Genomic DNA, 57,671 nt, shown 5'->3' with positions numbered 1-57,671 from the left:
GTGTGCTTGTCCTCGTAGTAGAACCGGGCCGCCGAAGCCGCCGTGTTCGTCAGCCAGTACAGCGTCGCGTTGGTGAGCACGTGGTCGTCACTCGTGCTGGCCAGCAGCTGCGCGGTCCAGGCCAGCTGCCCGGTCGGCGAATCGGCGAGCGCGTGCGCGAGGTTCTGCGGCGCGCTCTCCTGCAGCTTCGCGTAGCCCGACATGTCGTCGTTGAAGCCCTGCAGGAACTGCATGTACTCCAGTTCCTGTTCCGTCATGCCCTCGAACTCGGCCGGGTCGCCGCTCGGGAACGAGAACAGCTGCGTGACGTGCACGCCGATCACATGCTCCGGGTCGAGGCGGCCGAGCTCGGGGGCGACGAAGGACCCGGCGTCGTTCCCGTGCGTGCCATAGCGCTCGTAGCCCAGTCGCCGCATCAGCTCGGCCCAGGCCTTCGCGGTGCGGTAGCGGTTCCAGCCCTTTTCGCGGGTGGGGCCGGAGAAGCCGAACCCGGGCAGTGACGGGATCACCAGGTGGAAGGCGTCCGCCGCGTCCCCGCCGTTGGCGCGAGGGTCGGTCAGCTGGTCGATCAGGCCGAGGTACTCGACGACCGAGTTCGGCCAGCCGTGGGTCAGGATCAGCGGCGTCGCGTCGGGTTCCGGCGAGCGGACGTGCAGGAAGTGGATGTTCTGGCCGTCGATCTCGGTCGTGAACTGCGGGTACTCGTTGAGCTTTGCCTCCCACACCCGCCAGTCGTAGCCGTCGCGCCAGTACGCGGTGAGGCGCTGCACGTAGTCCAAGGGCACGCCGTACTCCCAGCCCGGCGTGACCGGTCCACGCTGCACCCCGTCCGTCACCTGGTCGACGGGCAGTTCGTTCGCCCACCGGACGCGGGCGAGACGATCGGCCAGATCGTCCAGTTCGGACTGTGGGATGTCGATGCGGAAGGGTCTGATCTCGGTGTTCTCGTTCATGCGTTCAAGGTAAGCTCTCAATAGGAAGATGTCGTTCCTAAAAGGAGAGCAGTCTCGAAATATGTTGGAAACTTCGGCCAGACTGCTCCGTTTGCTCTCCCTCTTGCAGACTCCCCGTGACTGGACAGGCACTGAACTGGCAGAACGCCTCGAAGTGAGCTCCCGGACGATCCGCAACGACGTCGAGCGCCTGCGCTCGCTCGGCTACCCGGTGAACGCGACCCGCGGCTCGGCGGGCGGCTATCGCCTCGGTGCGGGTGCCGATCTGCCGCCGTTGCTGCTGGACGACGAGGAGGCCGTCGCCGTCGCGATCGGACTCCGCACCGCCGCCGGCGGCAGCATCGCGGGTGTCGAGGAGACGTCGTTGCGCGCGCTCGCGAAACTGGAACAGGTGCTGCCGTCGCGCCTGCGTCGCCGCGTGAACGCCTTGCAGGCGTACACGATCCCGGTCCCGAGGGACGAGCCCGGGCCGCGCGTCGACGCCGCGACGCTGACCACGCTCACCGCCGCCTGCCGGGACCACGAACAGCTCCGATTCGGCTACCGGGCGCACGACGGCTCCGAGAGCGTCCGGAAGGTCGAGCCGTATCGCCTGGTCAACTGGGGACGCCGCTGGTATCTCGTCGCCTGGGACCTCGATCGGGGTGACTGGCGTACCTACCGCGTCGACAGGCTGACCCCGCGTGTCCCGATCGGACCCCGGTTCACCCCGCGTGACCTGCCCGAGGACGTCACCGACCGGGTCCGGCGCGGGGTTTCCTCCGCCGCTTGGCGCCACCGGGCCGACGTCATCGTGCACGCGCCCGCGGCGGAGGTGACCGCGCGGATCAACCCGGCGGTGGGCACCGTGGAGGCGATCGACGCGACCACCTGCCTGCTGCGCACCGGTGCCGACAGCATCGAGACGATGGCCGTCTACTTGGGACTCCTCGGCTGCCCTTTCGAGGTGACCGAACCCCCGCAATTGGTCGACTACCTGCGCACGCTGGCCGACCGGTACCGCGACGCCACCGACCACCCCGGCCGCGGTTATTGAGGGGGTAAGGCGAACGTGTCTTGTCTCAGGCGAGGCGGTGCCCGGGGCGGCGCTCTCGCGTGCTCGAACCCGGATCTCGCGTGCCTGAACCCGGATCTCGCGTGCTTGGACGCCGTACATCCGAGTGCGGTGGCCAGGCACGCGAGTCACGTCTGCGAGCACGCGTGATCCGGGTTCAGGCACACGAGTCACGCCTTCGCGCCCACTGACCGCCCCGGGTGAACGGGGCGGCGCCGACCACCCCGGCCGCGTTTAGTCCTCTGGACGCGATCCGGGGTCAGCGCGCGAAAGTGGTCAGGAACCGGTCCCGGAAGGTGTCCATCTTCCAGACGGTCGCGTTCCGGTCCGGGTTCAGGCCGTCCTGCCAGTTCCAGCCGGCGATCTTGTCGAGTACGGCCTTGTCCTTCGTGACGACGCTGATCGGGACGTCGTGGTCGGCGCCCTCGCCGGCGACGATCGGGTTCGGCTGGTGGTCGCCGAGGAACACCAGCACCAGGTCGTCGTCTCCATACGTCTCCACGTACGAGATCAGCGAGTTCAGTGAGTACGCGATCGAATCGCCGTACGCGCCGCGCACCTTGGCGGGGTCGGTGAAGACCTCGTCGGGCGTCTTCCCCTGCGAAGGCATGGGGTTGTAGATCGAGCCGTCACCGACGGCGTTCCACTCGACCGCGCGGGGGAGCGGCGTCCACGGCCAGTGACTGGTGACGAGGTCGATTTCGGCCATCAGCGGCGGGTGGCCGGCCTTGGCGCGTTCGGCGCGCTGGAAAGCCGAAAGCGTGAACTGGTCGGGCATCGTGGCGTAGGAGAACGGCGGCCCGTGGTAGCCGATGCTGCGCGAGTCGTAGTAGCGGTCGTAGCCGTAGACCTTCCCCTCCGGCCAGTCCTCGGTATGCGCGGGCACGACGCCGACGGTCTCCCAGCCCGCGCGTTTGAACGCGCCGCCGAGGGTGAACCGGTCGGTCTTCACGAAGTCGTCGTAGCGACGCTGACTGTCGACCCACACGCCGGACTGGAACGTCGAGTGCGCGAGCCAGCTGCCCGCGCTCGTCGTCGGTGACGTCAGGAAGGCGCTGCGCGAGCCGTATCCGGCGTTCTTCAGCCGCGCCGTCCCGGCGTCCAGGACGGCGTCGACCTTGGGCGCGATGTCGGAATCCTGGACGGCCACCCGTCCGTAGCTCTCGATGAAGGTGAACAGGACGTCCTTGCCGCGCAGCGCGTTCAGCAGGCCGGCAGGCGGGGTGTCGCGGAAGGCGTCGACGGCGACTTCGTCGGCGAAGGCCTTCCGGTCGCGCAGGTCGGCTCGCACCTGACGGAGGTCTTCGTAGGCGAAGGCGACGGCACTGCGCGACGCGAGTGGCTGCCCGGGCGCGAGCTGGACGCCGAACACCGCGCAGACGATCCAGATGACACCGAGCACCGCGACCACCCGGGTCGAACCGGTCCGGTGCCCGGCCACCACCCGGCTCAGCCGCAGCACCGAAAGCGCCATCAGCACGACGACGACCACGGCCAGCAGCGCCAGCCCGACGACCGACGCGATCGCCGCGCCCTGTCCGATCGACGTCCCGAGCAGATCGACGCCGTTGCCGACCACACCCCAGTCGAACACCGGGTTGAACCGCCGGTTCAGCGCGATCCCGAAGCCGATGTCGATGGCCTTGACGACGGTCAGCACACCGAGGACCGCGCCCGCGCCCAGTGCCACGATCCGGCGGGCGCCGTCACGCAGCATGAGCACCACGGCCACGCCGAGCAACGCCTCCACCGGCAGCCGCACGAAGGCTTCGGGCGTGAGCCTGTCGAGACCATTGGGGGCGAGCATCGCGAACAGCACGAGCACGGCGGAGAGCGTGGTCACGGCACTGGTCGCGATCTCGCGGACGGCCGTCCGGTCTCCGGGCAGGCCGACCAGGGCGGGGCGCGTGAAATCGGACAACTCGGGTTCCCTCCGTGCGGCGGCCTCATCCGGTTACACGGATGCCGGGCTTCAGCGGTTCAACGGTCGGTAGGCTGCGCCGGTGAGTGACGAGATCTGGGCCGCCCTCGGCGCGACCTCCCTCGACGAGGTGCGACGACGCGCCGCGGTGATCGACGCGGTCACCGAGATCACGCCGGTCGTGGTGGACGGTGCGGAGCGATTCGCCTGGAACGACGGCGGCGGACAATCGGCCGTCTGGTACTTCACCCCGGACGAGCACGCGCTGTTGCTGACCTTCGACCACGAGTCGGACTTGAACCTGTTCGCCGAGGGAAGCTACGCGGAGCAGGAGGCGCTCTACGGCGGCGTCCCCGCACAGCTGGTCGGTCTGGTCCGTGACCGGCCCGAGAACTACGAGTCGCTGAACCTCGTCGACGCGGAGACGGGGGCGACGATCCTCTACGCCGGTGGCGTGTTCTGGTTCGACGGTGAGCGGTGGCATCAGGCCGAAGGCTTCCTCGACCACTGTCGCCGGGAAGGCCTTGACCCGCTGAGCGAGTCGGGATTCACCTACTGCCTCGGCGACTACCGGTTCGGCGAGGAGTTCACCCCCGAGGCGATCGTCGAAGACCGGGCTTCCGACGGAGCGTACGAAGACGACACCGAACGGCAGAACGCGCTGACCGAGATCCGGGAGATCTTCGCTCGGATCGGCTGACGCTCCGCTCAGCGCACGATCTTCGTCCGGCTGTGGCACCGTGACAGGAATGAGTCTGCGCCTGGGTCCGTTGCTGCGTCATGTCGACTCGACCTCGGCCACGGTGTGGGTCGAAACCGGTACGGCGAGTGAGGTCGAGGTCCTCGGAACGACGGCGAGGACGTTCGAGATCCGCGGCCACCACTACGCCCTGCTGGTGCTGACCGGCCTGGAGCCCGGGACCAGCACGCCGTACGAGGTGCGTGTGGACGGTGAGAAGGTGTGGCCAGAGGCGGATTCCGCGTTCCCGCCCAGCCGCATCCGGACCCTGCCCGAGGAAGAGTCCCGGTTCCGGCTGGTGTTCGGCTCCTGTCGCAAACCACACGAACACGACTCCTTCGGCCCGGACGCGCTGGCCGCCTACGCCCGCCGGATGGCGGAGGGCGACGACGCCGAATGGCCACAGGCGCTGCTGATGCTGGGCGACCAGGTGTACGCCGACGAGACCACGGACGAGACGAAGGAATGGCTCTCGCGGCGTCGCGACACTTCGAAGCCGCCCGGCACCGAGGTGACCGATTTCGAGGAGTACACCCACCTCTACCTCGAAGCCTGGGGCGAACCGTCCATCCGCTGGCTGCTCTCCACCGTGCCGACGTCGATGATCTTCGACGACCACGACGTCCGCGACGACTGGAACACCTCGCACACCTGGCGGCAGCAGATGCGCGAACAGCCGTGGTGGCAGGAGCGGCTGCGCGGCGCGATCATGTCGTACTGGGCGTATCAGCACCTGGGGAACCTCGGCCCGGCCGAACTCGCCGAGGACGAGACCTATCAGAAGGCGATCGCCTCCGGCGGTGACAACGCCGACCTGCTCGTCGCGTACGCCGACGAGGCCGACAACGAACGCGACGGCACCAAGGGCGCCCGGTGGAGTTACCGCCGCGACTTCGGCAAGGTGCGGCTGCTGGTGATCGACAGCCGCGCCGGCCGGATCCTCGCCGGTGGTACCCGGTCCATGGTCGACGACGACGAGTTCGAGTGGATCGAGGACAACGCCGCGAGCCCCTGCGATCACCTGCTCATCGGTTCGTCGCTGCCGTGGCTGCTGCCGCCGGTGATCTCCCATCTGCAGTCGCTCAACGAGCGTGCCTGCGAACGGCCCGGGTGGCGGGGCCGCCTCGCGGAGAAGATCCGGCAGGCGGCCGACCTCGAACACTGGGCGGCGTTCCGCGACTCGTTCGTCCGGCTCGCCGCGATGATCGCCCGCGAGGGGCGGCGCGAAGACCCGCCCGCCAGCATCGCCGTGCTCTCCGGCGACGTCCACCACGCCTACATCGCCGAGGCGCGTTACCCGGAGCCGGTGACGTCGGCGGTCTACCAGCTCACCTGCTCGCCGGTCCACAACGCGATGCCTCGGCCGCTTCGGCTCGCCTTCGCCGCGACCTGGTCGGCCCGGGTGGCCTCGCTCGCGCGCCGCTGGGCACGCCGGGGCGGCGTCGAACCGGCCCCGCTCGACTGGACCAAGACGTCGGGGCCGCATTTCGGCAACGTGATCGCCACCGTCGAGACCACCGGCCGGTCCGCCGTCACCACCATCGAACAGGCCATCGGCGACGGCCTCACCGAGGTGGCCCGGCAGAGGCTGGCCTGACCCGGATCCGCGCTCGGTAATATCGCCGCGTGAGCACCTCTGCCGAAACACTCGAGTTCCAGTCGGAGGCACGTCAGCTGCTTCAGCTGATGATCCACTCGATCTATTCGAACAAGGACACCTTCCTGCGGGAACTGGTGTCCAACGCCTCCGACGCACTGGACAAACTGCGCCTCGAAGCGTTCCGTGACAAGGATCTTCAGGCGGACACCGACGATCTCCACATCGAGATCGGGACAGACCCCGAAAACCGCACGCTCACCGTGCGGGACAACGGGATCGGGATGAGCCGGGACGACGTCGTCGCGCTGATCGGCACGATCGCGAAATCCGGTACCGCGGAATTCCTGAAGAAGCTCAAGGAGTCCAAGGACTCCGCGGCGTCGCAGGACCTGATCGGCCAATTCGGCATCGGGTTCTACGCCAGCTTCATGGTGGCGGACAAGGTCACGCTGCTGACCCGCCGCGCCGGTTCGGACGAGGGTGTCCGCTGGGAGTCCGAGGGCGAAGGCACGTACACCATCGAGACGGTCCCCGACCTGCCCCAGGGCACGTCGGTCACCCTGCACCTCAAGCCCGAGGACACCGAAGACCAGCTCTTCGACTACACCTCGGCCACCAAGATCAAGCAGATCGTCAAGAAGTACTCGGACTTCATCACCTGGCCGATCCGGATGACCGAAGGCGAAGAGGTCGCCACGGTCAACTCGATGAAGGCGCTGTGGGCCCGCTCCTCCAGCGACGTCACCGAAGACGAGTACAACGAGTTCTACAAGCACGTCGCGCACGACTGGAACGACCCGCTGGAGACGATCCGGCTCCAGGCCGAGGGCACCTTCGAGTACCAGGCGCTGCTGTTCCTGCCGGGACACGCGCCGCTCGACCTGTTCATGCGGGAGCGCAAACGCGGCGTCCAGCTGTACGTGAAGCGCGTCTTCATCATGGACGACTGCGAAGCGCTGATGCCGGAGTACCTGCGCTTCGTGAAGGGCGTCGTCGACGCGCAGGACCTCTCGCTCAACGTCTCGCGCGAGATCCTGCAGCAGGACCGCCAGATCCAGCTGATCCGCCGTCGTCTGGTCAAGAAGATCCTCTCGACGGTCAAGACGCTGATGTCGCAGAACGCCGACAAGTACGAGACGTTCTGGAAGGAGTTCGGCCGCGCGGTCAAGGAAGGCCTGCTGGACGACTTCGAGAACCGCACCGCGATCCTCGACATCTGCTCCTTCGCGTCGACCAACGACCCGGAGAAGCAGACGACGCTGCGCGAGTACGTCGAGCGGATGAAGGACGGCCAGGAGCACATCTACTACCTGACCGGTGAGTCGCGACAGAGCATCGAGAACTCCCCGCATCTGGAAGCCTTCCAGGCCAAGGGATACGAGGTTCTCGTGCTCACCGACCCGATCGACGAGATGTGGGTCGACGCCGTCTCCGGGTACGAGGAGAAGCAGTTCCAGTCGGTCGCCAAGGGCGAGGTCGAACTCGACTCCGACACCACCGACGAGCAGAAAGAGGAGTTCTCCGGACTCCTCACCTACCTGACGACGTCGCTCGCGGAGCAGGTCAAGGAGGTCCGGCTCTCGTCGAGGCTGACGACGTCGCCCGCCTGCATCGTCGGCGACACGAACGACGTCACCCCGACGCTGGAGAAGATGTACCGCGCGATGGGCCAGGAAATGCCGCAGATCAAGCGGATCCTGGAACTGAACCCGGGCCATCCGCTGGTGTCCGGTCTGCGGTCCTCGTTCGCCGAGAACGGCGAATCCGAAGGCCTCGCCGAGACCGCCGAACTGCTCTACGGCATGGCTCTCTTGGCCGAGGGCGGCGAACTGGGCGACCCCGCCCGCTTCACCAAACTCCTCGCGAGCCGACTCGAAAAGACGCTGTAAGCGGCGATCACGCGTGATGGGACGGACGGCAGCGCGCCGTCCGTCCCATCACGCTTGCCGTCCGCCTGATCACGCGCGCCGTCCGTCTGATCACGCTTGCCGTCCGTCTAGGGCCGGGTCCGCCAGAGCACCAGGACGAAGTACGGCGTCCCGACCATCGCGATGACCAGACCCGCCGGGATCTGGGCGGGCGCGATGACCGTCCGCCCGAGGGTGTCGGCGAGGCTCACCAGGAGCGCGCCGAGTGCCGCCGCCACCGGGATGACCCGGCCGTGCCGTCCACCGACCAGCGACCGCGCCAGATGCGGCGCGACCAGCCCGACGAAGACGACCACGCCGATCGCGGACACCGCGGTGGCCGCGAGGATCCCGGAAGCCGCCAGGACCACCAGCCGCGACCGTTCGATGCGCATCCCGAGCACTCGCGGCGTGTCCTCGTCGAGGGCGTGCAGGTCGAGTTCGCGGTGCTTCAGCCACAACAACGGCGTCAGCGCGATCAGCGAGAGCGCCACGGGCGCGACCTGCTCCAGCGTGCGGCCGTAGGTCGACCCCGAAAGCCACGTCAGCGCCTTCGCCGAGTTCCACGGGTCGGAGACGACGATCAGCAGCGTGATCAGCGCCATCCCGGCCGACCAGACCGCGATACCGATGATCACCAGGCGGTCCGAATCCAGTCCGGATCGCCACGCCAGCCCGTAGACCAGCAAGAACACCACGGTGGCGCCGAGACCGGCGGCGCCCGCGATGGACCAGGCGCCGACCGCGGGGACGATGGTGATCAGCGTGATCGCGCCGAGTCCGGCACCCGCGGTGATACCGAGCAGACCCGGTTCGGCGAGCGGGTTACGGCTGACCGACTGGATCCCGCAACCGGACACCGCGAGCGCGGCACCGGCGAGCAGTGCGGCGAGCACCCGCGGAAGCCGTTGGTCCAGTACGAAGGTGAGCGCGGTCCCGGTGTTGCCGGTGACCCAGTTCATCAGGTCGCCGAGCAGCACCATCCGGTCGCCGAGCATCATGCCCACCACGGGGATCACGGCGAGCAGCGCCACCAGCACGGCCGAGATCAGCACGAGCCGCCGGTTCGATCCGGCGAGCCCGACCCGTCCGGCCGGGGCCGGACGGCGCGAGCCACTGCCGCGTCCGCGCCGCGCCAGCCACACCATCACGACGGCGCCGATGATCGTGGTGACCACCCCGGTCGGCACCCGCACGGCGGCGGCCGAACCCATGATCGCCCGCAGGACGACGTCGGCGCCGAGCACGGTCACCACGCCGACCAGCCCGGACACCGGCAGCAGCACGCGGTGCTTGGCGATCGGCAGCAGCAGCTTCGTGATCACTGGCGCGCTCAGCCCGACGAAACCGACCGGGCCGGCGACGGTCACCGCCGCCGCGGTCAGCGCGACGGTCAGCAGGATCGCGCCGATCCGCGTCTCCCGGACCCGCAGGCCGAGCACCGTCGCGTTGTCGTCGCCGAGCGCGAGGACGTCGAGTTTGCGCCCCATCGCGACGAGCACCGCGACGGCGACCACCACGATCGGCGTCATCTGCCCGGTCGCGCGCAGGTCGGACACGGTCAGGGAACCGCTGCCCCAGGCGAACAGCCCCGACGTCTCCTCCTCGAACATGAGCAGCATCAGGACGGTCACCGACTGGAGTGCGAGCAGCACCGCGGAGCCGACGAGCACCAGCCGCGGACTCGCCGATCCGCCGCCCGCCAGGCCCAGCACGATCACGGCCGCGACGAGCCCGCCCACGAACGCCGCCCCGCCCACCGGCACGAGCGGCAGCGAGAGGCCGAACGCGGAGATCGCCACGACGGCGAAATGCGCGCCGGCGTTGACCGCGAGCGTGTCCGGCGAGGCGAGCGGATTCCGTGCCACGGACTGCATTCCCGCGCCCGCGACGCCGAGCGCGACGCCCAGCAGCAACGCGGCGAGCAGCCGGGGGACACGCGAACCCTCCAGCACCGCGAGGGTTTGCGCGTCCCCTTGGCCGAAGAGCGCCTTGACCACGTCCAGCGGACCGGACGTCGAGGTGCCCTGCGTCAGGTGGATACCGGCGAGGACGACGATCAGCACGACCAGCCCGACCGACACCACCGCCGAGCGGATGGCTTGTGGTGCACGAGGCGTATCGATGAGCCCTCGGCGGGAAGAAGTACCTCGGACCGGCTTGATCATCAGGCGGTGATGGCCTTCACGATCTGATCGGCGGTGGCGATGATCGACTTCGGCCCGCCGAAGGTCCACGTGCCGGACTCCAGCTTGTGGATCTTCTTCGACACCACGAACGGCAGCCGCTGGTACACCGCGTTCTGCGCGAGCCCGGTGGTGAAGACGTCCTCTTCGGACGCGCTGTAGAACAGCACGGTCTTCGGGTCGGTGATCGCGGTCAGGCCTTCGACGTCGGTCTGGCCGAGACCCCACTGCGGGTCGACCTGGCCGGTCCAGACGTTCTTCAGGCCGACGGCCTCGGCGGTGTCGGAGACCAGCGAACCCTTGCCGAACGGGCGAACGCTGACGGTGCTGCCTTCGAGGTAGGCGTCGGCCATCAGGAACGGCGTGCCCGCGACGCCCTTGGCCTCGACGGCCTTCTTGCCTTCGGCGAGCTTGGCGTCCATTTCGGACAGTTGCTTCTCCGCCTCGGCCTCCTTGCCGACGGTCTTCGCGATCAGCTTGAAGTCCTCGCGCAGGCGGTCGAAGTTACGGCTCGCGTCGCTGGTCTTGGTGACCACGACCGGGACGTACTTCTCGATCTGCGGCACCAGGGGCGAGTCGCGCTCCTCGGCGATGATGACGACGTCGGGGTTCAGTCCGACGATCGCGTCGACGCTGGGCTCGTTGCGCTTGCCGACGTCCTTGACCTCGGCGGTCAGCGGGGCGGCCTTGTCCCAGACGTTGTAGCCGGCGACGTCCGCGGCGCCGACCGGCATGACGCCGAGCGAAGCGACCATCTCGGCCTCGCCCCATTCGAGCGCGACGACACGCTTCGCGGGGGCCTTGAGGTTGACGGCCTTGCCGCGCGCGTCGGTCACGGTGACCGGTCCGCCGGCGGGGGCGGCCTCGCTCGGCGCGGCCGCGGGGGACTCGGTGGTGCCGCAGGCGGACAGCAGCAGCGCCGCCGTCGCGAGGAGGGCGACAGGGGTCAGCAAACGCATGGTTCTTCCTGGATTTCTCAGGCGGGCCGGGGCGAATGCCGCCCGAGTGGCCTGCAGTGGATCGCGCCCGTGACCGGGTCGTTCGCGACGTGGACGGTGACGCCGTAGGCCTGGGAGAGGTGCTCGGTGGTGAGGACCTGCCCGATGTCACCCGTGGCCACGATGGTTCCCTCGCTCAGCAGCACGACCTCGTCGGCGATGATCGCCGCGTGGTCGAGGTCGTGCAGCACCACGCCGACCGCGACGCCTTCGTTGGCGAGATCGCGGACGACGTCGAGGATCTCGACCTGGTAGCGCAGGTCGAGGTGGTTGGTGGGCTCGTCCAGCAGCAGTACCGAAGTCTGCTGCGCGAGGCAGGAAGCGAGCCAGACGCGCTGGAGTTCACCGCCGGACAGTTCGTCGACGCCGCGTTCGGCCATCGGCGTCACGCCGGTGAGTTCCATCGCGCGGCGGATCGCGGCGGCGCCGTCGGTGTCGACCCCGCGCCAGCCGGAGCGGTACGGGTAGCGGCCGTAGGAGACCACGTCACGGACGGAGACTCCGCTGGGTGTCGGCCGGTGCTGGGTCAGCAACGTGACCTTGCGGGCGAACTCCTTGCCCGACAACGCATTCCCGCCCCAGACGGTGCGGTCGCCGAGCGCGACGGTGCCCTCACGAGGCTTGTGCAGACGCGCCAGCGAACGCAGCAGCGTCGACTTCCCGGAGCCGTTCGGCCCGACGAGCGCGGTCACGGTACCCGCGCGCAGTGACAGGGACACGCCGTCCACCACGGCCCGCTCTTGGTGCGCGAGCACCAGGTCATGGCCGGTGAGCAGCGCGTCTTCCGTAGACATGAGGGGAGCCTAACCTAAGGAAGCGGTCAGGCCGATGTCGCGAGTGACACAAAGCGTGGGGTGATGGTCCGGTTACCGGTGCGAGCGCGGTGCTCGGCGCCGTCATCGCCAGGGTGCTCCCCGGCCGCTGGAGCCGATCTTCGCGACGACGGCCCACGGTTTCCCTGAATCCGCGGGCGGGCGAGTCCGGGATCCGGTATCAAGGTGCCGGTCGCGTGAGGACGCGACAGAAACTGGGGATGTAATAAATGAAGAGATTCCGTTACGCGCTGGTCGTTCCGGCCATCGCGGGCCTCATGCTGAGCGGGCTCACACCCGCTGTCGCGACAATCGATCCGGTCGACGAATCCCTGCCGATCAACTCGACGGGAATTCCCGCGAAGTACGCCGAACAGCCGATCAACTGGCATCCATGCGCGGACAACGAGCTGCCGTCCAAACCGCCCGCCGGTGCGGAGAACATCCAGTGCGCGACCTACCTGACGCCGCGCGACTGGAAGAACCTCGCCGACACCCGCGATCTCACCATCGCGATCAGCAGGCTGCCCGCCACCGGTACGGCGACACAAGCGCTGTTCATCAACCCGGGTGGCCCTGGTGCGGCCGGGCGGATCTGGCCGGTGAAACTGCGCAACCAGCCGCGGGTGCTGGCGAATCAGGAAGTGATCGGCTTCGATCCGCGCGGCACCGGGATGAGCACGACGATCACCTGCGGTGGCGCTCTGGACAACCCCGAGTACCTCGACCCGCGTGACCGGGATCCGGCGAACCTGGGCCGCATTCTCGATGTCACGAAGGAGGCTGTCGGGCTGTGCAAGGAGCGGTCCGGCGACCTGGGGCCGTTGATCACCACCGACCAGACGATCCACGACATCGACCTGCTGCGGGTCCTGCTGAATCGGCCGAAGATCAACTGGGTCGGCTACTCGGCGGGCACCTGGATGGGCGCGTACTACGCCCAGCGCTTTCCGGAGCGGGCCGGGCGGTTCCTGCTCGATTCGCCGGTCGAGTTCACCACCACCTGGCAGAAGGCGTTCGACTGGCAGCCGATGAGCTTCGAGCGGCGCTGGCGTCAGGATTTCCTGCCGTGGATGGCGAAGTACGACAAGCTGTATCACTTCGGCACCACCGCCGGCGCGGTCCGGGAGACATTCGAACAGGTCCGTGCGAAGCTGCGAGCGCGTCCGGTCGACTACGGCGGCATGAAGGTCGGGCCGAACATCCTCGACTCGTTCGCCGCCGAAGGCATCTACGGCAAGAGCCAGTTCCACGGAACGGCGACCATGCTGGTCGACATCCGCACCCTGACCGAGCAGACCGCGTCCGCCGCCGAACGAGCCGCGGCGGCGAACCGGATCAAGTCGGCACGCCAGAACCAGGACGTGCTGATCCCGAGGCTCGGCGCGGCCGCCGCCGACTCGTATCCCACCGCGTTCTGGACGGTCCGGTGCAACGAGGGCCCGTGGACCGGTGACCGCGACAGTGTCGTCGTGCAGTCACAGCAGTACCTCGACCGGCAGCAGACGTTGGTCGGTGGCAAGTGGATGGTCCAGCCGTGCATCTACTGGAACAAGCCGCGGCCGCCGCTGCCGGTCATCGACGGCAAGGGTGTGCCACCGGTGCTGATGCTGCACTCGGAACACGACCCGGCCACCGCGATCGAAGGAGGCAGGCGCGCGCACGCGGCCTTCGCGGGTTCCCGGATGGTCACCGTCACCGGTGAAGGCGACCATGGCCTGTACGCCGCCAGCGGTGCCAACAACAACAAGACGCTGGACAGTGTCGTCGAGGACTTCCTGGCCGACGGTGTGCTGCCGCCCGCGGACATGACCGTTCCGGGGATGCCGCTTCCGGTGCCTCCCGGCGCCTGATCGTTCTGTGGCACGTGAGGGCCACCCTCAGGACAGTGGTAAGTCCTGAGGGTGGCCCGCCCGCGCGGCCTCCCGGCGGCGTTTGGCCAGCCGCTTGCCGACGATCCCGTGCCGCGGCCCGAACAGGTAGACGACGGTGAACCCGGCGCCCTGCACCAGCACGATCATCCCGCCGGACGCGGTGTCGAGGTGGTAGCTCAGGTACAGCCCGGCGACGGCGGCGAGCACCGAGAACGCCGGCGCGATCACGAGCATGCGGCCGAACCGGTCGGTCAGCAGATACGCCGTCGCGCCCGGGATGATCAGCATCGCCACCACCAGGATCACGCCGACCACCTGCAGTGCCACCACCGCGGTCAACGCGAGCAGCCCGAGCAGCGCCGCGCCGAGCAGCCGCGGGTTCAGCCCGATGGCGTGCGCGTGCGTGGGATCGAAGGCGTACAAGGTGAAATCGCGGCGTTTGAGCACCAGCAGCGTGAGCGTGATCGCGCCGAGGACGCCGATCTGGATCAGATCCGAGGTGTCGACGCCGAGCAGGTTGCCGAAGATGATGTGGTTCAGGTCGGTCTGGCTCGGCGTCACCGAAATCAGCACGAGGCCCAGCGCGAACAGCGTGGTGAACACGATGCCGATCGCGGCGTCCTCCTTGACCCGGCTGGTGTCGCGGACGACGCCGATCAAGGCCACGGCGAGGAAACCGAAGACGACGGCACCGAGCGCGAACGGCGCGCCGAGGACGTACGCGAGCACGACGCCGGGCAGCACCGCGTGGGAGACCGCGTCGCCCATCAGCGACCAGCCGATCAGCACCAGCCAGCAGGAGAGCACCGCGCAGACCATCGACGCGACGACCGTGGACGCGAGCGCCCGCACCATGAAGTCGTACGAGAGTGGTTCGAGGAAGAGGTCGTAGAGGTTCACGCGGGTTCTTCTTCCCGTTGCAGGACATCGAGTCCGAAGGCCAGCGCGAGGTTCTCGGGCCGGAGCACCTCGCCGGGGGAACCGTGCGCGAGCACCTTGCGCATCAGCAGGATCGCCTCGTCCGCGAGCCCTGGCAGCGCGTGCAGATCGTGTGTGGAGATCAGCACGGCGGCGCCGTCGGCGGCGAGTTCCTTGAGCAGCCGGGTGATCGTGGCTTCGGAGCGCTTGTCGACGCCGGCGAACGGCTCGTCCAGCAGGAGTACGCGTGCGCCCTGGGCGATGCCGCGGGCGACGAACGCGCGTTTGCGCTGCCCGCCGGACAGCTGCCCGATCTGGCGTCCGGCGAGTTCGGTCAGTTCCACGCGTTCCAGCGCCTGCTCGACGGCATCGTGATCGGCGCGACGCGGCCGCCGGGTGAAGCCGAGATGCCCGTAGCGGCCGGTCATCACGACGTCGCGCACGGACAGCGGGAACGACCAGTCGACGTCCTCACTCTGTGGCACGTAACCGATCACGCCGGTCTTGCGGGCGCGGGCGGGAGTCCCGCCGTCGACCGACACCGTGCCGGTGTCCGGCCGGACCATGCCCATGATCGTCTTGAACAGCGTCGACTTGCCGGAGCCGTTCATCCCGACCAGGCCGCAGACGTGACCGTGTTCGAGGGTGACGTCGACACCGTCGAGGGCGAGGACCTCGCCGTAGTGGACGGTGACGCCTTCGACGCGGATCGCGGCGGTCACGGCTTCGCTCCGGTCAGCGCGGCCACGATCGTCTTCGAGTCGTGGCGGATGAGGTCGAGGTAGGTCGGTACCGGGCCTTCGGGGCCGGACAGGGAGTCGACGTAGAGGACGCCGCCGAACGCGGCGCCGGTCGCGGAGACGACCTGGCGCATCGGGGCGTCGGAGACGGTCGACTCGCAGAACACCGCGGGGACCTTGTTCTGCTTGACGAATTCGATGGCGCGGGTGATCTGCTGCGGCGTGGCCTGCTGTTCGGCGTTGACCGCCCAGATGTACTTCTCGGTCAGCCCGGTGTCGCGCGCCAGGTACGAGAAGGCGCCCTCGCAGGTGACGAGCGCGCGCTCGTTCTGCGGCAGGCCGCTCAGCGCGCCGGTCATCTCGTCCTGCACCGCCTGCAGTTTCGCCTTGTAGGCGTCGCCGTTGGCCTTGAACGCGGCCGCGTCGCCGGAGCGGAGTTCGCTGAACGCCTTGACCATGTTGTCGACGTAGATCCCGACGTTCTTCGGTGACATCCACGCGTGCGGATTCGGCTTGCCCTGATAGGCGTCTTCGCCGATGGCGATGGGCTGGACCCCGTCGCTGACGACCTTGTGCGGCGCGTCGCTCTCGGAGACGAAGCGTGCGAACCAGGCCTCCAGGTTCAGTCCGTTGTCGAGGATCAAGTCGGCCTTCGCGGCCTTCTTGATGTCGTCGGGAGTGGGATCGTAGCCGTGGATCTCGGCGCCGGGTTTGGTGATCGACTCGACCCGGAGCTTGTCGCCCGCGACGTTCGTGGCGATGTCCGCGAGGACGGTGAACGTGGTCAGCACGACGGGCCTGCTGTCGCTTTGACCGGCGCTCGGGCCGCCGCACGCGGACAGCACGAGTGCCGACGCCGCGAGCGCGCACACGGTCTTGCGGAGATTCGCCATCCCGTGAGTCTAGAGTTCGGTATGCCGAACTTCCAACTCTCGTGTGCCTTAAATCTCCGTGGGGGTCCGGTTCTTCTCCTTCACCGTTTCCAGCAGGAGCTGGGAGACGTCGCGCACGGTGACATTCTCGCCACGCTGCTCACTCTGCCGCTGGACGAGGCCGTCGTTCAGCATCACGCGGCAGAACGGGCAGCCGGTGACGATGGTCTCGGCGTCCGTCCCGAGTGCTTCGTCGACGCGTTCGAGGTTGATGCGCTTGCCGATCTGCTCCTCCATCCACATCCGCGCGCCGCCGGCGCCGCAGCACAGCGAGCGGTCGGCGTGGCGGGGCATCTCGCTCAGCGTGGCGCCGGTCGCGCCGACGAGTTCGCGCGGCGGTTCGTAGACCTTGTTGTGGCGGCCGAGGTAGCAGGGATCGTGGTAGGTCACCGGTCCGGCGTCGACCGGTTTGACCGGCGTCAGCTTCTTCGCGCGGACCAGACGGTTCAGCAGTTGCGTGTGGTGCAGGACCTCGTAGTCGCCGTCCAATTGCGGGTACTCGCGGCCGAGGGTGTTCAGGCAGTGCGGGCAGGTGGTGACGATCTTGCGCGTCCCCGGCTCGCGGCCCTCGAAGACGGCGTTCAGCGTCTCGACGGTCTGCTGCGCGAGCATCTGGAAGAGGAATTCGTTGCCGGACCGCCGGGCCGGGTCGCCGGTGCAGGATTCGTCGGTGCCGAGGATCGTGTACTTGACCCCGGCCAGATGCAGTAGTTCCGCGGTGGCGCGGACGGTCTTGCGGGCGTTGTCGTCGAACGCGCCCGCGCAACCGACCCAGTAGACGTACTCGACGTCGTCGGCGAGCTCACCGTCGAAGATCGGGACCTCGAAGTCGAGGTCCTTCGTCCAGGCGAGACGGTCGGAGTTGTTCTGGCCCCAGGGGTTTCCCTTGGTTTCGAGGTTCTTGAACAGAACGCCGAGCTCGCTCGGGAACGCCGACTCGATCATCACCTGGTAACGGCGCATGTCGACGATGTGGTCGACGTGCTCGATGTCCACCGGGCACTGCTCGACGCAGGCACCGCAGGAGGTGCAGGACCAGAGGACCTCCGGGTCGATGATGCCGAAATCCTCCTTCTTGCCGACGAGCGGACGCTCCTCGGGCGCCTCCTTGCCGTCCAGGATGTAGGGCGCGCTGTCGAAGAGGTGGTCGCGCAGATCCATGATCAACAGCTTGGGGGACAACGGTTTCCCGGTGTTCCACGCCGGGCATTGCGACTGGCAGCGGCCGCATTCGGTGCAGGTGGCGAAGTCGAGCATGCCCTTCCAGGTGAAATCCTCGATCTTGCCGCGGCCGAAGATGTCGTCCTCGCCCGGATCCTCGAAGTCGATCGGCTTACCGGCCGACTCCATCGGCAGCAGCGGGCCGAGTGCGTCCGGGAGCCGCTTGGCGGTGACGTTGACCGGAGCCAGGAAGATGTGCAGGTGCTTGGAGTAGAGCACGATCGACAGGAACGCCAGCATCACGCCGATGTGCAGCAGCAGCCCGACGGTCTCCAAGGGCTCGGTGACCGAGGGGCCCAGCGGTTCCAGGAGTTCCCCCACTCCGAGGGAAACCCAAGCGCCCGACTCGTACGGGAAGACGCCGACCGCCGCCGAGGCGCCGCGGAAGAGGAACATCGTCCAGATCACGTTGAAGATCATGAACAGGATCAGCCAGGCGCCGCCGGTGTGCGAACCGTAGAAGCGGGAGGCGCGGTCTTTGCGTTCGGGTGCCTGGCGGATCCGGATGATCGCGAAGACCACGAGCGAGGCGACCACCGCGACGGCGATGAAGTCCTGCAGGAAACCCAGAACCGCCCAATGCCCGATGAGCGGGATGTGGAAGTCGTGGTCGAACAGGGCGCCGTACGCCTCGACGTACACGGAGCCGAGGATCACGAAACCCCAGAACGTGAACAGATGCGCGAGCCCGGGGACGGACCATTTCAGCAGTTTCCGTTGTCCGAACACCTCGGCCAGATGCGTTTTCGCGCGGGTGGCCATGACGTCGGAGCGTTTCTCGTCCGGCTGGCCGGACCGGATCAGTTTGTAGAGCCAGGCGGCGCGGCGGGCGGCGAAAGCGAGTCCGACGACCGTGATGAGCAGACCGAGGATGAGGCGAACGAGCACGAGTCCTCCGGGGGAGAATCGGCTCAGTGAGAGCCGGTGTAGTACCGGCACGCCTTGCAGGCGTACCGCATTTTGGCCACACGCCACCGTTTTCGGTAGGCCTCGAGATGTCCCGGCCGTGGCGGATGCACGCCGAGTCTTTGGTGGCACCTTCCTTCGTGGCGCCGTCTCTGACGTCCGGCCAGGAAGAGTTCTGTCGCCAGTCCGAGATAGGCGCGCCTGAGTGCGATGCCCGCGCTCTCGTACTGGTTGTCGCGGCAGAACCGGTGGAGCAGGGCGAGGTCCGGCAGTCCGGGAGTGGTCACTCCGGGGAGGTGTTCGACGACGCCGAGTCCGGGATGTCCTTCAGGAAGGGAAAATCGCGTCGGGAGTCCACAATGGACGCAGGTGAGCGTGCAGCTCAGACATCGGGTGACGTGCCGGATCCGCCGTTCGCGCTGATCCTCGTCGATCGTCTCGCGAACGTGCCACCCCAATGGAGCCTCCCAAGACCGTGGTGTGTCCTGTGTCACTCTCAATACTGGAGAGTAGGGGTCGCCTCGGCGGCGCGACAGGTCCAACCGGATGGCGTCGGAGCGGCCGGTCGGCGTAACGCTCCGCAGCCGGTTGCGCCGCTTGGGTGGCGGGCGGCGTTCGGGTTCTCTTGCGGGTAGGGCAAAGGTGGCGTGGTCGGCGCCGGTCGTCGTGTCCGGCTGCTCGGCAGGTGTTGCGAAAGCCACTTTCGCAACGTTGGAGGTTGCGAAAGTGGCTTTCGCAACACCCGAGGGGCGGTAGGTAAGGGGGCCCGTTCACCCGGGGTGACAGTGGGTGCGAAGGCGTGACTCGTGTGCTTGAGCCCGGATTTCGTGTGCTCGGAGACGTGACTCGCGTGCCTGGCTACCGCACTCGGATGTACGGCGCCCGAGCACGCGAGATCCGTCTTCAAGCACGCGAGTGCGCCGCCCGGGCCACCGCCTCGCCTGAGACACGACACGTTCGACTTACCCCTCAATAGACCGAAACGCCACTCACGATGCCGCGCGCTGCCGAGTCTTGCGTCCTGTTTCTCTGGCCGGTGTTGCGAAGGGCCGGGTCGCCGCTTCCCGCGCCCCCGGCGGCGGCTCTCCCGCGATCAAGACACGTTCGCCCAGTGGTCGTTAAGCCCGAAACGTCACTTATGAGCCCGCACGCTTCCGCACACCGTGACCCACTCGTAGCCGAAAACGGTCCGCCGGGTGTCACGCGCTGGTTATAGTCCTGACCCGGGGTAATGGGGGAGGGAACGACGGCGATGGGCGGGTTCGTCACCGCGGCACTGGGGTTTCCGGCCGTGCTCTTCAGCTTTCTGCTGATCGTCGTGATCGGCTATTGGCTGCTGGCACTGCTCGGCGCCGTCGACACCGATGACTTCGACGGCGGCGACGGGCTCCTGGCCGGTTTCGGTGGGGTCCCACTGTCCCTTTCGCTCTCTTTGCTGATCGCATTCACCTGGTTCGCCAGCCTGGTAGGGACGGTTCTTCTCGATGACTTGGAGCTTTCGACACCGGCGAGGATCGGGCTCGGTGCCGGCGTGCTCGCCGTCGCGCTCGTCCTCGGCACACTCGGGACGAGGGTGATGGTCGTGCCGCTACGCCGTGTTTTCGGTCCCGCGAAGGAGCCGAGCAGGACGGACTTCGTCGGTCGCGCCGCGGTCATCCGGACCTCGTCGGTGACGCATGACTTCGGCCAGGCCGAAGTCGCCGCCGCCGACGGGTCGACGGCCATTGTGGACGTTCGGCAGGCGGGCCAAGGCAACCTGACGGCGGGGAGCCGCGTAGTTCTTTACGACTACGACTCCGAGGGCGAGTTCTTCTGGGTCGAGTCGCTGGACATCTAAAGCAGAAAAGGGAAACTATGGGTGCCATCAGCGTGGGGGCCGGCGTTCTGATCGCCGTGATAGTTGTCATCCTCCTGGTCTTGCTCTTCACGATCACCAGGTTGTTCAAGAAGGTGCCTCAGGGCAAGGCGTTGATCATTTCGAAGGTCCGCCGGGTCGACGTCACCTTCACCGGGGCGATCGTGCTCCCGGTGCTGCACAAGGCCGAGATCATGGACACCTCGGTCAAGGCGATGGAGATCACCCGGACCGGCCGTGAAGGCCTGATCTGCCGGGACAACATCCGCGCCGACATCCGGATCTCGTTCTTCGTGCGGGTCAACAAGACCGTCGAGGACGTCATCAAGGTCGCGCAGGCGATCGGTACGGAACGCGCCAGCGACGAGGCGACCCTGCAGGAACTGTTCAACGCCAAGTTCTCGGAAGCGTTGAAGACCGTCGGCAAGCAGCTCGACTTCGTGGATCTCTACACCAAGCGTCACGAATTCCGTGACCAGATCATCCGCGTCATCGGCACCGACCTCAATGGATACAGCCTCGAGGACGCGGCCATCGACTACCTCGAGCAGACGCCGATGGCGCAGCTCGATTCCGCGAACATCCTCGACGCGCAGGGTATCCGCAAGATCACCGAGCTGACCGCGATCGAGCACGTGCGGACCAACGAGTTCCGCCGCGGCGAGGAGAAAGAGATCACCCGCCAGAACGTGGACGCGCGTGAGGCGATCCTCGAACTGGAGCGCCGGCAGGCCGACGCCGAGATCAAGCAACGCCGCGAGGTCGAGACCATGCGGGCACGCGAAGAGGCCGAGATCGCCAAGGTGCAGGCGGAGGAGCGGCTCAAGTCGCAGGCCGCGGGCCTGCGCACGGACGAGCAGCTGGGCATCCAGCACCAGAACCAGCAGCGTGAGATCGAGGTCGCGGGCAAGAACCGCGAGCGGGTGATCGCGATCGAGAGCGAACGCATCGAGAAGGACAGGCTGCTCGAGGTCATCGGCCGCGAACGCGAGACCGAACTGTCCCGCATCGCCAAGGACAAGGAAGTCGAGACCGAGAAGCGGTCGATCGCCGAGGTGATCCGCGAGCGGATCGCGGTCGAGAAGACGGTGGCGGAGCAGGAAGAGAACATCAAGAAGCTCCGCGTCGTCGAAGAGGCGGAGCGTCAGCGCTCGGCCATCATCATCCGGGCCGAGGCGGAGGCGCAGGAAAACCTCGTCAAGGACATCAAGGCCGCGGAAGCCGCCGAGGCGGCGTCGAAGCACAAGGCCCGCGAGGAGCTGACGCTGGCCGAAGCGCGCCAGCAGGCCGCCGAACTGGACACCCGCGCGAAGATCCGCCTGGCGGAGGGCATCCAGGCCGAGGAGGCCGCCATCGGCCTGGCCGCGGCGCAGGTCAAGGAACGCGACGCGGACGCGCTGGAGAAGGTCGGCCGCGCCGAGGCGATCGTCGAACGCGAGAAGGCGATCGTGCTCGCCGACGGGATGCGCGACAAGCTCAAGGGCGAGGCCGAAGGTCTCACCGAGAAGGCCGCCGCGATGGCCGCGCTCGACACGGCCAGCCGTCAGCACGAGGAGTACCGCCTGCGCCTGGAGGCCGAGAAGGAGATCCGGCTCGCGGCGCTCAACGTCCAGCGCGAGGTCGCCGAGGCCCAGGCCACGGTGCTCGGGATCGGGCTGGAGAAGGCCGACATCGACATCGTCGGCGGCGAGACGATGTTCTTCGAGAAGGTCATCGGCTCCATCGGCCTCGGCAAGAGCGTGGACGGTTTCGTCGAGCACTCGGACGTCGTCCAGACCCTCGGGAAGTCGTGGCTCGACGGCTCCGGCAGCTTCACCGACGACATCGGCAAGCTGCTCGGCTCGGTGAGCACCGAGGACGTGAAGAACCTGACGCTGTCGGCCTTCCTGGCCAAGCAGCTGCAGGCGGGTGGCCCGGACACCGGCAAGGTGCAGGAACTGCTGGCCATGGCGCAGCGGCTCGGCCTCGCCGACAAGTCCGTCGCCGCCCTCGCCCCCGCGAAGCAGTGACGGCGACCGAACCGGCGGCAGGAACGGAGCAGCTGGACGCGGGCACCTATGAGGTGCTCCGCGCCCGGCTCGCCACACAGGCCGCCGAACTGGCGAAACGCGCGGACGAACTCAACACCGCGCGACTCGGGGTCTTCGGCAGCGCGCAGCTCGCGCTGATCGGCACGGAACGGATCCGCACCGAGAACAACTGCGTGCCGCGGGACGTCGTGTCGGTCGGCGGGCGGATGTTGTTCGGCTACAACGTCTTCATCGGGCTCAAACCCGAGACGACGGTCGACGACGTCTTCTCGCTGCACGGCTTCAGTCATGACGAGGAAGCGTTCCGTTTCGACGACGTGCCCGCCGAGGAGCTGCCTGGACTGCTGCGTGACGAGCAGTTCGCCCGTGACTTCGCCGAGCTGTACCGGTACTACCGGCAGGCGAAGCTGCTGCAGCTGCGGCGGGTCGAGGGCAAACTGCTCGCCGTGTTCCAGATCGGTCCCCGGACCGAGGACATCCGCGTGCTGCGCTGGGGGATCGCCTCGGACGGCACGGTGTCCTATGTGGACAGCCGAGGTGAACGCGACCACGTCTTCCCGCCGTCGCACGACTTCGAGTGGATCGAGACCGCCCGCGAGCACCACGTTCTCGGGCGGCATCCGCATATCTCGATCGAGGACGAGGTGTTCGTCGAGACCGTCGGCGGAAACCTGACGATCAAGGTCGAGAACAACACCGAGACCGGCGAGGGTGTCTACTCGGAGCCTGTCGACGAGCCGCTGCAGAGCCTGGCCGACGCCGAGGTGTCCTACGCCAGGATCGGCCCGTTGATCCTGCTGAGGATGCTGCCGTACAAGGAGACCGAACACCGGTACCTGGTGTTCAACACCCGCACGCGGGACGTGGTGCGCCTCGACGGGATCGGGCAGGCGTGCCAGCGGCTGCCCGAGGACCACGGGATCATCTTCCCCGGCGGCTACTACCTCGACACCGGTGTCAGCAAGACGTTCGACACCACCGTGGACGGTCTCGAATTCGAGCGGGTGATCCGCTCGCCCAACGGGGAGGACGTGCTCTACGTCTTCCACGCCAGGGCCGACGGCCGCTCGCTTCTCCTGCCGTACAACGTGATCCGCAAAGAGGTCTCGAACCCGATCCCGTGCCACGGGTACTCGCTGTTCGACGACGGCACGATGGTGCTGTTCCGGGCGTCGTCCGACGAACCGAGCCGCGTGCACCCGATGCAGGTGTGGCGGACGCCGTTCCAATCGGACACCTACGCCGCCTCTCAGCCGGCCGGGACCGGGCCTCTGGAGCGGGTCGGCAACGCCGATCTGGTCCGCGGGATCTCCGACTGCCTCTCGATCGGCCGGATGGTCGGCGAGATGGCGCCGTCGGCGGCCGTGTTCGAGGCGCTGATCGCCGCGTGCGCGCGCGTCTTCGACCACTATCACTGGCTCGGGGAGGCCGAACTCGGCGACCTGCGTTCGCCGCTCTCCGACGTCCGCGTCACCGCGGAGCAGGTGCTCGACGAGTTCGAGACGGTCACCTCGCTCACCGCGCAGGCGGCGGAAGCCGTCGACGAGGCAGAGGCGGACGTCGCCTCGCTCGTGCGGAGGGTGCGGGGCGAGGCGCTGAACGCGGCCGACGCGTGGGTGCGCCGGCTCGCCGAAATGCATCGCGCGCGAGGCCATCTGGTCACCGTGCGGGAACTGCGGTACGTCGACACGGACCGCGTGGACAAGCTGATCGCCGGCCTGGACACGGAGTTCGGCGAGGCCGCTCAGCGGGCCGTGCGGTTCCTGCAGGGCGAGGACGCGTTCACGAGCTATCACGCCGAGGTGGACGGGCTGGTCACCGCGGCGGGCGCGATCACGACCGTCGCCGAGGCGGTCCCGGTCGCCGAGCGGCTCGACGAACAGTCCGGCGGGCTGGAGGTCCTCACCGACGTCGTCGGCGGGCTGGAGATCGCGGACGCCGTGGTGCGGACGAAGATCCTGGAGCGCGTCGGCGAGGTCATCGGCGGGGTCAACCGGGCCAGGGCCACCCTGGAGGCACGGCGCAAGGAACTGCTGGAGACCGAGGGCCGGGCGGAGTTCGCCGCCGAGTTCGCGCTGCTGGCGCAGGCCATCACCGGCGGGCTCGCGGTCGCGGACACCCCGGACCGCTGCGACGAGCAGCTGGGTCGCTTGCTGCTGCAGCTGGAAAACCTCGAATCGCGGTTCGGCGAGTTCGACGATTTCCTGGTCTCGCTGGGGGAGAAGCGTACCGACGTCTACGAAGCGTTCTCCTCGCGCAAGCAGGCGCTGCTCGACGAACGGGCGCGCCGCGCGGACAGGCTGGTCGATTCGGCCGAGCGGATCCTCGCGAGTGTGACCAGGCGGGTCGGCACGCTCGGCTCCGTCGACGAGATCAACACCTACTTCGCGTCCGACCCGATGGTCGCGAAGCTGCGCAGCGTCGTCGCCGAACTGCGCGACCTCGGCGACCAGGTGCGCGCCGAAGAACTCGAAGGCCGTGTCAAGGCCGCTCGCCAGGAGGCGGGCCGCGCGCTGCGCGACCGGCTCGACCTCTACGGCGAGGGCGGGGAGACGATCCGCCTGGGCCGCAACACCTTCGCGGTCAACACGCAGGACATCGACCTCACCCTGGTGCCGCACGAGGGCGGGATGAAGTTCGCGATCACCGGGACCGACTACCGGTCTCCCGTGCGGGACGAGTCGTTCGAGGCGACGCGGCCGTACTGGGACCAGTTGCTGGTCTCGGAGTCGCCCGAGGTCTATCGCGCCGAGTACCTGGCGACGTCGATCCTGCTCGAAAAGCCGGATCTGCAGGACGACGGCCTGCTCGAGGTCGTCCGCCGCGTCGCGGGGGACCGGTACGACGAGGGGTACGCGCGGGGCGTGCACGACCACGACGCCACCGCGATCCTGTCCGCGTTGCTGCGCCTGCGGTCCGCCGCGGGATTGCTGCGCTACCCGCCCGCCGCCCGGGCCGCCGCCCAGCTGTTCTGGGCGTTCGGTGCGGAAGAGGCGGCGAAGTCCGCGTGGACGACGCGGTCCGCGTCGCTCGCGCGGGTGCGGGAGGCGTTCGGGCACACCACGGCGATCGACGCGCTGGCGCGGGAACTCACCGAGGCGATGTCCGCGTTCGCCGCGTCTTCCGGACTGACGCTGGATCTCGAATCCGCGGGCGAGTACCTGTTCGAGGAACTGGCCGACGGGTCGCCGGGCTTCGTCACCAGCGGTGGCGCGCGGACGTTGCTCGACAAGTTCCGGCTCGACCGCCGGAGCTTCACCGACGACCTGCGCGCGCTCGACGACCTCGCCGACCGGCACCAGCTCGCCGAAGCGTGGCTGAAGTCCTTTGTGGAGGCTTCGGGCACGCCCGGTGACGAGCTGGCGGAGGCCGTCGCGATCGAGCTGGCCGACCTGCCCCGGTACGACTCCTCGGCGGAGCTTTCGGCCACTGTGGACGGTCTGCTCGGTTCGCATGCCCGCATCGTCAACAGGTCCCTGACGCTGCGGCTCGACGAGACGCTCGCCAGGACGCTGCGGTTCCGGCGCGACCGGGTCCCGGGTTTCCGGGCGTACCAGCGGCAGCGCAACGAACTGGTGGCGGCCGAGCGGGACAGGCTGCGGCTGGGCGAGTACAAGCCGAAGGTGATGAGCGCCTTCGTGCGCAACAGGCTGCTCGACGAGGTCTACCTGCCGTTGATCGGCGACAACCTCGCCAAGCAACTCGGCGCGACCGGCGACGCACGGCGCACCGATCAGTCCGGCCTGCTGCTGCTCATCTCGCCGCCGGGGTACGGCAAGACGACGCTCATGGAGTACGTCGCGAGCCGCCTCGGGCTGGTGTTCGTCAAGGTGAACGGTCCGGCGCTCGGGCACGACGTCACCTCGGTCGACCCGGCGGACGCGCCCAACGCGACCGCGCGGCAGGAGGTCGAGAAGATCTCGTTCGCGCTGGAGCAGGGCAACAACGTGCTGCTGTACCTGGACGACATCCAGCACACGTCGCCCGAACTGCTGCAGAAGTTCATTTCGCTGTGCGACGCGCAGCGGCGGATGGAAGGCGTGTGGGAAGGCCGCACGCGGACCTACGACCTGCGCGGCAAGCGGTTCGCGGTCTGCATGGCCGGTAACCCGTACACCGAGCAGGGCAAGCGGTTCCGGATCCCCGACATGCTCGCCAACCGTGCGGACGTGTGGAATCTCGGCGACGTGCTTTCGGGCAAGGAAGATCTGTTCGCGCTGAGCTACATCGAGAACTCGCTCACCGCGAACACCGTGCTGGCGCCGCTGGTCTCGCGCGAACGGTCCGATGTGGACGTTCTGGTGCGCCTGGCCCGCGGTGACGGTTCGGTGCGCGCGGATCAGCTGAAGCACGCGTACTCGGCGACCGAACTGGAACAGATCCTCGCCGTGCTGCGGAAACTGATCCAGGTGCAGCGGATCGTCCTGAAGAACAACCAGGCCTACATCGCTTCGGCGGCGCAGGCGGACGCGTCCCGGGTCGAACCGCCGTTCCAGCTCCAGGGTTCGTACCGGAACATGAACAAACTCGCCGGCCGGATCGTGCCCGCGATGAACGACGCCGAACTCGAAGCGCTGATCGACGACCACTACGCCGGCGAGGCGCAGACGCTGACCTCGGGCGCCGAGGCCAACCTGCTCAAACTGGCCGAACTGCGCGGACGGCTGAGCGACGACCAGGCGCGGCGCTGGGCGGACGTCAAATCGGCCTACCTGCGAGCGCAGGCCCTGGGCGGGGACGACGAGGATCCGATGAGCCGGGCCGTCGGTGCGGTGGGCCTGCTGGCGGACCGGGTCGGCGCGGTGGAAGCGGCGATCGAACGGGCTTCGGAACGTTTGGTCATCCGCGAGGTGACCTGACCTCGGCTCAGCTTGGCCGCTCCATTCCGCAAGGTGTCATGAAAGGGTCTTTCAGGACGAAAAACGTCCTGGAAGACCCTTTCATGACACTGGCGACTTCAAGGCCACAGGAACGTCCCCAATCACGCCTACCCACACACTCAAACGGACGACACACGTGCTCAAACGGACGGCAAGCGTGATTGGCCGGACGGCAAGCGTGATTGGCCGGACGGCAAGCGTGATTGGCCGGACGGCAAGCGTGTTTAGACGGACGGCAAGCGTGATTGGCCGGACGGCAAGCGTGATTGGCCGGACGGCATGCTGCGAAGTCCGGGTGCGGTGTGCCGTCCACTCAATCACGCGAGTCGTCCACTCAATCACGTGTGCCGTCCGTCCAATCACGTGTGATCGCCACTCAAGCACGTGAGATCGGTGTTCAAGCACGCGAGATCGGCGTCGAGGGCCGGGTGTCCTCGTTCGTGTGCTGAAGGGACGGCCCTGGCGGAGGTGGCCGTTCTAGCATCTGCGGATGCCATGAACGGCCCGTTACTTGCAAATTTTGCAAGTAACGGGCCGTTCATAGCGCGCGTTCAGTCCAGCGCGGCCAGTTGGGCGGGTGTCAGGCGTTCCAGCAAAGGGACCGCTTGGAACTCCCCGTCCGTGGTCACCACGGTCACTGGGCCGGCGACGTGCGGGTGCTCGGTCACCATCCGCAAGGCGGCCGAGACCCGCTCCGAAGTCCATCCCAGCGCCTCCGCGAGGGCGGAAACGGAGAGTGGCCGGGCGGCGTGCAGCAAAGCGGCGAGTACGGTCACGGCGTCCGCGACGAAGACCGCGACCCGGTCGTCCAGCATGATTTCGTTGATGCGGGCGTGGAATCGGGCGAGGTCGTCCATGCGGGCGCCTGCGGGGGTCGCCAGGCCGAGGACTTCGGCGCCCTGGCGGGTGACCTCGACCCACGCTTGGTTCGCGCGGACGCTTTCGGCCCACACCCGCTGCGGCATCTCCTCGTCGACGACGTACCGTTCCCGGCGCCCGTCCCGTTCCCGTTTGACCATCGCCTGCGTTTCGAGGTAGGCGACGGCGTTCGAGATCGACGCCGGGCTGACCTGGAGCCGATGGGCGAGTTCGGCCGCGGTGAGGATCCCGCGGTCGCTGACGGCCAGGCAGGCGAGCACGCGCGCCACCATCCGCGGCAGTCCGGTCTGGATCATCATCTCGGTGAAGTCCCGCTCGAAGCGGTGCACGGCTTCCGGGTCGCGGCCATAGCCGCGGGTGACGTCCGCGATCCCCTGTGCGGGCGGCTTCCGGCGACGCCGTGCGCGTTCGCCGGTCACCCGGCCGGCTTCTTCGGCGCGGTAGCCGGAACGCCCGCTGTTGCGGGAGATCTCGCGGCTGATCGTCGACGTCGGCCGCCCGAGCCGCCGGGCGATCTCGGCATACCCGAGTCCGTCTCCGAGCCACCCCGCGATCAGTCGCCGGTCTTCCTGCGTCAGTCTGCCGCCCGGCATGCGTTCACTCCCAGGTCATTGCAACGAAGTGTTGCATTCAGCTTCATTGCTGTTGCAACGATTTCCCGGACTCTACCAGCAATAACAAGGAAAAACATAGGGAGAGAACTTTGAGCGAAGAATAAAGGCAACGTAGCCTTTGGACATAGCTGAAGAACTGGGAGGAACCAGCTGTGACGAAGTCAGTACCCCATCTCACGGAATTGCCCGCCGGTCGGCCGCCGGGTTGCCCGTTCGACCCGCCCGCCGAACTCGCCCCGCTGCGCGACGAGCACCCGATCGTCCGGATGACCTTCCCCGACGGCCACGAAGGCTGGCTCGCGACGGGGCACGCGGTGATCCGGAGCATCACGGCCGATCCCCGGTTCAGTTCACGGCAGGAGCTGAACCACTCGCCGCTGCCGGGGCCCGCCGCGATGGAGCCGCCACCGCCGGCGCCGCCCGGGATGTTCATCAAGATGGACGGCCCCGAGCACGCGCGGTACCGCAGGCTGCTCACCGGGAAGTTCACCGTCCGCCGCATGCGGATGCTCACCGAACGGGTCGAGCAGGTGACCGCGGAGCATCTCGACGCCATGGAGCGATACGGAGGACCCGTCGATCTGGTGGAGGCGTTCGCCCAGCCGATCCCGGCGCTGATGATCTGCGAACTGCTCGGTGTCCCGTACGACGACCACGATTTCTTCCGCCGCAATGTCGCGCCGCTGAACGATCCCGGCGGTTCGATGGACGACAAGATGGCCGCCATCAATGCCTTGGGGGAGTACCTCTACCGGCTCATCGTGGCGAAACGCGCCGAGCCGACGGACGACATCCTCGGCGAGCTGACCGGCACCGAGCTCACCGACGAGGAACTCACCAGCATCGCGTTCCTGTTGCTGGGGGCCGGTTTGGACACCACGGCCAACATGCTGGCGCTGGGCACCTTCGCGCTGCTCCAGCATCCGGACCAGCTCGCCGCGCTGCGCGAGGACCCCGAGAAGATGGAAGGAGCGGTCGAGGAACTCCTGCGCTACCTGACCATCACGCATACCGGGATGCGCGCCGCGCTGGAGGACGTCGAAGTGGGCGGGCAGCTCGTCAAGGCGGGGGAGACGGTCGCGATCTCGGCGATGGCGGCCAACCGCGACCCGCTGAAGTTCCCGGACCCCGACCGGTTCGACATCGACCGGAAGGCCGCCGGGCACGCGAGTTTCGGGCACGGGGTGCACCAATGCCTCGGGCAGCAGCTCGCACGGGTCCAGATGCGGGTCGCGTTCACCGGGCTGCTCGCCAGGTTCCCGGGACTGCGGCTGGCCGTGCCCGCCGAAGAGGTCCCGCTGCGGACGAACTCCGACATCTACGGAGTGCACGCGCTCCCGGTGGCGTGGGGCTGAGCGCGATGAAACTCGCGGTGGACCGCGAACGCTGTGTGGGCGCCGGAATGTGCGTACTGACCGCCCCCGCGGTGTTCGATCAGGACGAAGAAGAGGGCAAGGTCCGGCTGCTGGATCCGGAACCCGCCGACGTCGGCGACGCGGTACAGCTGTGCCCGGCCGCGGCGATCACCGCGAGCTGACCGGCCGAGCTGCCAGGGGGTGCCGGGCGGGCACCCCCTGGCACTCCGATCAACCGACCTCGGCGAGGACCTTGCCCGCGTCGGCGCTCTGGACGGCGGTGCCGGCGTAGAGCTGCTGGACTCGGGCCTTCTCCTGCGCGTTGGGGTTCACGCTGGCGCAGCTGACGCCGCCGGTCGAGCCGGACATCAGCGACGAGCACGGGCCGGGCTTGACGTCCGGCAGGCCGAGGCTGTGGCCGAGTTCGTGGGACGCGATCCGGGTCTTGTTGTAGCCCTGCTGGACGGCCTGCCTGCCGTACCACACGGTGACCGTGCCGCTCGGGCGAACGGGTCCGAGGGTGGCGCGCGGCCAGCCGTTGTCGGCGATGATCCGGATGTTCACCCGCTGCCCCGGCGTCGCCTTCACGAGGCGGACGTTGGTGACGTTGGTGTTCCAGACGTTGACGCCGGCGGCCACCGCGTCCTTGAATTCCGCGGCCTGGCTGTCGTCGTAGGTCAGCGTGGTCGCCATGATCTCGGCGGCACCGGCGGTGGGCGCCGAGAGCACCGAAATAGAGAGCGCGGCGCCGGTGAGCACCGCGGCGAAGGTACGTCGAAGCACGTTTTCTCCTCGCGTTTAAGGCAAGCTGGAATGAGGGGCAGTGTCGACACTGTGTTCGGGCAGGTCGGGACCTGTGCGTAGTCCTCCGTTGCCTCCGCGTGATGTTAGGACCTGGCCGGGTCACGGCGGAACCCGCCGATAGTCGCCTGTCGTTAACCATTGTCTTGACGTGGACGGAAGACTGTCCCCTTATGACGACGGCACGATTCACCGGGCACGAAGAACCGATCCTCGCGGTCGCGGTGAACGGAAATCGCCTGGTCACCGGGGGTGCGGACAGGACGGTGCGGGTCTGGGACCTGGAGACCGGCGCACAGCGATTCGTGTTGAGCGGCCACGACCAGCCGGTGCTCGCGGTGGGTATTTCGGGACGGCACGTGGTCGGTTGCGATGGGGTGACCGTGCGGCGCTGGCGGCTCACCGGTCGCGAGGCACTTCCCCCTGAGGTCCAGACCACCAAGCGGACCCTCGCGGTCGCGGTGGCGAGGGATTTCGCCGTGTCCGGCGCGGGGAGCACCGTCGAGGTCCGGCGGATGGACGGCGTGACCGTGCACGGCCTCCGCACCGGCGGCCCGGAGATCGAATCGGTCGCGGTGACCCCGGACGGCCGGGTCGTGGTCGCCGGTGACGACACCGGCGGCGTGCGGCTCTGGGACCGCGAAGTCGTTTCCCACTACCGGTTCGGCGGTGCGGGAGCGGTCCATGTGGTCGCGGTCTCGGCCGACGGCGCCCAGATACTGTCCGGTGAGGGCGAGACGGTCCGGTCCTGGGGGCGGAAGGGCGATCCCGCGCTCGTCTTCCCGGGACATGCCGGGGTCGTGCGCGCCTTGGCGTTCAGCCCGGACGGGAAACTGGTGCTGTCCGGCGGTTCCGGCGGCGAGGTCTACGTCCGGGAGATCGAGAACCCGTCCGAGTACACCCTCCTCAAGGGACACGAGGGCAACGTTCGCGCGATCGCCTGCACCGCGGGCAACGAGAAGATCATCTCCGTCGGGGACGATCGCACGATCCGGGTGTGGGACCGCTTCGGCAACCAGATCGACGGCACCGGCTTCGTCGAGCCCAAACCGGGGAAGGCGCGCCCGCGTATCACGCCCGACGTCGAAAGCGCCGTCGACCTGATCGGTTTCCAGGACGACGTGCGCACGCTCGCCGCGGTCATCGCCGACCGCGAGACCAGTCCGCCGTTGTGCGTCGCCCTGCTGGGCCCTTGGGGTTCCGGCAAATCGAGTTTCGTGCGGCAGGTGGCGGACCGGGTGGCCGAGCTGGCCCGCCGCTCCCGAGGGGACGCCGCCAACAGCGTGTTCGCCGGCGAGATCCGGCAGATCCGGTTCAACGCCTGGCAATACCACGACGACCACCTCTGGGTCGGGCTGGTGGATCACCTGTTCCGGAATCTCGGCGCGCCCGAGACGCATGCGGACGCCGCGGAGGTGCGGGCCGAACGCGAGGATCTGCGGACCCGGCTCGCCGGTCTCCGTGCGGTCAAAGCGGATTCCCCGCTCACCTGGCGCTGGCGGCTGCTGGTGTCCGGAGTGGACCGGGCCGAACGCCGACGGCGGCGGCTCGCCGTCGCCGGGTACGCGGTGCTGGGCGTACTCGGCGTCGCCGCCGCGATCACCGGCTGGGCCTTGTGGCACAACGCGATCCTCGCGGCGGCCGGGGCGATCGTCGCGCTCGGCGCCGTGCTCACCCCGGCGCTCACCACCGCCCGCTCGGCCCTCGCGCCGGTGAAGTCCACATTGGACAAACTGCGGCACGACGTCGACAGGCGGGCGGAACGCTTCGAAACCGAGGTCCGGGAGACCGAGGAACGACTCCGCCGGCTGGACGCGGCCACGCGGCTCGGCGACCTGATCGAAGAGGCCAGGACCGGTCGATACGGTGACTACCAAGGGGTTTTCACCCGGGTCCGGGAGGACCTCGCGGATCTGAGCGACGATCTGGTGGCGGCGCAGAAGGAATGGCACCTCGCGGGCGGCACCGGCGAGCCGCCGCTGGAACGGATCGTGCTCTATATCGACGACCTCGACCGCTGCCCGCCGTCGAAGGTCGTCGAGGTGCTCGCGGCGGTACACCTGCTGCTGGCGCTGCCCGCGTTCGTCGTGGTGGTGGCCGTCGATCCTCGATGGCTGCGGCGATGCCTCGATCAGCACCACGAAGAACTGTTCGGGGACGGGCAGATGCTGCGGACGGAGTACCTCGACAAGATCTTCCAGATCGTGTTCGCGTTGCGTCCGATGGGTGCCGCGGCGGACGAACTGATCGACGCCCTGATGCCGATCGAACACCGGGAGTCCGATGCGTCGGAGCGGGAAGAATGGCCGGACGTCGAGGAAAACGACGAACGCGGGGAAAACGGCGGGCCGGTCGAGGTCATCGTCAAGGACACGACTCCGCCGACGTTCTACAACATGCGCCCCGACCGGCTACGGCTCACCGACGTCGAACGCGATTTCGTCCACGTGCTGCGGAAACGGCTGAACACGCCGCGCGAGATCCGGAAACTGGTCAATCTCTACCGGCTCGTGCGCATCGGCATTCCCGACGCGGAGCTGACGCGGTTCGTCGGCGGGCCGTACCGGGCGGTGCTCGTCCTGCTCACCCTGCTGGTCGCCGATCCGGTGGCCGCGCGCTCGACCTTCACCGCGCTTTCCGCCGGGGAATCGCTTTCCGGAGCCTTTCCACCTGATTGGCGGATAGACGTCGAATCCTTCGATGATCTACAGGTCTATCGGAATTGGGTGGGCACCCTCGCCCGCTTCAGTTTCGAAACCTACGATCTGGTGACCGAGGAGCCGGAACCGGGAATCATGAGGTAGATACACTTGCGCGCTGAGACGGCGAGGGGGCGGGCGCATGCGGGGATCAGGCTGGCTTTCGCTCGTCTTCGGCACGGTCGTCGGGGCGATCGTGATCGTCGTGCTCGCGACCGCGGTCACCGCTCCTTCGAACGCCGCCCGGACCGATTGCGTCCGGCTGGTCACCAGCTCCTCCACGGAGAAGGGTGACCTGATCCACGAACTGGCCGAGCGGTACAACGCCACGAACCGGACGTTCGGCAGCGGCAAGTGCGCGAAGGTCGAGGCGTACAAGAAGACGTCCGGCGCCGCGCTCGACCTCATCGCCGGCGGCTGGAACGACATCGACGAACAGCAGCCCGAACCGCAGGTCTGGCTGCCGAGTTCGTCGCTCTGGCTGGATCTGCTGCGCCAGCGCGGCAAAGGCGACCTGATCGACGGCGGTCCGAGGACCTCGCTCGCGACCAGCCCGATGGTGATCGCGATGCCGAAGCCGATGGCCACCGCGATGGGCTGGCCGGGCAACAGCATCGGCTGGCGTGACGTGCTCGCGGTCAATCAGAACGGCGGCTGGGCGTCGAAGGGCGCGGACAAGGCCCAGTGGGGGAACCTGACGCTGGGCAAGGACAATCCGCGCCGGTCGACTTCGGGTCTCGCCGCGACGATCGCGACCTACTTCGCCGCGACCGGCGGCGACTACGACAAGATCGAGACGGCGGAGGCCGTTCAGTTCGTCCGAGGCGTCGAGGCTTCCGTCGCCTACTACAGCGACGATTCGGTCGCCTTCCTGCGGACGCTGTACGAAGAGGACCGGAAGAAGCCGACGCCGTACATCAGCGCGATGGCGATGCAGGAACAGATGGTCTACCTCTACAACCACGGCGCGCCGACCGGGGATCCGAAACAACTGCAGGACGATCCCGCCGACCTGGACCGCCCGCTCGTCGCCGTCCACCCCGCGGAAGGGACGATGCTGATCGACCATCCCTTCCTGACCACGGCCAAGGCGACCGCGGAGCAGCGCGCGGCGGCCAAGGACTTCTCCGACTTCCTGCGGGCGCCCGGGCAGCAGCAGCGCTTTCGCGACCTCGGGTTCCGCGATCCGGACGGCCGCGGCAACGCCAAGCTGGCCAAGGACACCGGCACCGAAGGAATCCCGGAATCCCAGCCGATCGGCACGCCCACCGGGGACCAGATCCAGAAGATGCTGGACGGCTGGGACTACACGCAACGACGCGGCCGGATCCTGCTGGTGCTGGATCTCTCCGCGTCGATGAACGAGAAGTTCGACCGGAACCGTTCGGACAAGCCGTACTCCGACCGCCGTATCGACCTGCTGAAACCCAAGATCGTGGAGCAACTCGGACTTCTGCATCCCGAGGACGAGGTCGGGCTGTGGACGTTCTCGACGGACGGGCCCGAGGAGAGAATGCCGATCGGCAAGGTGAAGGACGTCCGTACCTCGATGATCGACCTGATCCGGAATCTGCAGCCGAAGGGGGACACCGCGCTCTACAGGTCCGTGGTGGACGCCAACGCCAAGATGCGGCGCGAGTTCGACCCGAACCTCATCAACGCCATCGTGTTCCTGACCGACGGCAAGGACACCGAGGGCGGGTACACCAAGGAGCAGGTGCTGAACGACGTCGACGCCGCGCGGCTGGACAACTCCGTCCGGATCTTCACCATGGCCTACGGTCCCGAAGCCGACGGTCGCGTGATGGACGAGATCGCGCAGAAGTCCAAGGCCCGCAGCTACAAGGCCGTCGACCCGCAGAGCATCGACAAGATGTTCGTGAACGTGTTCAGCAACTTCTGACATGGCCGATCCCGAGAACCGCAGGTTCCACGTCGTCGCCGTGGTGCTCGCGCTCGTCGCCGGCGTGGCGGGCCACGGGGTGACGTCGCCGCATCCGCGAGCCTGGCTCTTCGCCGTCGTCGCCGCGTTCGCCGTGCTGGTCCCCGCCGAGGTGGCGTACTTCGTGCTGAACGGCGGGCGGCGGCGGCCGGAGCGTGAGGGACGGCAGCAGCCGCGGCCCGCCGCCGCGTTCGATCACTACAGCCTGCTCGGCCGCGCGCTGACCGCCCTCAGAACGGTGAAGCCCGGTGAAAAGGAGCTGTTGGAGGCGCTGCAGCGAGCGGTGGAGGTGCTCGAAGACCACGACGGGGTGAACACGCCCGCTGTCGTCGAACTGCGGGTGACGGTGAAGCAGACGGCCGAGAAGCTGGAGCGCCACGCGCGCGACGAGAACCCGGATCCGGTCATGCTCGGACTCCGCCTCCAGGTGTTGCGGGACAACGTCGAAGACGCGACCGCGGCGGTCGAACCACGCTGAGTGTTCGGTGGCGAACAGACTACGGCCGTGCGTCATGCTGATCTGACACCATGCCGTTGATCGGGCGCCGCGTTGTCGAGGGCGTGGAACATGTGGTCGTACCGGTGGAGCACCGGTTCAGCCTGGAGGAGGCCGTGCTGGCGGTGATGGCCGCCAAGAGCACCGTGCGGCCCTCCCCCGGGATAAAGGTCGCTCCGCTGAAGGTCTCAGAGGTACGGTCAGCGCTGTTGTATGCGGCGAAGCACGCCGACAGGCGACACCAGATCGTGGACAGTTACTTCGTCGAGGCCGAAGACGGACCGTTGCATCGGCTGGCCGAGTGGATCAGGTCAGAGCTCGTGCGGCTGGGCATCTTCACCACGCACGACGGTTCCGCCGCCGGATCGGGTGGTCGATTCGGTTACTCTCCGCGATAGGTGTTCACGACTGCCTGGGAGGGTGTTTCGTGGGTTTGGGCCCGGAGGCCGCCGAAGAAAGAGAACGTCCGTTCCTGGAGCGGCTGGACGAACCCGTCCGTGCGCGGTTGCTGGAAATGGGCACCCCGCAGACCTACGAGAGCAGACAGGCGCTGATGCGGGCGGGTGAGCCCGGCGACTTCGTCATGCTGCTGCGGCACGGCTACGTGAAGGTGACCAGCGCCGATCGGATGGGGGCGACGGTCATCCTCGACGTCGGGGTCCCCGGCGATCTGCACGGCGAGATCGCGGTGATCGCCGGTGGCATCCGGATGGCCGACGTCGTCGCCATCGAGGAGGTCCACGTCCGGCGGATCGCGGCGAGCGAGTTCAACCGGTTCCTGCTGGACCATCCGTCGGCGATGCGGGAGGTGCTCGTCAGCGTCGCCCGCCGGTTCGTGCTCGCCCAGCGTCAGCGGACGCAGTCGTGGAAACCGCAGGCGGTGGCGCGGGTCGCGACGCGGTTGGACTACCTCGTCGACGTCTGTGGCATCCGGACTCCGGCCGGCTGGCGGATCGGGATCCCGCTGAGCCAGGACGAACTCGCGCAGTTCATCCCGATGGGCCGGACCATGGTCGCGCAGGCACTGGACAAGCTCCGGAAGGCGGGAGTTGTGGCCAGTTCGCGCCGTGCGATCACCGTGATCGACCGTGACGCATTGCGGGTGATCACGGAAAAAGGTGTGACTTAGCTCACTGGCGTTGACCATGGCGTGGTCAGGTTCTGTTCGGTTCCGAACAGAACTTCCGGTGAAGAGTGGGAACACTGCAACCTGCCCGCCAGTTTTCACCGATCAGGGGAGGGGTCGCAGAGATGCAGGTGCTGACCTCAGGTCATTACAACGCGCACACCCATGCCGTGCTCGCCGTCGACATCGTCGGTTCGTCGAAGGCCAGTGATGACCTGCTGGACCCGATGAAGACTGAGATGGAAACGCTGGTTTCCCGCTCCTTCAACGCGGTCGGGCTCGCGCCGGGGGACGCACGGCATTTCCGGGAGACCGGGGACGGACTCATGGTCGCGTACCCGGACCGGGCCGTCGGGCAGCTCTGCGAGGTCGTGTTCCATCTGGACCACCTGCTGCGCACCCGCAACCGCTACGCCCGGGTCCCGATGCGAGCCCGCGTCGCCGTCCACATGGGACCGATGGCGGACAACCACCGTTACCACCGCACGTACATCACACTGACCCGGCTGCTGTGCGCGTCGACCTTCAACGACGCCGTCGGCTACTGGTGCCGCCTCGACCCGACCGGCGACAAGTTCGGCGCCGGGATGATCGTCTCGCAATCGGTGTGGCGCAACGTGGTCGAGCCGTTCAGTGTCGCGCTGGTCCCGCCCGCTCGCTGCGGCCGGATCAGCGTCACCACCCCGGATTTCGCCGACAGCGCCTGGATCCACCTGCCGGGTCTGGACGCCGACGCCGTACTGGCCGAAGTGAACCCGGCCATGCCCGCGCCGCTCGTGTTCGACCGCGTGAGCAGGTTGTCGACGACGGCCTAGCCCCAGACCGGGCGGCCCGGCCTCCAGGGAGGGAGGGCCGGTCCGCTCGCCGGTTTCTGGCCCGGTACCCCTACGCCGGGCCAGAAACCGGACCCCCGGCGCGGGGGGTGGGGGCGCGGGTCATCCCCGCCGCGCCCCCGCAATTCCCAAGTGTCGGGAAAGGGTCTTTCAGGACGAAAAACGTCCTGAAAGACCCTTTCCCGACGCGAGGTTCCGCTCCTGCGTGCGGCCCGCCCCCTCATGTTGCGAAAGCCACTTTCGCAACCTTCAACGTTGCGAAAGTGGCTTTCGCAACGCTGGACAGCGCCTCCCGGCCGAGGGCCGAAGGGACCATCCTCGCCACGCCCCGCAATTCTCAAGCCCGTGAAGGCCTCCTTCCCTACTTTGAGAGTAGGGAAGGAGGCCTTCACGGACGGACGGCAGCGCTACTGGCGGCAGCTCTTACCGCTGTTGATGCACTTCACGAGCTGGTTCATCAGGCACTGCGACATGACGTTCGCGAAGTCGTCGTGGTCGGAGCGCGGGTTGTGCTTCTCCTGCGCGAAAGCGTCGACCGCGTAGTGACCGTCGCGCTGGACGTCCAGCGGGATGTCGTAGGTCAGCGTGATCCGCAGCTGCGGCACGTTCTTGAAGCCGCGCGGGCATTTCCCGTTGCGGTCGGAGAACACGATATGCGTGCGGTGGTTGGCGCTGTCGGTGTTCTTCCCGTCCCAGCAGTTCGGGAACGAGTGGACACGCGTGACCTTGCTGCCCTGCGGGCAGATCGGGTACAGCTCGGTGAGCCGATCCTCGAAGCCGCTGCAGGTCCAGCTGGGCCGGGCGTTGGCCGGGCCGTTGGTGGACTGCTTGGCGTCGCCGTAGAGCACGCGCAGGAACTTCGGCATCGCGACGACGCGGCGGGCGCCGCCACTGGTGAAGGTCAGGTCCACCTTCGCGGGGCGCTGGATCTCACCCTTGTTGTCGCCGATCTCGTTGTTCTCGTTGGCGGGCGGAAGATCGGCGGCCTTACCGTCGGCCTTCTTCTGCTCGACGTCGCCGGCCTTGACGACGCTGCTGTTCTCGCCGCCGTTGTCGAGGCCGCCTTCGCCGTTCTGCTTGACCGCGCAGCCGGTGAGCTGGTCCTCGGGCTTGGCGATCGGTTTGCCTGCCTGCTTCATCTGGTCGCCGATCTTCTTGATCGTCGACTTCCGCTGGTTCTTCAGGTCGTCGAGCACCTGGGCGGCCTGTTTGCCTTGCGCCAGCTGGTTGTTCGCGTTGTCGACCTCCTGGTCGATCTTGATGAGGTTTTCGTTGACCGCGGCCATGGCCTGGTCGGGGACGTCTTCGAGTTCACTGGCGACGTCGGGGCAGTCGGCCTGCGGCGAGGCTTCGTCCTTGGCCGCGTTCTCGCGGTCCGCGGCGAGCTTTTCCTCGTTCGCCGCCGCGTTTTCTTCCTCTTCCTCGGCGTTGATCCGGATGACCGGCCAGAAGTAGGCCGACTTGTCACCGTTCTTGCAGGTGGTGCCCGCGCGGGAAAGGCTCTTGTTGTTCGAATCCGCGTTGGTCGAGAGGTTCCCGACATAGTCGTGGAGATGCTCGGCTCCATTGCGGACACCGGGCTGCGCGATGAAGTTGTCGCCGTTGAAGTGGCCGTTCTCGTTACGGCCGCAGTCGACGGTGAACGTCCCTCGGGCGCCTCGTTTCGCGAGGTCGAGGTTGACGTTGTTGCCGCGAGGGACCTTCGCGATGTCGATGAAGAACGACTTGTCCGCGCTGTCGGCGCTGGCCGTGTCGGGGGTTCCGGTCGTGTTCACGACGACGATCCCGCCGACGGCGAGAGACAGCGCGATGGCGCCGGTGGCGACCTTGGTGCGGCGTGCCATGCGGTGGCGGCCGGCGGTTCTTTGGTTACGGGGCATGAAATTGTTCACCTCGTTCGGTGTCGTTGCGCGGGGCCCGGGGGATGCGTCACCGGCATCACCGGCGTCACTGACCCCGCGTTGGCTGAAACGGCCCCAGCGCACGACCGGTTCAAAACGCGATCTCGCCGTTATCCTTTCGTTATATTGAGACGAGGTGATGCTCCGCACACGTACAGCGACAAGAGGTGGTTCAAACGGATGACGAAAGAAGACCCGGCCTCGGGGCAGTCGAGGCCGGGTCTTCCTGGTGTTCCCGCAGGTCAGGCGTCCACCTTGTCCTTGGGCTCCGCCTCGTCGGCGGTGGGACGGGTCGGTAGGAAACGCTTGATCAACGGGAAGAACAGGATCAGCAGGATGATCGCGTAGACCACGATCGAGAACGGGGTGTTGAACAGCCCGCCCAGGCTGCCGTCGCTCAGTTGCAGCGCGCGCCGCATCTGCTGTTCGGCGGCCGGGCCGAGGATGACGCCGATGATCGCCGGCAGCACCGGAAGGCCGTAGCGGCGCATCGCGAAACCGAGCAGGCCGATCACGAACATGACCAGCAGATCGAAGATGTCCGCGTTCACCGCGTACGCGCCGACGCTGGCGAAGAACAGGATGCCCGCGTAGAGGTAAGGCCGCGGGATCCGCAGCAGCTTCACCCACAGCGGCGCCAGCGGCAGGTTCAGCACCAGCAGCAGTGTCAGGCCGACGAACAGCGAGGCGATCAGGCCCCACACCAGCGAAGACTCCCGCTCGAACAGCAGCGGTCCCGGCTGGATGCCGTACTGCTGGAACGCCGCCAGCATCACGGCCGCGACCGCGGTGGTCGGCAGGCCCAGCGTCAGCATCGAGACCAGGGTCCCGGCGGCGGACGCCGAAGCGGTCGCCTCCGGACCGGCGACGCCTTCGATGGCGCCCTTGCCGAACTCGTCCTTGTGCTTCGAGAGCCGCTTTTCCGTCACGTACGAGAGGAACGTCGGGATCTCCGCGCCACCGGCGGGTACCGCGCCGAACGGGAACCCGATGAGCGGTCCGCGCAGCCACGGCTTCCACGTCCGCTTGAGGTCGGAGCGCGAGAGCCACGGCCTGCCGACCGGGATCGGTTTGAACGCGTTGCGCCGCAGATGCGCGGCGACCCACAGCGACTCGCCGACCGCGAACAGCGCCACCGCGACGATGACGACGTCGATACCGTCGGCCAGGTGCAGCGAGCCGAAGGTCAGCCGCTGCTGGCCGGTCATCTCGTCCAGGCCGACCAGGCCGATGGCGAGCCCGATCAACAGCGACGCCACGCCGCGGATCCGGGAACTGCCGAGCACCGAGGTGACCGCGATGAAGGCCAGCACCATGATCGCGAACAGGTCCGGCGCGCCGATGTCGACGGCGTACTTCGCGATCAGCGGGGCCAGGACGACCAGGGCGATCGTGCCGAGGATGCCGCCGACGAAATGCCCGATCGCGGCCGCGGCAAGCGCTTGCGCCCCGCGTCCCTTGCGGGCCATGGGATTGCCGTCGATGGCCGCGACCACCGCCGCGCTCTCACCCGGGGTGTTCAGCAGGATCGACGTCGTCGAGCCGCCGAACATCCCGCCGTAGTAGATGCCGGCGAACATGATGAACGCGCCGGTCGGCTCCAGGCCGTAGGTCACCGGAAGCAGCAGGGCCACCGCCATGGCCGGGCCGATCCCCGGCAGTACGCCGATCGCGGTGCCCAGGAGAACGCCGATCGCCGCCATCGCGATATGGGTCGGCGTCAGCGCGGTGCCGAAGCCGTCGATGAGTTGCTGAAGCATCAGAACACCTCCATCAACGGGCCACCGGGGAGCGGGACACCGAGCAGGTTGTTGAAGATCAGGAAGGTCACGACGGACATGCCCGCCGCGATCAGCGGGTCACGGACCAGGTTGCGGCTGCCGAGCGCGTATGCCGCGCCCCAGAACAGGATCGCGCCCGAGATCGGGAACCCGACCAGCCCGATCAGCGCGGCGTTGGCCAGGAAAGCGCCGCACAGCAACAGGACCGTGCGCATGTCGGCGGGCTCGGTGAGGTCGATGTCCTCGCCGCCTTCGGCCTCGCCCTTGCCGCCGCGCAGCACGTCGCGTGCCAGCAGCACGGCGACGATCAGCAGCAGCGAGCCGACCAGGATCGGCACCGCCTTCGGCCCCACCGGGCCGCGCTGGGCGAAGTCGGTGGGAATGCTCAGCGCGTCGGTCAGCACCAGCACGCCGAGTGCCAGGAGGACCACGCTCACCCCGAGTTCGGAGCGCTCCTTCAGCCACGTGGTCGTCATGCCAGACCCAGCTCTTTCAGCACCGTTGCCACCCGAGTGTTCTCCTCTTCGAGAAACGAACCGAACTGCTCCCCGGGTGCGAATGCCCCGGTCCATCCGTTGCGCTGCAACGCTTCCTGCCACTGCGGCGTCTTCTGCAGCCGGTCGAACAGGCTCACCAGCTTCTGCCGGTCGGACTCGGTGATGCCCGGCGGCGCGACGATCCCGCGCCAGTTGGTGAACTTCACGTCCACACCGGACTCCGAAAGCGTCGGCGCGTCGATCCCCGGGATCCGCTTCTCGCTGGTCACCGCCAGCACCCGCAGCGTGCCCGCCTGGATCTGGTCGCGGTATTCGCCGACCCCGGAGACGCCGAACGCGACCTTGCCGCCGAGGACCGACGCGAGCAGTTCCCCGCCGCCGTCGAACTGCACGTAGTTGACCGCCTTGGGCGCGAGCCCGACCGCCTTCGCCATCAGCATCGGCGCCAGGTGGTCCGGCCCGCCGGGCGACGAACCGCCACCGACCTGCACACCGCCCGGATCGGCCTTCCAGGCCGCGATGAGCTGGTCGATCGTCTTGTACGGCGAGTCCTTGCCGACCACGACGATGTCCGACTCTTCGATCAGCTTCGCCACCGGCGTGGTGTCGAGCAGCGAGGACGGCGACTTGTTCGTGAACACGCTGCCGACGACGCCGAGTCCCATGGACATGACGAGTTTGCCGTTGCCGCGTTCGGCTACCGTCCGGCCCAGGCCGACCGTGCCGCCGGCGCCGGGGAGGTTGAAGACCTCCGCGTTGCCGAGCAGGTCCGCGTCCTCCATCGCCTTGGTCGCCGTGCGGGCCGTGATGTCGTAGCCGCCGCCGGGCGCGTTGGGGACGAGCACCCGCATGGACCGGATCTGCGCGCCTTCGTCGGCCTCGCTGCCCGGGGTGAGCAAGGGTGGCACCAGCAAGACGGCGACAAGCGCCGCCGCGATGGCCAACCAGCTACTGGGCTTCACTGTGATCCCCGCCTCTCTGCCGCGTGGTTGGACATGTTGCACTCGTGTAAACAGAGATGTCCCGCTTGCGGGCCTAAGGGTTGTTTTGTTCTTTCTGGTCACACGGAGGTGGCGCATGGGTGCTCGAGGTTCGCTCGCCCGTCAGCTCCTCGTGTGGCAACTTGTCGTCGTCGTATGCCTACTGTGCGCGGTCGGCGTGCTGGCCGTCGTCCAGGCGGGGAACAACTTCCGCACGACCGAGGGACGGCGGGCGCTTTCGGTCGCGGAGAGTGTCGCCGCGCAAGGCGTCGTGGGCGACCTCGAGAACGGCCCGTTCGAACTGAACGCGCCCGCGGAGACCGCGCGGAGCTTCTCCGGCGTGGACTCCGTGGTGATCGCGGGAGCGGACCGCTACGTGCTCGCGTCACCGGATCCGGGTCAGGTGCGGACACTGCTCGACATCGGGGAAAGCACTGTCCTTTCTGGACGCTCCTGGGTCGGCGAACTCGACGGCTCGATCGTGGCGCACGTCCCGGTGCTCGACGCGAAGGGCGCCAAGGCGGTCCGCATGGTCGCGGTGAGCTCGAAGTCGCCGGGCTTCTTCGCCGGCGTGCTCGACTCACCGGACAACGCCCTGCGAGTACTGGGTGTCGCGCTGGTGATCGGCGTGAGCGGTTCGCTGCTGCTGGCCCGCCGGGTCAAGAACCAGACGCTCGGCCTGGAACCGCACGAGATCACCGCGCTGGTGGAAAACCGGGAAGCGCTGCTGCACGGCATCAAGGAGGGTGTCGTCGGCCTGGACCCGAAGCACCGGATCACGCTGGTGAACGACCACGCCCGCGCGCTGCTGGCGTTGCCGGAGGACGCCGTCGGCCGGTCGGTCGAAGACCTCGATCTCAACGAGCGGATCCGCGACGTGCTCACCGGACGTGCGACCGGCGCCGACCAGATCGTGTTGCGGCAGGGGAAGGTGCTGACGCTGAACCGGATGCCGATCGACGTCCGCGGCGCCGTCGTCACCCTGCGGGACCGCACCGATCTCATGACGCTGCGGGACGAACTCGACGCCAGCAAACACGCCACCGACACCCTGCGCGCGCAGGCGCACGAATTCAGCAACCGCCTGCACACCATCTCCGGGTTGCTGGAACTCGGGGAATACGAAGAGGTCCGCGGCTACGTCAGCCGGATCAGTTCGGCGCAGGGGGAGTGGCGCGCGGAGGTCGGCTCGCGGATCGGCGATCCGGCGGTGGCGGCGCTGCTGATCGCGAAGGCGTCGCTGGCCGCCGAGCGCGGTGTCGGACTGCGGATGGCTCCGGACAGCGAACTGGACCGCGTCGAGGACGCGCTGTCCACGGATCTGGTGACGGTGCTGGGAAATCTCGTCGACAACGCTTTGGACGCGCTGAGTTCGAGCAAGCAGCGGGGCGAGCGTGGCTGGATCGAGGTCGGCGTACGGCAGGAGGATGAAGAAGTGCGTGTGGAGGTCCGCGATTCCGGGCCCGGTGTCGCCCCGGAAATCGCCGAAGAGGTGTTCGAGCACGGGTTCACCACCAAGGCCGCGGCGCACGGGCAGCGTGGGCTCGGGCTGGCACTGATCCGGCAGGCGTGCGTGCGGCGGGGCGGTTCCGTCGAGGTGCACAACGAGGATGGCGCGGTGTTCACGGCAAGGCTTCCGCGATGATCCGGGTACTCGTCGTCGACGACGACTTCATGGTCGCGAAAGTCCACAGTGGATACGTCTCCCGCACGGAGGGGTTCGCCGTCGTCGGGGTCGCGCACACCGGCGCCGACGCGATCCGGCTGGCGCGGGAACTGAAACCGGATCTGGTGCTGCTGGACGTCTATCTCCCCGACCTCGACGGGCTTTCCGTGCTGCGCGAACTGCGGGCGACCGAGGAGGTCGACGTCATCGTGATCACCGCCGCCACCGATGTCGAGACCGTGCGGCAGGCGATGCGGGGCGGGGTGCTGCACTACCTGATCAAGCCGTTCGAGTACGCGTCCCTGCGGGATCAGCTCACCCATTTCGCCACGCTGCACCAGCGCCTCGATCGGCTCGCCGAGGCCGGACAGGCCGACGTCGACCAGGTCTTCGGCGCACGGCCGAGCGCGAAACCCGTGCTGCCCAAGGGACTCACCGCCGAAACCGCGCGACTCGTGGAGACCGCGCTGCGTGGTGCGGAAGGCGGGATGTCCGCCAGCGAATGCGCCGAGGCGACCGGCGTCGCGCGGGTGAGCGCGCGCCGGTACCTCGAGCATTTCGTGGCGACCGGGAAGGCCCGGGTGAACCTCAAGTACGGCGGGACGGGGCGGCCGGAGCGGCGCTACCTGTGGTCGTGAGTGACAAAAAGGGGATCTCTTCATCCGCGATCTGCCGGGAGGCGGTGTTGCGAAAGCCACTTTCGCAACACTGAACGTTGCGAAAGTGGCTTTCGCAACGCCGCACCTGACGCGATCGCAAGTAGTCGACCAACTGCGACGGTCAGGCGAGTAGATCGTTCAGCTCGCCGTAACCGACGGCCTCCTCCAGGCGCGAGTAAGTGCCGGTCGCGAACAGTTCCCGGGCGCTTTCCCGCGCGACGGCGTAGGCGGCCTGGCTGATCCCGGAACCGACGCTCACCCGCGCGACGCCGAGTGCGGCCAGTTCCTCGACGCTGGGCGCGCCGGGGTGGGCCATCACGTTCACGGGTGCGTCGATGCCTTCGACGAGTGCGGTGATCACGGCGGGGTCGGTGGCGCCGGGGACGAAGATCCCGTCCGCGCCCGCCGCGAGGTAGGCGGCCGCGCGTTCCAGCGTCTCGGGCACGCCGCCGAGGCCCCGGAGGAACGTGTCGATCCGCGCGTTGATGAACAGTTCCTCGCTCGCCGCGCGGGCCGCCGCGATCCGCGGGACCACCTCTTCGGGCGGGCGCGGACCGTCTTCGATGTTGACGCCGACGGCGCCCGCGGCCACGACGGCGGCGACGGTTTCGGTGACCCCTTCCGGCGTGCTCGCGTATCCGCCTTCGATGTCGGCGGTCACCGGAACCCGCACCACGCGGGTGATCCGCGCGATCAGGTCGACGGCCAGGTCACCGTTCAGCAGATCCCCGTCGGGTGTGCCGAGGCTCCACGCCACCCCGGCGCTGGTGGTGGCGATCGCCGCGGCACCGGCGTCCTCGATGAGCCGGGCGCTCGCGACGTCCCAAGCGTTGGCCAGCACCAGCGGGCTCGACGGGACGTGCAGGGAACGGAACAGCCGGGCGTTGTCGGTCGTCATGGCGGTCAGTCCAGCAGTCCCGGGGCTTCGGGGTCTGGCGGATTCGCGACATCGACGTCAGCGCTGCCGGGGTGCGGCCGCCTTGAGTCCGGCGATCAGGCTTGAGAGGCCGTACTCGAAGGAATCGGCCGGATCCTCGTCGTGGTCGATCAGGGACTCGTCCTCGGCGTACTGCTGCTCGTCGATCGCGCAGCCGAGGGTGTACCGGCTGATGGCGAGGATCGCGTACGTCGAGTCCACTTCGGAGAAACCGGCTGCCAGCAACGGTTTGATCAGCGGTGTCATCGCGGACTGCTCGGTCGGGCGGGAGCCGGCGTGCAGGCGGGCCCCGTCCCGATAGGACAGCAGCGTGCGGCGGATGGTGCGGGCGCGGCGGGCGAGCCACTCGGCCCAGTCGTCCGCCGACTCGGGATCGTCCAGCAAGGACAGTTCGTCGTCCAGCATGGTTTCGGCCATTTGGTCCAGCAACGCCTGCTTGCTCTTGAAATGCGTGTACAGGGCGGGACCCTGGACGCCGAGCTTGTCCCCGAGTTTGCGCAGGCTCAACCCGTCGAGCCCGACCTCGTCGAGGAGTTCGAGCGCGGCTCGAACGTAGCCATCCCGTCTAACGACCATGGGCACACTTTCGCCGGTCCATATCGGACTTGACAACCCGGGTGAATCTTATCATCGTTAAGATCTTAACAGTGATAAGAATGGTGATCGGATGATCGGGCGCGACAACGAAGAACGCATCACGCCGGCGTTGTGGGAGATGGCGTCGATCCTGACCCTCGGCGGGTTCCTGTCGATGTTCACGTCGACCGTCGTCAACGTCGCGCTCGGCGCGATCGCCGCGAAGCTGGACGCGCCGCTCGCTACCGCGCAATGGATCGCCACCGGTTATCTGCTCGCGCTCGCCGCGATGGTCCCGGTGAGCGGCTGGGCGAGCCGCCGGTTCGGCGCGACGAGACTCTGGCTGGTGTGCGTCGGCCTCTTCGCGGCGTTCTCCTCGCTCTGCGCGATGGCGACGTCGATCGAGGCGCTGATCGTTTTCCGTGTCCTGCAAGGGGCGGCGGGCGGGCTGCTGGTCCCGGCGGGCCAGATCCTGTTCGCAATGGCGGCGGGACCGAAGCGGCTCGGCCGGATGATGACCGTGCTGAGCATCCCGATCTCTCTCGCGCCGGTGCTCGGCACACTGTCCGGAAGCCTGCTGGCCGCGGGGCTATCGCGCTGATCAGTGTGGTGCTGGGCCGGAAATGGTTACCGGCTCAGGCGCCTGCCGGGGCGCGATCGCTGGACTGGCCGAGTCTGCTCTCGGCCATGACGGGGTTGCCATCGCTGGTGTACGGCGTGGCCGAGTCAGATCCGGTCTCGACCATCGCGGGCGTGGTCCTGCTCGCCGCGTTCGTCATCACGGCGTCGCGGTCGCGCGACCCGTTGCTCGATCTGAGACTGTTCCGCGACAACGGCTTTTCCTCGGCCGCCGCGGTGATCTTCGGAATGGGGATCGCCTTGTTCGGCGCGATGATCGTGCTTCCGCTGTACTACTTGGACGTCCGGCAGGAGAGTCTCGTCGCCACCGGTTTGCTCACCGCGCCGCTCGCGCTCGGAACGGTGGCGGCGTTGCCGCTCGCACTGCTCACCGGGACGGACGACTATCGGTGGCTCTCGCTGGTCCAGATCGTCCGCGGTTGCGGGATCGGCCTGACCACGACCCCGGCGCTCGCGACCGGACTGCTGATGGTGCCCCGGGAGAAGATTTCCCACGCGATGCCGATCTTCGCCATGTTGCAACGGATCGGCGCTTCGTTCGGGACGTCGATCCTGACCGCGATCGTCTCCGCGCGGCTCGTGGCCGCCCCGGGAACCGCGGCGGCCATCGCGGACGCACACTGGTGGATCGTCGGCGTCACCGCGATCGTGGTGATCCCGTCGTGGATTCTCGTCCGGACCGAGGCCCGTCTCCGTCGTGGCATTCGGGACACCGGGAGGGGAACGCCGTAGGCTCGGCTGAATGAGCACGGCATCCACCACGGAGCATCCGATGGTCGAAACCCGGCACCAGACCCAGTTGCTCACCTTGCTGCGGGACGAGGGCCCGATGTCCCGGGTCGAGCTGGGGGAGCGGCTGGAGCTGCCGCGTGCCCGGGTGGGTGCGGAGGTGGCGCGGCTGGCGGAGGTCGGCCTGGTCGAGACGGCGGGTCCGTCGGCGAGCCGCGGCGGCAGGCGTTCGACGCTGGTGCGGCTGGCGGGTGACCTCCGGGTGCTGTCGGTCGACGTCGGCGCGACGTCGGTCGGGGTCGCCCTCACCGACGCTTCGTGCGAGGTGCTGGTGCACACCGTCGAGGATTGCGACGTCCGGCAGGGTCCGCACGCGGTCCTGAAGCGGGTCGCCGCGCTGGCGGAGAAGATCCGCGCGGACGAGCCGGGCAAGCTGATCGCCGCCGGGATCGGCCTGCCGGGTCCGGTCAGTTTCGCCGAGGGCATGGCGGTCGCGCCGCCGATAATGCCCGGCTGGGACCGGTTCTCCGTCCGTGACCATCTCGGCGGGCTCCTGCGCTGCCCGGTCACCGTCGACAACGACGTGAACTCGATGGCGCTCGGCGAACGGCATGCCGGCGTCGCCCGCTCGATCGACGACCTCGTGTTCGTCAAGATCGGTACCGGCATCGGCTGCGGGATCGTGCTCGGCGGCAAGGTCTACCGCGGGGTCGCCGGAACCGCGGGCGACATCGGGCACATCCGGCTCGACGACTACGGCCCGACCTGCGCCTGCGGCGAGGTCGGCTGCCTCGAGGCGTACTTCGGCGGCGCCGCGCTTGCCCGCGACGGGCTGACGCTCGCCCGCAGCGGACGGTCGGTGTACCTCGCCGACGTCGTCGCGGAGCGCGGCGCGATCACCGCCCAGGACGTCGGCCGCGCGGCCGCTTCGGGCGACTTCGGCGCGGTCAACCTCATCCGCGACGGCGGACGGCGACTCGGCCAGGTGGTCGCGTCCCTGGTCAGTTTCGTGAACCCCGGCATGGTCGTGATCGGCGGTGGCGTGGCCCAGCTCGGGCACCAGCTGCTCGCCGAGATCCGCAGCGCCGTCTACCGGCGGTCGCTGCCGCTGGCGACCGGGAACCTACCGATCGTGCTGTCCGAGCTCGGCGACACCGCCGGCGTCATCGGGGCCGCTTGGTCCGCTACGGACCGGGCCTTCACCCTCAGTAGCTGACCGCGCCCGTCCGCCCTTCCCACCCGCGCTATGAACGACCCGTTCCTTGCAAAATTTGCAAGGAACGGGTCGTTCATAGCGCGGGCGAGTCGAGCTTCGGTGGCACGGTGAGCGTCCACCTGATTCCGATTAGTAACGTCAAGATCGTGCAGACTTTCGCTCGCAAAGTACGAAAGTCTGCACGGTTTGGAACGGCTATTCGGGTGACGGAGGGCATTTCTGTCTTGTTGTCACCTTGACGAGTGACAGCTGTCACCCTACTTTCGCTGGCTAAGTAACAAAGTTTGTTACGGCCGATTCGTAAGTGAGGGCAGTGTGGCCGCGACTGATCCCGGGCAGCTGGACCCGGTCAGCCCACGCACGGCGAACCTCGCCGCGCTCCTGCGGGCGTTGCGTGCGGGGCCGCTCTCGCGTACCCAGCTCGCGGCGCGTTGCGGGATCACCAAGGCGGCCGTCTCCGGTCTGATCACCGAGCTCTCCGAACGTGGCCTGGTCCGCTCCGCCGGACTCCAGGCGAGTGGCAACGGCAGGCCGAGCCAGCTGGTCGAGCTGAACGGCGCCAGCGCCTACGGGCTCGCGCTCAGCGTCGAGGCCGATCGGTTCGCCGCCGTCGTCACCGATCTCGACGGGCGCGTCATCGCCGAGCGCACCGAGACGGCCGACGTCGCCGCGCTCGGACTCCACCGGAGCATGGACGAACTCGCCTTCCTCGCCGGTCAGGTGCTGCGCGACGAACAGCCGGTCGGCGTCACCGTCTCGGTCCCCGGCCTGGTCGACTCGGCCGCCGCCGTGCTCCGGTTCGCACCCACTCTGCGCTGGCGTGACGCCGAGATCGCCGATCTGCTGGCCGCGCGGCTCGGGTTGCCTGCCGACGCGATCGCGGTCGACAACGAGGCCAACCTCGGCGCGGTCGGCGAGGCGGTCGCCGGGATCGGTGCCGGGGTGCGCGAACTCTTCTACCTCAGCGGCGGGATGGGTGTCGGCGGCGGACTCGTCTCCGGCGGCGCGGTCCTGCGCGGCGCCCGCGGGTTCGCCGGCGAGGTCGGGCACATCACCGTCGACCCGTCGGGTGAGCAATGCCAGTGCGGTCGCGTCGGCTGCCTGGAGACCAAGGCCGGGCTCAACGCGGTGCTGCGCGGCGCCGCGTCGCCGGGCGACCCGCTGCACGATCCCGCGCTCGGCGTCGACGGCCGGGTCGGGCTGCTCAAACATCGCGTGCAGCGCGGCGATCAGCGCGCGGTCGCGGCGGTCTCGGAACTCGGGGTCGCACTCGGTATCGCGGTGTCCACTGTGGTCGATGTCCTCGACCCGGACGTCGTCGTGCTCGGCGGCTACTTCGCCGAACTGGGCGAGTGGCTGGTCGAGCCGGTACGCCGCGAACTGTCCGCACGGCCGCTCGGCCACGAACCCGCCTGTCGCGTCGTGACGTCACCGCTGGGTACCACCGCCCCGTTACGCGGCGCCGCGCACCTTGCCACCGAACGGCTTTTCGCCGATCCGACGCTCGTTCCGCTTGCCACCGAGGCCGAGGAGGCGCCGGCATGACTCTGCTTTCCGTCCGGGGGATCGTGAAGACCTTCCCGGGGGTGCGTGCGCTCGACGGGGTCGACTTCGACGTCGAACCCGGCGAGGTGCACTGTCTCCTCGGGCAGAACGGCGCGGGCAAGTCCACGCTGATCAAGGTCCTCGCCGGGGCACACCGCCCCGACGAAGGCGAGATCACCTGGCAGGGCGAGGCGGTCACCCTGCCGTCGCCGGTCGCCGCGCTGAAGATCGGCATCGCGACCATGTACCAGGAACTCGACCTGGTGCCCGGCCTTTCCGTGGCGGACAACATCTTCCTCGGCCGTGAACGTTCGTCGTTCGGCTTCACGAAGATCAGCGAATCCCGCGCCATGGCCGCCAAACTGATGGCCCGGCTCGGGCATCCGGAGATCACACCGTCGACCGAGGTCGGCAAGCTCTCCGCCGCGGGACAGCAGCTGGTCTCGATGGCACGGGCACTCGCGTACGACGCGAAACTGCTGGTGATGGACGAGCCCACCGCGGCGCTGGCCGGGGAAGAGGTCGACAACCTGTTCCGCATCGTCGGCGAGCTGACCGCTGAGGGCGTCGCGATCATCTACATCTCCCACCGGCTCGAAGAACTCCGCCGGATCGGGCACCGCGTCACCGTGCTCAAGGACGGGAAGACCGTCTCCACCGGGCTCGACGCGAAGGAGACGCCGACCTCGGACCTCGTCGCGCTGATGGCGGGCCGCAAGGTCGAGACCGTGTTCGGCCCGCGCCACCAGGAGCATGTGGACCCGGACACCGAGGTCCTCAAGGTGGAGAACCTGACCACCGTCGGCGAGTTCGAGAACGTCACCTTCACCGTGCACGCCGGAGAGGTCGTCGGTATCGCGGGTCTCGTCGGATCCGGGCGCAGCGAACTGCTGGAGACGATCTTCGGTGCGCGCAAGCAGGACGCGGGCACGGTTTCGGTCGACGGCGCCGTCATCCGGCCGGGCAGTGTGTCCGCGGCGGTCAAGGCGGGAATCGGCCTGGCGCCGGAGGAACGCAAGAGCCAGGGCCTCCTGCTGGACCTGTCCGTCGCGCACAACGTGACGCTGGCCAGCCTCTCCAAGTACGCGAATTTCGGCTTCTCGGATCGCTCGCGCGAACTGGAGGACGCCGGGGAAAGCCTGCGGCGCCTCGATCTCCGGCCCGCCGACCCGCAGCGGATCATCCGCACGCTCTCCGGTGGCAACCAGCAGAAGGCGGTGCTCGCGCGCTGGCTGGTCCGCGGCTGCCGGGTGCTGCTGCTGGACGAGCCGACGCGCGGGGTCGACGTCGGAGCGCGGGCCGAGCTATACCGGCTGATCGCCGAACTGGCCGCGACCGGGGTCGCGATCGTGCTGGTCTCCAGCGAGATCCCCGAGGTACTCGGATTGTCCGACCGGGTGCTGGTGCTGCGTGAAGGACATGTCCTGGCTGAAAGGCCGTCTGCGGAGCTGACAGAGGCGGATGTGCTCGACGTGATTCTCGAGGGGAGTGCGGCGTGACTGACCAAGCCGAGTCGGTGCGTACGGGAAACGCCGTGGAACCCGTACCACCTAAGGAAAACCGAAGGAACTTCTCACTGGATTCCCGGCTGCTCGCGCTGACCGGGGTGCTGGTGATCCTGTGCGTCGTCGGCCAGGTGACCCGGCCCGACCAGTTCTTCACCGAAGGCAACATCTCCACGATCCTCCGGCTGGCCGCGGCCATCGGCGTGGTCAGCGTCGGCATGACGTTCGTGATCATCGCGGGCGGTATCGACCTCTCGGTCGGGTCGATCGTGGCACTCTCCAGCGTCTGGCTGACCACACTGGCCACCCAGTCCTACGGCCCGTTCGTGATGATCCTCTGTGGACTCCTGGTCGGCCTGGGTTGTGGTCTGGTCAACGGACTCCTGGTGTCCTACGGGAAGATCGTGCCGTTCATCGCGACACTCGCGATGTACGTCTCGGCCCGTGGGCTCGCGGAACGCATCAGCGGCCGCCGTACGCAGGTCGTGTCCGACGCCGGTTTCCTCGAGTTCTTCCGCGGTGACCTGCTCGGCATCCCGGTGCTGATCTGGATGTTCGCGCTGGTGTTCGCGGTCGGCTGGGTGGTGCTGAACCGCACCACGTTCGGCCGCCGCACCTACGCCGTCGGCGGCAACGCCGAGGCGTCCCGGCTGGCGGGCATCAACGTCAAGCGGCACACCGCACTCGTCTACGGCGTCGCCGGCCTGTGCTGCGGTATCGCCGCGCTGATGGTCGTCGCCCGCACCACCGCGGGCGCCTCGACCAACGGCATGCTCTACGAACTCGACGCCATCGCGGCGGTCGTCATCGGCGGCACGCTGCTCACCGGTGGCCGCGGCTCGCTCATCGGCACCCTCATCGGCGTGCTGATCTTCACCGTGCTGTCCAACATCTTCACGCTCAACAATCTGGACACCGACATCCAGAACATCGCCAAGGGCGTGATCATCGTGCTGGCCGCGCTACTGCAGTTCCGCTCCGTCAAGAAAACCAAGACGAGTACTTGATCACCGTGGATGGAGAGTCGTCATGACCGAACAATCCCTGCACCGTCGCCGATTCCTGCTGGGAGGCGCCGCGGTCGGAGCGGGTGCGCTGCTGACCGCGTGCACCTCGAACGAGGCACCGGCGCAGAACAACGCCGCCAACGTCGCGAACGCCGGCGCCAACTCGCAGCCCGGGAACCCGGTCACCATCGGGTTCTCGGCGCCCGCCGCCGACCACGGCTGGATGGCGGCCATCACCAAGAACGCCCGCGCGCAGGCGCAGAAGTTCAGTGAGGTCACGCTCAACGCGACCGAGGGCACCAACGACGTCAACCAGCAGATCTCCCAGGTGGAGACGCTGATCAACGCCAAGGTCAACGTCCTGGTGATCCTGCCGTTCGACGGCAAGGCGCTCACCGCCGTCGGCCAGCAGGCGATGGACGCCGGTATCCAGGTGATCAACCTCGACCGCGTCTTCGACACCCCGCTCGCGTACCGCACCTGGATCGGTGGCGACAACTACCGGATGGGCGTCAACGCCGGGAACTACATCGCCCAGCAGTTGAAGGCGAAGAACATCGCCAGCCCGGTCATCGGCGAGGTCGCGGGTATCGACTCGCTGCCGCTGACCCAGGAACGCAGCAAGGGCTTCAAGGACGCCTTGGCGCGTCAGGGTTTCGCCGTCGGCCCGCGGGTCTCGGCGCAGTTCACGCCGGAGTCGGGTGAGCAGCAGACGTCGAACCTGCTGCAGTCGGCGCCGAAGCTGGACGCCCTCTGGAACCACGACGACGACCAGGGTGTCGGTGTCATCGCGGCGATCAACAACGCGAACCGCAAGGACTTCCTGATGGTCGGCGGCGCCGGTTCGAAGAACGCGATGAACCTGATCAAGTCCGACGCCGAACCGCTGAAGGCGACGGTGCTCTACAGCCCGTCGATGGCTTCCTCGGCGATCTCGCTCGCGCGGCTGCTGGGCCAGAACAAGGGCGCCGGGGACTTCGCCGAGCACGAGATCCCCGCCGAGATCACCACGTACTCCGCGGTGGTCACCAAGGAGAACGTCGACAAGTACATGGACGTCGGTTTCGACTCCTGATCCAGCACTCCCGACACACGCACGCGGACCTAGGAGGGGCATGAGCACGGCAAGGGAAACGATCGGGATCGGCATGGTGGGCCACGCGTTCATGGGTGCGGTGCACTCGCACGCGTGGCGCAGCGTGCACCGGTTCTTCGAACCACCGCTGATCCCGAGACTCGCCGTGCTCGGCGGCCGTGACGAGGTACGGGCGAAGGCCGCGGCGGAGCGGTTCGGCTGGGAAGACGTCGAGACGGACTGGCGTGCGCTGATCGCCCGCGACGACGTCGACCTGGTCGACATCTGCACGCCGGGTGACAGCCACGCCGAGATCGCGATCGCCGCGCTCGAAGCCGGGAAGCACGTGCTGTGCGAGAAGCCGCTGGCCAACACCCTCGCCGAAGCGGAGGCGATGGCCGAGGCCGCCGCGAAGGCCCGGGCGAACGGCGTCCGGTCGATGGTGGCGTTCAACTACCGCCGGGTGCCCGCGCTCGCGCACGCCAGGAAACTGGTCGCGAGCGGGGCGCTCGGCGAGATCCGCCACGTGCGGTCGGTCTACCTGCAGGACTGGCTGTCCGACCCGAACTCGCCGATGACGTGGCGGCTGCACAAGGACAAGGCGGGCTCGGGGGCGCTGGGTGACCTCGGCGCGCACATCGTCGACGCCGCCCAGTTCGTCACCGGCGAGTTCGTCACCGGGGTTTCCGCGCTGACCAACACCTTCGTCAAGGAGCGGCCGGACGGCGACGGCGGTACCGGGCAGGTCACCGTCGACGACACCGCGTTGTTCCTCGGCCGGTTCTCCGGCGGGGCCGTGGCGAGTTTCGAGGCGACGCGGTTCGCGCTGGGCCGCAAGAACGCGATGCGGCTGGAGATCAACGGGTCGAAGGCGAGCCTCGCGTTCGACTTCGAATCGATGAACGAACTGTCGTGGTTCGACGGTGGCCAGCCCGCCACCGAGGCCGGGTTCCGCCGGATCCTGGTCACCGAACCGGAGCACCCGTACGTCGGGGTGTGGTGGCCACCGGGGCACCTCCTCGGCTACGAGCACACCTTCACCAACGAGGTCGCCGATCTGCTCACCGCGATCGGCGAAGGCACCGATCCCGCACCGTCCTTCGAAGACGGGTTGAGGGTTCAGATGGTCCTCGACGCGGTCGAGCGCAGCGCCGCCGACGAGGCCCGATGGACCGCTGTGCCCGGCGTCACTGCGGAGGGGAGTAACTGAGGAGTAGATCCAGCCGAAAGTCGCATGGACGTACATCACTGCGACTAGGTTCGATCCGAAACGTCCGATCATCCGAAGAGAAGCACCCGTTGGACGTTCCGGGTTTGGAAAGGTGGAGAAATGCCTGCTGACGAGCGTACTGGCATCTGGTTGATCGGCGCGAGGGGGTCTGTTGCCACGACCGCCGCGGTGGGCCTGCTGGCCCTTCGCGCGGGAGTGACCGGCCCGTCCGGCTGTGTGACCGAGCTGCCCGCGTTCGCCGGGGTGCCGTTGCCGGGCTGGGACGATCTGGTCCTCGGCGGGCACGACATCGTGCACACCCCGCTGGAGAAGCGCGCCGAACAACTGGCGCACGCCGGCGTGTTCGGACACTCGGTGTTCGCCGCTGTCCGGTCCGGGCTGGCCGAAGTGGACGCCGAGATCCGCGACGGCTACCACCCGGCGACGCATGCGGGTGCCCAGGCCGACGCGGCCGCGCGGCTGACCTCGGACATCCGAGCTTTCGCCGACCGGCACGACCTCGCGCGGGTCGTGGTGGTCAATGTGTCCTCCACCGAGGCCCCGTGCCCCCACCTTCCCGAACACGACGACCTCGGCCTGCTCGAAACGGCGCTCGCGGACCCGACGCGGGCGGTGCTCCCTTCCAGCTCGCTGTCGGCCTACGCGGCACTGAAGGCCGGTAGCCCGTACGTCGAGTTCACGCCGTCGGCCGGGATCACCCTGCCCGCGCTGGGACAGCTCGCGGAACGGGAAGGCCTGCCGTACGCGGGTTCCGACGGCAAGACCGGCGAGACCCTGCTCCGTACCGTCCTCGCGCCGATGTTCAGCGCGCGGGCGCTGAAGGTCCGCTCGTGGGCGGGCACCAACCTGCTCGGCGGCGGCGACGGCGAGACCCTGGCCGACCCGGTGACCGCGAACAGCAAGCTGGAATCGAAGGCCCGCGGGCTCGCGGCGCTGCTCGGCGAGGACGTCACCGCGCCGCTGCACATCGACAACGTGCCCGACCTCGGCGAGGTCAAGACCGCTTGGGACCACGTGTCGTTCGAGGGCTTCCTCGGCGCGCGCATGAGCTTGCAGTTCACCTGGACCGGCTACGACTCCGCGCTCGCGGCGCCGCTGATCCTCGACCTCGCCCGCCTGGTCGCCTCGGCGCACGCCGACGGCCGGAGCGGTGCGCTGACCGAACTCGGCTTCTTCTTCAAGGACCCGCTGGGCAGCGACGAACACCGCTTCGCCGAGCAGACCGCCCGCCTGATCACCTGGGCGGGAACCCTGTGAAGGCCTACATCGAACTCGTCCGCGCGCCCGCCGCGCTGACCGTGCTCGGCGACACGGTCGCCGGCTCGGCCGCCGCCGGGCTCAGGATGACCGGGCGACGGCTGCTGCTGCCGTTGTCGTCGGTCGCCTTCTACTGGGCCGGGATGGCCCTCAACGACTGGGCGGACCGGAAGCTCGACGCCGTCGAGCGTCCCGAGCG

45 protein-coding genes and 1 pseudogene (1 of these 46 running past the window's edge) are annotated in these 57,671 nt (G+C 68.1%); 28 read left to right on the top strand and 18 right to left on the bottom strand.

From position 1 onward, the window contains the following. Positions 1-953, bottom strand: the 5' portion of a protein-coding gene (locus tag H5J31_RS19205; RefSeq protein WP_181773976.1) for an epoxide hydrolase family protein. It extends 205 nt beyond the left edge of the window; only the first 953 of its 1,158 coding nucleotides appear in the window; it begins with the start codon at positions 951-953; its stop codon lies off the left edge, out of view. 61 nt (positions 954-1,014) lie between these two features. On the opposite strand from H5J31_RS19205, the gene H5J31_RS19200 reads away from it, so the two are divergent. Beyond that, positions 1,015-1,989 carry a helix-turn-helix transcriptional regulator gene (locus tag H5J31_RS19200; RefSeq protein WP_181773975.1) on the top strand — a complete coding sequence of 325 codons (975 nt, stop codon included), beginning with the start codon at positions 1,015-1,017 and terminating at the stop codon, positions 1,987-1,989. A 277-nt stretch (positions 1,990-2,266) separates the two neighbouring features. Here the strand turns inward: H5J31_RS19200 and H5J31_RS19195 are convergent, their stop codons facing one another. Beyond that, positions 2,267-3,928: an alkaline phosphatase family protein gene (locus H5J31_RS19195; protein ID WP_181773974.1), complete on the bottom strand. Its 1,662-nt coding sequence runs from the start codon at positions 3,926-3,928 to the stop codon at positions 2,267-2,269. 82 nt (positions 3,929-4,010) lie between these two features. Between H5J31_RS19195 and H5J31_RS19190 the strand changes: the two genes are divergently transcribed. The 3 genes from H5J31_RS19190 to htpG are packed head-to-tail and all read left to right on the top strand — an operon-like array spanning position 4,011 to position 8,156. Next, positions 4,011-4,628: a hypothetical protein gene (locus H5J31_RS19190; RefSeq protein WP_181773973.1), complete on the top strand. Its 618-nt coding sequence runs from the start codon at positions 4,011-4,013 to the stop codon at positions 4,626-4,628. A 49-nt stretch (positions 4,629-4,677) separates the two neighbouring features. Then, on the top strand, positions 4,678-6,264 hold the full coding sequence (locus tag H5J31_RS19185) for an alkaline phosphatase D family protein (RefSeq protein WP_181773972.1): 1,587 nt from the start codon (positions 4,678-4,680) through the stop codon (positions 6,262-6,264). A 29-nt stretch (positions 6,265-6,293) separates the two neighbouring features. Further along, entirely contained in the window at positions 6,294-8,156 is a 1,863-nt protein-coding gene (gene htpG, locus H5J31_RS19180) for a molecular chaperone HtpG (protein WP_181773971.1), read from the top strand. A gap of 107 nt (positions 8,157-8,263) precedes the next feature. Here the strand turns inward: htpG and H5J31_RS19175 are convergent, their stop codons facing one another. From H5J31_RS19175 to H5J31_RS19165, 3 genes are read right to left on the bottom strand one after another with little or no spacing between them, the layout of a single operon-like run. Beyond that, positions 8,264-10,342, bottom strand: coding sequence for an iron ABC transporter permease (locus H5J31_RS19175; RefSeq protein ID WP_181773970.1), 2,079 nt, complete (start codon positions 10,340-10,342; stop codon positions 8,264-8,266). Then, positions 10,342-11,319, bottom strand: coding sequence for an ABC transporter substrate-binding protein (locus tag H5J31_RS19170; protein WP_181773969.1), 978 nt, complete (start codon positions 11,317-11,319; stop codon positions 10,342-10,344). Before H5J31_RS19170 ends, H5J31_RS19175 begins: the two co-directional genes overlap by 1 nt. 17 nt (positions 11,320-11,336) lie before the next feature. Beyond that, complete coding sequence (locus H5J31_RS19165) at positions 11,337-12,152, bottom strand: ABC transporter ATP-binding protein (RefSeq protein ID WP_181773968.1); 816 nt, start codon at positions 12,150-12,152, stop codon at positions 11,337-11,339. 248 nt (positions 12,153-12,400) lie between these two features. On the opposite strand from H5J31_RS19165, the gene H5J31_RS19160 reads away from it, so the two are divergent. Continuing rightward, on the top strand, positions 12,401-14,023 hold the full coding sequence (locus H5J31_RS19160; protein WP_181773967.1) for an alpha/beta hydrolase: 1,623 nt from the start codon (positions 12,401-12,403) through the stop codon (positions 14,021-14,023). 27 nt (positions 14,024-14,050) lie between these two features. On the opposite strand, the gene H5J31_RS19155 is transcribed toward H5J31_RS19160, so the two are convergent. From H5J31_RS19155 to H5J31_RS19135, 5 genes are read right to left on the bottom strand one after another with little or no spacing between them, the layout of a single operon-like run. Then, a complete protein-coding gene (locus tag H5J31_RS19155) occupies positions 14,051-14,944 on the bottom strand; it encodes a metal ABC transporter permease (protein ID WP_181773966.1) in 894 nt (297 codons plus the stop codon). Next, positions 14,941-15,684, bottom strand: a complete 744-nt coding sequence (locus H5J31_RS19150) for a metal ABC transporter ATP-binding protein (protein ID WP_181773965.1) — start codon at positions 15,682-15,684, stop codon at positions 14,941-14,943. Before H5J31_RS19150 ends, H5J31_RS19155 begins: the two co-directional genes overlap by 4 nt. Continuing rightward, positions 15,681-16,595 (bottom strand): metal ABC transporter substrate-binding protein, encoded by a 915-nt coding sequence (locus H5J31_RS19145; protein ID WP_181773964.1) that lies wholly within the window; start codon positions 16,593-16,595, stop codon positions 15,681-15,683. The genes H5J31_RS19150 and H5J31_RS19145 overlap by 4 nt, the downstream gene beginning before the upstream one ends. Before the next feature lie 48 nt (positions 16,596-16,643). Beyond that, positions 16,644-18,743: a (Fe-S)-binding protein gene (locus H5J31_RS19140; RefSeq protein ID WP_181773963.1), complete on the bottom strand. Its 2,100-nt coding sequence runs from the start codon at positions 18,741-18,743 to the stop codon at positions 16,644-16,646. A 23-nt stretch (positions 18,744-18,766) separates the two neighbouring features. Then, positions 18,767-19,219, bottom strand: a complete 453-nt coding sequence (locus H5J31_RS19135; protein ID WP_181773962.1) for a hypothetical protein — start codon at positions 19,217-19,219, stop codon at positions 18,767-18,769. 773 nt (positions 19,220-19,992) lie between these two features. Here H5J31_RS19135 and H5J31_RS19130 point away from each other — a divergent pair. The 3 genes from H5J31_RS19130 (at position 19,993) to H5J31_RS19120 (ending at position 27,505) form a co-directional block, all read left to right on the top strand. Beyond that, the gene (locus H5J31_RS19130; RefSeq protein WP_236005263.1) at positions 19,993-20,598 is read left to right on the top strand and encodes a hypothetical protein; all 606 of its coding nucleotides are present in this window, start codon (positions 19,993-19,995) and stop codon (positions 20,596-20,598) included. An 80-nt stretch (positions 20,599-20,678) separates the two neighbouring features. Further along, complete coding sequence (locus H5J31_RS19125) at positions 20,679-22,625, top strand: flotillin family protein (RefSeq protein WP_236005262.1); 1,947 nt, start codon at positions 20,679-20,681, stop codon at positions 22,623-22,625. Next, on the top strand, positions 22,622-27,505 hold the full coding sequence (locus tag H5J31_RS19120) for a DNA repair ATPase (protein WP_181773959.1): 4,884 nt from the start codon (positions 22,622-22,624) through the stop codon (positions 27,503-27,505). The genes H5J31_RS19125 and H5J31_RS19120 overlap by 4 nt, the downstream gene beginning before the upstream one ends. A 572-nt stretch (positions 27,506-28,077) precedes the next feature. Here H5J31_RS19120 and H5J31_RS19115 read toward each other — a convergent pair. Beyond that, positions 28,078-28,998 carry a GbsR/MarR family transcriptional regulator gene (locus H5J31_RS19115; RefSeq protein ID WP_181773958.1) on the bottom strand — a complete coding sequence of 307 codons (921 nt, stop codon included), beginning with the start codon at positions 28,996-28,998 and terminating at the stop codon, positions 28,078-28,080. A gap of 173 nt (positions 28,999-29,171) precedes the next feature. On the opposite strand from H5J31_RS19115, the gene H5J31_RS19110 reads away from it, so the two are divergent. Continuing rightward, positions 29,172-30,374, top strand: coding sequence for a cytochrome P450 (locus H5J31_RS19110; RefSeq protein WP_181773957.1), 1,203 nt, complete (start codon positions 29,172-29,174; stop codon positions 30,372-30,374). 5 nt (positions 30,375-30,379) lie between these two features. Further along, the gene (locus H5J31_RS19105; protein ID WP_181773956.1) at positions 30,380-30,556 is read left to right on the top strand and encodes a ferredoxin; all 177 of its coding nucleotides are present in this window, start codon (positions 30,380-30,382) and stop codon (positions 30,554-30,556) included. 49 nt (positions 30,557-30,605) lie between these two features. Here the strand turns inward: H5J31_RS19105 and H5J31_RS19100 are convergent, their stop codons facing one another. Then, positions 30,606-31,157: a snapalysin family zinc-dependent metalloprotease gene (locus tag H5J31_RS19100; RefSeq protein ID WP_181773955.1), complete on the bottom strand. Its 552-nt coding sequence runs from the start codon at positions 31,155-31,157 to the stop codon at positions 30,606-30,608. Between the two features lie 191 nt (positions 31,158-31,348). On the opposite strand from H5J31_RS19100, the gene H5J31_RS19095 reads away from it, so the two are divergent. From H5J31_RS19095 to H5J31_RS19070, 6 genes are all read left to right on the top strand, one after another. Next, positions 31,349-33,979, top strand: coding sequence for a P-loop NTPase fold protein (locus H5J31_RS19095; RefSeq protein ID WP_181773954.1), 2,631 nt, complete (start codon positions 31,349-31,351; stop codon positions 33,977-33,979). A gap of 37 nt (positions 33,980-34,016) precedes the next feature. Beyond that, on the top strand, positions 34,017-35,777 hold the full coding sequence (locus H5J31_RS19090; RefSeq protein ID WP_181773953.1) for a substrate-binding and vWA domain-containing protein: 1,761 nt from the start codon (positions 34,017-34,019) through the stop codon (positions 35,775-35,777). 1 nt (position 35,778) lies between these two features. Next, positions 35,779-36,294: a hypothetical protein gene (locus H5J31_RS19085; RefSeq protein WP_181773952.1), complete on the top strand. Its 516-nt coding sequence runs from the start codon at positions 35,779-35,781 to the stop codon at positions 36,292-36,294. Between the two features lie 50 nt (positions 36,295-36,344). Beyond that, complete coding sequence (locus H5J31_RS19080; RefSeq protein WP_181773951.1) at positions 36,345-36,710, top strand: hypothetical protein; 366 nt, start codon at positions 36,345-36,347, stop codon at positions 36,708-36,710. Positions 36,711-36,739: 29 nt separating this feature from the next. Continuing rightward, on the top strand, positions 36,740-37,441 hold the full coding sequence (locus tag H5J31_RS19075) for a Crp/Fnr family transcriptional regulator (protein WP_181773950.1): 702 nt from the start codon (positions 36,740-36,742) through the stop codon (positions 37,439-37,441). A gap of 122 nt (positions 37,442-37,563) precedes the next feature. Next, a complete protein-coding gene (locus H5J31_RS19070) occupies positions 37,564-38,253 on the top strand; it encodes a hypothetical protein (protein WP_181773949.1) in 690 nt (229 codons plus the stop codon). Between the two features lie 425 nt (positions 38,254-38,678). Here the strand turns inward: H5J31_RS19070 and H5J31_RS19065 are convergent, their stop codons facing one another. The 4 genes from H5J31_RS19065 to H5J31_RS19050 all read right to left on the bottom strand — a co-directional run bounded on the left by H5J31_RS19065 (position 38,679) and on the right by H5J31_RS19050 (position 43,394). Next, positions 38,679-40,115: a DUF1996 domain-containing protein gene (locus tag H5J31_RS19065; RefSeq protein WP_181773995.1), complete on the bottom strand. Its 1,437-nt coding sequence runs from the start codon at positions 40,113-40,115 to the stop codon at positions 38,679-38,681. A 299-nt stretch (positions 40,116-40,414) separates the two neighbouring features. Beyond that, positions 40,415-41,932 carry a tripartite tricarboxylate transporter permease gene (locus H5J31_RS19060; RefSeq protein WP_181773948.1) on the bottom strand — a complete coding sequence of 506 codons (1,518 nt, stop codon included), beginning with the start codon at positions 41,930-41,932 and terminating at the stop codon, positions 40,415-40,417. Beyond that, positions 41,932-42,429 (bottom strand): tripartite tricarboxylate transporter TctB family protein, encoded by a 498-nt coding sequence (locus H5J31_RS19055; protein ID WP_181773947.1) that lies wholly within the window; start codon positions 42,427-42,429, stop codon positions 41,932-41,934. The genes H5J31_RS19060 and H5J31_RS19055 overlap by 1 nt, the downstream gene beginning before the upstream one ends. Next, on the bottom strand, positions 42,426-43,394 hold the full coding sequence (locus H5J31_RS19050; protein WP_181773994.1) for a Bug family tripartite tricarboxylate transporter substrate binding protein: 969 nt from the start codon (positions 43,392-43,394) through the stop codon (positions 42,426-42,428). The genes H5J31_RS19055 and H5J31_RS19050 overlap by 4 nt, the downstream gene beginning before the upstream one ends. Before the next feature lie 133 nt (positions 43,395-43,527). Between H5J31_RS19050 and H5J31_RS19045 the strand changes: the two genes are divergently transcribed. Together H5J31_RS19045 and H5J31_RS19040 are read left to right on the top strand one after the other, a co-directional pair. Continuing rightward, a complete protein-coding gene (locus tag H5J31_RS19045; RefSeq protein WP_181773946.1) occupies positions 43,528-45,075 on the top strand; it encodes a sensor histidine kinase in 1,548 nt (515 codons plus the stop codon). Continuing rightward, the gene (locus tag H5J31_RS19040; protein ID WP_181773945.1) at positions 45,072-45,734 is read left to right on the top strand and encodes a response regulator; all 663 of its coding nucleotides are present in this window, start codon (positions 45,072-45,074) and stop codon (positions 45,732-45,734) included. Before H5J31_RS19045 ends, H5J31_RS19040 begins: the two co-directional genes overlap by 4 nt. Before the next feature lie 142 nt (positions 45,735-45,876). Here H5J31_RS19040 and H5J31_RS19035 read toward each other — a convergent pair whose 3' ends face one another. Continuing rightward, the gene (locus tag H5J31_RS19035; RefSeq protein ID WP_181773944.1) at positions 45,877-46,653 is read right to left on the bottom strand and encodes an isocitrate lyase/PEP mutase family protein; all 777 of its coding nucleotides are present in this window, start codon (positions 46,651-46,653) and stop codon (positions 45,877-45,879) included. 57 nt (positions 46,654-46,710) lie between these two features. Then, positions 46,711-47,268: a TetR/AcrR family transcriptional regulator C-terminal domain-containing protein gene (locus H5J31_RS19030; protein ID WP_181773943.1), complete on the bottom strand. Its 558-nt coding sequence runs from the start codon at positions 47,266-47,268 to the stop codon at positions 46,711-46,713. Positions 47,269-47,359: 91 nt separating this feature from the next. Here H5J31_RS19030 and H5J31_RS39885 point away from each other — a divergent pair, with 91 nt between their 5' ends. The 10 genes and pseudogenes from H5J31_RS39885 to H5J31_RS18985 form a co-directional block, all read left to right on the top strand. Further along, positions 47,360-47,869 (top strand): MFS transporter, encoded by a 510-nt coding sequence (locus H5J31_RS39885; protein WP_236005260.1) that lies wholly within the window; start codon positions 47,360-47,362, stop codon positions 47,867-47,869. A gap of 86 nt (positions 47,870-47,955) precedes the next feature. Then, entirely contained in the window at positions 47,956-48,639 is a 684-nt protein-coding gene (locus H5J31_RS39880; RefSeq protein ID WP_236005259.1) for an MFS transporter, read from the top strand. A 10-nt stretch (positions 48,640-48,649) separates the two neighbouring features. Next, on the top strand, positions 48,650-49,852 hold the full coding sequence (locus H5J31_RS19020) for an ROK family transcriptional regulator (protein ID WP_181773942.1): 1,203 nt from the start codon (positions 48,650-48,652) through the stop codon (positions 49,850-49,852). A gap of 315 nt (positions 49,853-50,167) precedes the next feature. Further along, positions 50,168-51,397: an ROK family transcriptional regulator gene (locus H5J31_RS19015; protein WP_181773941.1), complete on the top strand. Its 1,230-nt coding sequence runs from the start codon at positions 50,168-50,170 to the stop codon at positions 51,395-51,397. Next, positions 51,394-52,896, top strand: a complete 1,503-nt coding sequence (locus H5J31_RS19010; RefSeq protein WP_181773940.1) for a sugar ABC transporter ATP-binding protein — start codon at positions 51,394-51,396, stop codon at positions 52,894-52,896. The genes H5J31_RS19015 and H5J31_RS19010 overlap by 4 nt, the downstream gene beginning before the upstream one ends. Positions 52,897-52,931: 35 nt before the next feature. After that, on the top strand, positions 52,932-53,909 hold the full coding sequence (locus H5J31_RS19005; protein WP_181773993.1) for an ABC transporter permease: 978 nt from the start codon (positions 52,932-52,934) through the stop codon (positions 53,907-53,909). 22 nt (positions 53,910-53,931) lie between these two features. Further along, positions 53,932-54,984, top strand: coding sequence for a substrate-binding domain-containing protein (locus H5J31_RS19000; protein WP_181773939.1), 1,053 nt, complete (start codon positions 53,932-53,934; stop codon positions 54,982-54,984). A gap of 40 nt (positions 54,985-55,024) precedes the next feature. Next, the gene (locus H5J31_RS18995; protein WP_181773938.1) at positions 55,025-56,194 is read left to right on the top strand and encodes a Gfo/Idh/MocA family protein; all 1,170 of its coding nucleotides are present in this window, start codon (positions 55,025-55,027) and stop codon (positions 56,192-56,194) included. A gap of 120 nt (positions 56,195-56,314) precedes the next feature. Beyond that, positions 56,315-57,472 carry an inositol-3-phosphate synthase gene (locus H5J31_RS18990; protein WP_181773937.1) on the top strand — a complete coding sequence of 386 codons (1,158 nt, stop codon included), beginning with the start codon at positions 56,315-56,317 and terminating at the stop codon, positions 57,470-57,472. Further along, positions 57,469-57,671, top strand: a pseudogene (locus H5J31_RS18985) (SCO3242 family prenyltransferase); the annotation flags it as partial. The gene H5J31_RS18990 and the pseudogene H5J31_RS18985, both read left to right, overlap by 4 nt.

The sequence above is a fragment of the Amycolatopsis pittospori genome (assembly GCF_013870525.1).
GTDB lineage: Bacteria > Actinomycetota > Actinomycetes > Mycobacteriales > Pseudonocardiaceae > Amycolatopsis > Amycolatopsis pittospori.
Note: the sequence above shows the minus strand (reverse complement) of the source record. Positions and strands in the feature narration are given on the sequence as shown.

Bases quoted from the DNA above. Each gene is read 5' to 3' on its own strand.
- H5J31_RS19200 (WP_181773975.1), top strand. From the start codon at position 1,015: ATGTTGGAAACTTCGGCCAGACTGCTCCGTTTGCTCTCCCTCTTGCAG.
- H5J31_RS19185 (WP_181773972.1), top strand. From the start codon at position 4,678: ATGAGTCTGCGCCTGGGTCCGTTGCTGCGTCATGTCGACTCGACCTCG.
- H5J31_RS19175 (WP_181773970.1), bottom strand. From the start codon at position 10,342: ATGATCAAGCCGGTCCGAGGTACTTCTTCCCGCCGAGGGCTCATCGAT.
- H5J31_RS19170 (WP_181773969.1), bottom strand. From the start codon at position 11,319: ATGCGTTTGCTGACCCCTGTCGCCCTCCTCGCGACGGCGGCGCTGCTG.
- H5J31_RS19165 (WP_181773968.1), bottom strand. From the start codon at position 12,152: ATGTCTACGGAAGACGCGCTGCTCACCGGCCATGACCTGGTGCTCGCG.
- H5J31_RS19160 (WP_181773967.1), top strand. From the start codon at position 12,401: ATGAAGAGATTCCGTTACGCGCTGGTCGTTCCGGCCATCGCGGGCCTC.
- H5J31_RS19145 (WP_181773964.1), bottom strand. From the start codon at position 16,595: ATGGCGAATCTCCGCAAGACCGTGTGCGCGCTCGCGGCGTCGGCACTC.
- H5J31_RS19130 (WP_236005263.1), top strand. From the start codon at position 19,993: ATGGGGGAGGGAACGACGGCGATGGGCGGGTTCGTCACCGCGGCACTG.
- H5J31_RS19115 (WP_181773958.1), bottom strand. From the start codon at position 28,998: ATGCCGGGCGGCAGACTGACGCAGGAAGACCGGCGACTGATCGCGGGG.
- H5J31_RS19105 (WP_181773956.1), top strand. From the start codon at position 30,380: ATGAAACTCGCGGTGGACCGCGAACGCTGTGTGGGCGCCGGAATGTGC.
- H5J31_RS19095 (WP_181773954.1), top strand. From the start codon at position 31,349: ATGACGACGGCACGATTCACCGGGCACGAAGAACCGATCCTCGCGGTC.
- H5J31_RS19090 (WP_181773953.1), top strand. From the start codon at position 34,017: ATGCGGGGATCAGGCTGGCTTTCGCTCGTCTTCGGCACGGTCGTCGGG.
- H5J31_RS19085 (WP_181773952.1), top strand. From the start codon at position 35,779: ATGGCCGATCCCGAGAACCGCAGGTTCCACGTCGTCGCCGTGGTGCTC.
- H5J31_RS19080 (WP_181773951.1), top strand. From the start codon at position 36,345: ATGCCGTTGATCGGGCGCCGCGTTGTCGAGGGCGTGGAACATGTGGTC.
- H5J31_RS19070 (WP_181773949.1), top strand. From the start codon at position 37,564: ATGCAGGTGCTGACCTCAGGTCATTACAACGCGCACACCCATGCCGTG.
- H5J31_RS19065 (WP_181773995.1), bottom strand. From the start codon at position 40,115: ATGGCACGCCGCACCAAGGTCGCCACCGGCGCCATCGCGCTGTCTCTC.
- H5J31_RS19060 (WP_181773948.1), bottom strand. From the start codon at position 41,932: ATGCTTCAGCAACTCATCGACGGCTTCGGCACCGCGCTGACGCCGACC.
- H5J31_RS19055 (WP_181773947.1), bottom strand. From the start codon at position 42,429: ATGACGACCACGTGGCTGAAGGAGCGCTCCGAACTCGGGGTGAGCGTG.
- H5J31_RS19045 (WP_181773946.1), top strand. From the start codon at position 43,528: ATGGGTGCTCGAGGTTCGCTCGCCCGTCAGCTCCTCGTGTGGCAACTT.
- H5J31_RS19040 (WP_181773945.1), top strand. From the start codon at position 45,072: ATGATCCGGGTACTCGTCGTCGACGACGACTTCATGGTCGCGAAAGTC.
- H5J31_RS19035 (WP_181773944.1), bottom strand. From the start codon at position 46,653: ATGACGACCGACAACGCCCGGCTGTTCCGTTCCCTGCACGTCCCGTCG.
- H5J31_RS19030 (WP_181773943.1), bottom strand. From the start codon at position 47,268: ATGGTCGTTAGACGGGATGGCTACGTTCGAGCCGCGCTCGAACTCCTC.
- H5J31_RS39885 (WP_236005260.1), top strand. From the start codon at position 47,360: ATGATCGGGCGCGACAACGAAGAACGCATCACGCCGGCGTTGTGGGAG.
- H5J31_RS39880 (WP_236005259.1), top strand. From the start codon at position 47,956: ATGACGGGGTTGCCATCGCTGGTGTACGGCGTGGCCGAGTCAGATCCG.
- H5J31_RS19020 (WP_181773942.1), top strand. From the start codon at position 48,650: ATGAGCACGGCATCCACCACGGAGCATCCGATGGTCGAAACCCGGCAC.
- H5J31_RS19010 (WP_181773940.1), top strand. From the start codon at position 51,394: ATGACTCTGCTTTCCGTCCGGGGGATCGTGAAGACCTTCCCGGGGGTG.
- H5J31_RS19000 (WP_181773939.1), top strand. From the start codon at position 53,932: ATGACCGAACAATCCCTGCACCGTCGCCGATTCCTGCTGGGAGGCGCC.
- H5J31_RS18995 (WP_181773938.1), top strand. From the start codon at position 55,025: ATGAGCACGGCAAGGGAAACGATCGGGATCGGCATGGTGGGCCACGCG.
- H5J31_RS18990 (WP_181773937.1), top strand. From the start codon at position 56,315: ATGCCTGCTGACGAGCGTACTGGCATCTGGTTGATCGGCGCGAGGGGG.